Annotated in this window: 49 protein-coding genes (2 of these 49 cut by a window edge); 32 read left to right on the forward strand and 17 right to left on the reverse strand. The window is 32.8% G+C overall.

Annotation, left to right across the window (positions count from 1 at the left end):
- From ACHZDT_RS12220 to ACHZDT_RS12235, 4 genes are all read right to left on the reverse strand, one after another.
- A protein-coding gene (locus ACHZDT_RS12220) for a TraR/DksA family transcriptional regulator (RefSeq protein ID WP_394774906.1) crosses the window boundary here: on the reverse strand, positions 1-31 show its start. Its footprint begins 350 nt before the window's first position; only the first 31 of its 381 coding nucleotides appear in the window; the start codon lies at positions 29-31; its stop codon lies off the left edge, out of view.
- Positions 32-41: 10 nt separating this feature from the next.
- A complete protein-coding gene (gene ileS, locus ACHZDT_RS12225) occupies positions 42-3,497 on the reverse strand; it encodes an isoleucine--tRNA ligase (protein WP_394774907.1) in 3,456 nt (1,151 codons plus the stop codon).
- Positions 3,498-3,699: 202 nt separating this feature from the next.
- Positions 3,700-5,619 (reverse strand): hypothetical protein, encoded by a 1,920-nt coding sequence (locus tag ACHZDT_RS12230; RefSeq protein WP_394774908.1) that lies wholly within the window; start codon positions 5,617-5,619, stop codon positions 3,700-3,702.
- Positions 5,620-5,672: 53 nt separating this feature from the next.
- A complete protein-coding gene (locus ACHZDT_RS12235) occupies positions 5,673-7,565 on the reverse strand; it encodes a PQQ-binding-like beta-propeller repeat protein (RefSeq protein WP_394774909.1) in 1,893 nt (630 codons plus the stop codon).
- Positions 7,566-8,016: 451 nt separating this feature from the next.
- Between ACHZDT_RS12235 and ACHZDT_RS12240 the strand changes: the two genes are divergently transcribed.
- Entirely contained in the window at positions 8,017-8,814 is a 798-nt protein-coding gene (locus ACHZDT_RS12240; protein ID WP_394774910.1) for a T9SS type A sorting domain-containing protein, read from the forward strand.
- An 80-nt stretch (positions 8,815-8,894) separates the two neighbouring features.
- On the opposite strand, the gene recO is transcribed toward ACHZDT_RS12240, so the two are convergent.
- From recO to gdhA, 3 genes are all read right to left on the reverse strand, one after another.
- Positions 8,895-9,608: a DNA repair protein RecO gene (gene recO / locus ACHZDT_RS12245; protein ID WP_394774911.1), complete on the reverse strand. Its 714-nt coding sequence runs from the start codon at positions 9,606-9,608 to the stop codon at positions 8,895-8,897.
- Positions 9,609-9,705: 97 nt separating this feature from the next.
- Positions 9,706-11,988 carry a T9SS type A sorting domain-containing protein gene (locus ACHZDT_RS12250; RefSeq protein WP_394774912.1) on the reverse strand — a complete coding sequence of 761 codons (2,283 nt, stop codon included), beginning with the start codon at positions 11,986-11,988 and terminating at the stop codon, positions 9,706-9,708.
- Positions 11,989-12,119: 131 nt separating this feature from the next.
- The gene (gdhA, locus tag ACHZDT_RS12255) at positions 12,120-13,463 is read right to left on the reverse strand and encodes an NADP-specific glutamate dehydrogenase (RefSeq protein ID WP_394774913.1); all 1,344 of its coding nucleotides are present in this window, start codon (positions 13,461-13,463) and stop codon (positions 12,120-12,122) included.
- Positions 13,464-13,787: 324 nt separating this feature from the next.
- Here gdhA and ACHZDT_RS12260 point away from each other — a divergent pair, with 324 nt between their 5' ends.
- Complete coding sequence (locus ACHZDT_RS12260) at positions 13,788-14,582, forward strand: glutamate dehydrogenase (protein WP_394774914.1); 795 nt, start codon at positions 13,788-13,790, stop codon at positions 14,580-14,582.
- An 82-nt stretch (positions 14,583-14,664) separates the two neighbouring features.
- On the opposite strand, the gene ACHZDT_RS12265 is transcribed toward ACHZDT_RS12260, so the two are convergent.
- A complete protein-coding gene (locus ACHZDT_RS12265; protein WP_394774915.1) occupies positions 14,665-15,807 on the reverse strand; it encodes a cystathionine gamma-synthase in 1,143 nt (380 codons plus the stop codon).
- 105 nt (positions 15,808-15,912) lie between these two features.
- On the opposite strand from ACHZDT_RS12265, the gene ACHZDT_RS12270 reads away from it, so the two are divergent.
- From ACHZDT_RS12270 to ACHZDT_RS12280, 3 genes are all read left to right on the forward strand, one after another.
- Positions 15,913-16,656: a PdaC/SigV domain-containing protein gene (locus ACHZDT_RS12270; RefSeq protein WP_394774916.1), complete on the forward strand. Its 744-nt coding sequence runs from the start codon at positions 15,913-15,915 to the stop codon at positions 16,654-16,656.
- Between the two features lie 79 nt (positions 16,657-16,735).
- Positions 16,736-17,212: a DUF6932 family protein gene (locus tag ACHZDT_RS12275; protein ID WP_394774917.1), complete on the forward strand. Its 477-nt coding sequence runs from the start codon at positions 16,736-16,738 to the stop codon at positions 17,210-17,212.
- Positions 17,213-17,222: 10 nt separating this feature from the next.
- Positions 17,223-17,531, forward strand: coding sequence for a hypothetical protein (locus tag ACHZDT_RS12280; RefSeq protein WP_394774918.1), 309 nt, complete (start codon positions 17,223-17,225; stop codon positions 17,529-17,531).
- Between the two features lie 103 nt (positions 17,532-17,634).
- On the opposite strand, the gene ACHZDT_RS12285 is transcribed toward ACHZDT_RS12280, so the two are convergent.
- The 3 genes from ACHZDT_RS12285 to ACHZDT_RS12295 form a co-directional block, all read right to left on the reverse strand.
- Positions 17,635-18,774, reverse strand: coding sequence for an ATP-binding protein (locus tag ACHZDT_RS12285; RefSeq protein ID WP_394774919.1), 1,140 nt, complete (start codon positions 18,772-18,774; stop codon positions 17,635-17,637).
- 252 nt (positions 18,775-19,026) lie between these two features.
- A complete protein-coding gene (locus ACHZDT_RS12290) occupies positions 19,027-19,779 on the reverse strand; it encodes an SDR family NAD(P)-dependent oxidoreductase (protein WP_394774920.1) in 753 nt (250 codons plus the stop codon).
- Between the two features lie 211 nt (positions 19,780-19,990).
- Complete coding sequence (locus tag ACHZDT_RS12295) at positions 19,991-20,863, reverse strand: aldo/keto reductase family oxidoreductase (RefSeq protein WP_394774921.1); 873 nt, start codon at positions 20,861-20,863, stop codon at positions 19,991-19,993.
- A gap of 223 nt (positions 20,864-21,086) precedes the next feature.
- Between ACHZDT_RS12295 and ACHZDT_RS12300 the strand changes: the two genes are divergently transcribed.
- The 8 genes from ACHZDT_RS12300 (at position 21,087) to ACHZDT_RS12335 (ending at position 30,604) form a co-directional block, all read left to right on the forward strand.
- Positions 21,087-22,091, forward strand: coding sequence for an AAA family ATPase (locus ACHZDT_RS12300; RefSeq protein WP_394774922.1), 1,005 nt, complete (start codon positions 21,087-21,089; stop codon positions 22,089-22,091).
- A 79-nt stretch (positions 22,092-22,170) separates the two neighbouring features.
- Complete coding sequence (locus ACHZDT_RS12305; protein WP_394774923.1) at positions 22,171-23,034, forward strand: DUF58 domain-containing protein; 864 nt, start codon at positions 22,171-22,173, stop codon at positions 23,032-23,034.
- A gap of 152 nt (positions 23,035-23,186) precedes the next feature.
- Positions 23,187-24,818 carry a hypothetical protein gene (locus tag ACHZDT_RS12310; protein ID WP_394774924.1) on the forward strand — a complete coding sequence of 544 codons (1,632 nt, stop codon included), beginning with the start codon at positions 23,187-23,189 and terminating at the stop codon, positions 24,816-24,818.
- A complete protein-coding gene (locus ACHZDT_RS12315; RefSeq protein WP_394774925.1) occupies positions 24,818-25,819 on the forward strand; it encodes a VWA domain-containing protein in 1,002 nt (333 codons plus the stop codon). The genes ACHZDT_RS12310 and ACHZDT_RS12315 overlap by 1 nt, the downstream gene beginning before the upstream one ends.
- Positions 25,820-25,977: 158 nt before the next feature.
- Entirely contained in the window at positions 25,978-27,012 is a 1,035-nt protein-coding gene (locus ACHZDT_RS12320; protein WP_394774926.1) for a VWA domain-containing protein, read from the forward strand.
- Between the two features lie 43 nt (positions 27,013-27,055).
- Positions 27,056-27,826 (forward strand): tetratricopeptide repeat protein, encoded by a 771-nt coding sequence (locus ACHZDT_RS12325; protein WP_394774927.1) that lies wholly within the window; start codon positions 27,056-27,058, stop codon positions 27,824-27,826.
- Positions 27,827-27,958: 132 nt separating this feature from the next.
- Positions 27,959-29,719, forward strand: a complete 1,761-nt coding sequence (locus tag ACHZDT_RS12330; protein ID WP_394774928.1) for a BatD family protein — start codon at positions 27,959-27,961, stop codon at positions 29,717-29,719.
- 138 nt (positions 29,720-29,857) lie between these two features.
- On the forward strand, positions 29,858-30,604 hold the full coding sequence (locus tag ACHZDT_RS12335) for a tetratricopeptide repeat protein (protein WP_394774929.1): 747 nt from the start codon (positions 29,858-29,860) through the stop codon (positions 30,602-30,604).
- A 375-nt stretch (positions 30,605-30,979) separates the two neighbouring features.
- Here the strand turns inward: ACHZDT_RS12335 and ACHZDT_RS12340 are convergent, their stop codons facing one another.
- Entirely contained in the window at positions 30,980-31,549 is a 570-nt protein-coding gene (locus ACHZDT_RS12340) for a 5-formyltetrahydrofolate cyclo-ligase (protein WP_394774930.1), read from the reverse strand.
- Positions 31,536-32,516, reverse strand: coding sequence for a succinylglutamate desuccinylase/aspartoacylase family protein (locus ACHZDT_RS12345; RefSeq protein WP_394774931.1), 981 nt, complete (start codon positions 32,514-32,516; stop codon positions 31,536-31,538). Before ACHZDT_RS12345 ends, ACHZDT_RS12340 begins: the two co-directional genes overlap by 14 nt.
- A 136-nt stretch (positions 32,517-32,652) precedes the next feature.
- On the opposite strand from ACHZDT_RS12345, the gene uvrC reads away from it, so the two are divergent.
- The 8 genes from uvrC to ACHZDT_RS12385 all read left to right on the forward strand — a co-directional run bounded on the left by uvrC (position 32,653) and on the right by ACHZDT_RS12385 (position 43,615).
- Positions 32,653-34,446 carry an excinuclease ABC subunit UvrC gene (uvrC, locus tag ACHZDT_RS12350; protein ID WP_394774932.1) on the forward strand — a complete coding sequence of 598 codons (1,794 nt, stop codon included), beginning with the start codon at positions 32,653-32,655 and terminating at the stop codon, positions 34,444-34,446.
- A gap of 9 nt (positions 34,447-34,455) precedes the next feature.
- Positions 34,456-36,837, forward strand: a complete 2,382-nt coding sequence (locus ACHZDT_RS12355) for a patatin-like phospholipase family protein (protein ID WP_394774933.1) — start codon at positions 34,456-34,458, stop codon at positions 36,835-36,837.
- A gap of 312 nt (positions 36,838-37,149) precedes the next feature.
- The gene (locus tag ACHZDT_RS12360) at positions 37,150-38,307 is read left to right on the forward strand and encodes a homogentisate 1,2-dioxygenase (protein WP_394774934.1); all 1,158 of its coding nucleotides are present in this window, start codon (positions 37,150-37,152) and stop codon (positions 38,305-38,307) included.
- Positions 38,308-38,535: 228 nt separating this feature from the next.
- Positions 38,536-39,696 (forward strand): 4-hydroxyphenylpyruvate dioxygenase, encoded by a 1,161-nt coding sequence (gene hppD, locus ACHZDT_RS12365; RefSeq protein ID WP_394774935.1) that lies wholly within the window; start codon positions 38,536-38,538, stop codon positions 39,694-39,696.
- A 299-nt stretch (positions 39,697-39,995) separates the two neighbouring features.
- Complete coding sequence (locus tag ACHZDT_RS12370; protein ID WP_394774936.1) at positions 39,996-40,766, forward strand: DUF3108 domain-containing protein; 771 nt, start codon at positions 39,996-39,998, stop codon at positions 40,764-40,766.
- Positions 40,766-41,707: a tryptophan 2,3-dioxygenase family protein gene (locus ACHZDT_RS12375; protein ID WP_394774937.1), complete on the forward strand. Its 942-nt coding sequence runs from the start codon at positions 40,766-40,768 to the stop codon at positions 41,705-41,707. The genes ACHZDT_RS12370 and ACHZDT_RS12375 overlap by 1 nt, the downstream gene beginning before the upstream one ends.
- Before the next feature lie 22 nt (positions 41,708-41,729).
- Positions 41,730-42,950, forward strand: coding sequence for a peptidoglycan DD-metalloendopeptidase family protein (locus tag ACHZDT_RS12380; protein ID WP_394774938.1), 1,221 nt, complete (start codon positions 41,730-41,732; stop codon positions 42,948-42,950).
- 44 nt (positions 42,951-42,994) lie between these two features.
- Positions 42,995-43,615, forward strand: a complete 621-nt coding sequence (locus ACHZDT_RS12385) for a hypothetical protein (RefSeq protein WP_394774939.1) — start codon at positions 42,995-42,997, stop codon at positions 43,613-43,615.
- 2 nt (positions 43,616-43,617) lie between these two features.
- On the opposite strand, the gene ACHZDT_RS12390 is transcribed toward ACHZDT_RS12385, so the two are convergent.
- Complete coding sequence (locus ACHZDT_RS12390) at positions 43,618-44,463, reverse strand: AraC family transcriptional regulator (RefSeq protein ID WP_394774940.1); 846 nt, start codon at positions 44,461-44,463, stop codon at positions 43,618-43,620.
- A 95-nt stretch (positions 44,464-44,558) separates the two neighbouring features.
- On the opposite strand from ACHZDT_RS12390, the gene ACHZDT_RS12395 reads away from it, so the two are divergent.
- From ACHZDT_RS12395 to ACHZDT_RS12420, 6 genes are all read left to right on the forward strand, one after another.
- Positions 44,559-45,119: a short chain dehydrogenase gene (locus tag ACHZDT_RS12395; protein WP_394774941.1), complete on the forward strand. Its 561-nt coding sequence runs from the start codon at positions 44,559-44,561 to the stop codon at positions 45,117-45,119.
- A gap of 9 nt (positions 45,120-45,128) precedes the next feature.
- Positions 45,129-45,632, forward strand: coding sequence for a lipocalin-like domain-containing protein (locus ACHZDT_RS12400; protein WP_394774942.1), 504 nt, complete (start codon positions 45,129-45,131; stop codon positions 45,630-45,632).
- A 118-nt stretch (positions 45,633-45,750) separates the two neighbouring features.
- Entirely contained in the window at positions 45,751-47,394 is a 1,644-nt protein-coding gene (gene pgi / locus ACHZDT_RS12405) for a glucose-6-phosphate isomerase (RefSeq protein WP_394774943.1), read from the forward strand.
- A gap of 322 nt (positions 47,395-47,716) precedes the next feature.
- On the forward strand, positions 47,717-50,545 hold the full coding sequence (locus tag ACHZDT_RS12410) for a TonB-dependent receptor (protein WP_394774944.1): 2,829 nt from the start codon (positions 47,717-47,719) through the stop codon (positions 50,543-50,545).
- Positions 50,546-50,649: 104 nt separating this feature from the next.
- On the forward strand, positions 50,650-51,072 hold the full coding sequence (locus ACHZDT_RS12415; protein ID WP_394774945.1) for a hypothetical protein: 423 nt from the start codon (positions 50,650-50,652) through the stop codon (positions 51,070-51,072).
- 86 nt (positions 51,073-51,158) lie between these two features.
- Entirely contained in the window at positions 51,159-51,650 is a 492-nt protein-coding gene (locus ACHZDT_RS12420; protein WP_394774946.1) for a septal ring lytic transglycosylase RlpA family protein, read from the forward strand.
- An 80-nt stretch (positions 51,651-51,730) separates the two neighbouring features.
- On the opposite strand, the gene ACHZDT_RS12425 is transcribed toward ACHZDT_RS12420, so the two are convergent.
- The gene (locus tag ACHZDT_RS12425; RefSeq protein WP_394774947.1) at positions 51,731-52,186 is read right to left on the reverse strand and encodes a DinB family protein; all 456 of its coding nucleotides are present in this window, start codon (positions 52,184-52,186) and stop codon (positions 51,731-51,733) included.
- A gap of 75 nt (positions 52,187-52,261) precedes the next feature.
- Between ACHZDT_RS12425 and ACHZDT_RS12430 the strand changes: the two genes are divergently transcribed.
- The 5 genes from ACHZDT_RS12430 to nadD all read left to right on the forward strand — a co-directional run bounded on the left by ACHZDT_RS12430 (position 52,262) and on the right by nadD (position 55,558).
- Entirely contained in the window at positions 52,262-52,615 is a 354-nt protein-coding gene (locus ACHZDT_RS12430; protein ID WP_394774948.1) for an arsenate reductase family protein, read from the forward strand.
- A gap of 375 nt (positions 52,616-52,990) precedes the next feature.
- The gene (locus ACHZDT_RS12435; RefSeq protein ID WP_394774949.1) at positions 52,991-53,851 is read left to right on the forward strand and encodes a YicC/YloC family endoribonuclease; all 861 of its coding nucleotides are present in this window, start codon (positions 52,991-52,993) and stop codon (positions 53,849-53,851) included.
- A 94-nt stretch (positions 53,852-53,945) separates the two neighbouring features.
- Positions 53,946-54,518, forward strand: coding sequence for a guanylate kinase (gmk, locus tag ACHZDT_RS12440; RefSeq protein ID WP_394774950.1), 573 nt, complete (start codon positions 53,946-53,948; stop codon positions 54,516-54,518).
- A gap of 59 nt (positions 54,519-54,577) precedes the next feature.
- Positions 54,578-54,943: a four helix bundle protein gene (locus ACHZDT_RS12445; protein ID WP_394774951.1), complete on the forward strand. Its 366-nt coding sequence runs from the start codon at positions 54,578-54,580 to the stop codon at positions 54,941-54,943.
- A 33-nt stretch (positions 54,944-54,976) separates the two neighbouring features.
- Positions 54,977-55,558, forward strand: coding sequence for a nicotinate (nicotinamide) nucleotide adenylyltransferase (nadD, locus tag ACHZDT_RS12450; RefSeq protein WP_394774952.1), 582 nt, complete (start codon positions 54,977-54,979; stop codon positions 55,556-55,558).
- A gap of 339 nt (positions 55,559-55,897) precedes the next feature.
- Here nadD and ACHZDT_RS12455 read toward each other — a convergent pair whose 3' ends face one another.
- Entirely contained in the window at positions 55,898-57,367 is a 1,470-nt protein-coding gene (locus ACHZDT_RS12455; protein WP_394774953.1) for a nicotinate phosphoribosyltransferase, read from the reverse strand.
- 6 nt (positions 57,368-57,373) lie between these two features.
- A protein-coding gene (locus ACHZDT_RS12460; protein WP_394774954.1) for a nucleoside 2-deoxyribosyltransferase domain-containing protein crosses the window boundary here: on the reverse strand, positions 57,374-57,671 show its 3' portion. The gene runs 155 nt beyond the window's last position; only the last 298 of its 453 coding nucleotides appear in the window; the start codon falls outside the window, past its right edge; it ends in the stop codon at positions 57,374-57,376.

Raw genomic sequence — 57,671 nt, forward strand, 5'->3', positions numbered from 1 at the left:
CGTCAGAGTATCTTGTAATTTCATCTATCATTTTTATACTTTTATTTTGAAATTAATATCATTGTTTTAATATCATCAAATTCAATTTCTGTGCCGTTTTCTAAAGCATCCACAAAAACCAAATCTTCTGTTAGTGTCTCAGACTTAATATAGTCTACATTTTTCAGAATTGCTTCTTCTAAGATTCCGCTTCTTTTTATTTGAACTTTAATTTTATCAGTAACTTCAAATCCAGAATCTTTACGGATATTTTGAATTCTGTTAACCAACTCTCTTGCGATACCTTCGTTTTTCAATTCGTCAGAGATTGTAATATCAAGCGCAACTGTGATTCCGTTTGAATTTGCAACCAGCCAACCTTCAATATCCTGAGATGTTATTTCGACATCTTCTAATGATAAAGTTACGTTATTTCCAGCAATAACAATACCTAACGTGCCTTGCTTGTCTAATTGATTGATCTGATCTGCTGATAAATTTTGTATCTCCTTAGAAATCAATCCCATATCTTTTCCAAAACGTGGTCCTAACGCTTTAAAATTAGGCTTTATCTGTTTTACCAAAATACCTGAATCATCATCTAAAAGCATGATTTCTTTCACGTTTACCTCTGCTTTTATAAGCTCAGAAATAGCCTGAATTTCGGTTCTTTCTTTTTCGTCAAGTACTGGAATCATTACCTTTTGCAACGGTTGACGCACTTTAATTTTTTCTTTGGCGCGAAGCGATAAAACCAGCGATGAGATGGTCTGTGCTTTCTGCATTTTGCTTTCTAACGTTTTATTAACAAAGTTTTCGACAAATTTAGGGAACTCAGCCAAGTGAATACTGGCATATTGCTCAGATTTTGTAGAATTCGTTAAATCACGATACAATTTATCCATGAAAAAAGGAGCGATTGGAGCGCTTAATTTACTGATCGTTAACAAGCAAGTATAAAGCGTTTGATAAGCTGCAATTTTATCATGGGCATATTCTCCTTTCCAGAAACGACGACGGCATAAACGAACGTACCAGTTGCTTAAGTTTTCCTGAACAAAGTCAGAAATTGCTCTTGCAGCTTTTGTAGGCTCATAATCCTCATAACATTCATCAACAAATTTTATTAATGTGTGTAATTCAGATATAATCCATTGATCGATTTCCGGTCTTTCGTTTAACGGAATTTCCGCTTCAGCGTATTTAAAACCATCAATATTGGCGTATAACGAGAAGAACGAATAAGTGTTGTATAATGTTCCGAAGAATTTACGGCGAACCTCAGCAATTCCTTCAAGGTCAAATTTTAAATTGTCCCAAGGGTTTGCATTCATGATCATGTACCAGCGTGTGGCATCAGGACCGTATTCTGCAATGGTTTTAAAAGGATCGATAGTGTTCCCTTTACTCTTAGACATTTTTATTCCTTCTTTATCTAAAACTAAACCATTCGAAACTACATTTTTATACGCTACTTTATCAAAAACTAATGTTCCAATTGCGTGTAATGTATAAAACCATCCACGAGTCTGATCGACACCTTCTGCGATGAAATTCGCAGGAAAATCTTTATTCTCGTCAATTTTATCCTTATTCTCAAAAGGATAATGCCATTGTGCGTACGGCATTGCTCCTGAATCAAACCAAACATCAATTAAATCGCTTTCACGTTTCATTGGTTGGCCTGAAGCCGAAACTAAAGTAATCTGATCGACTACATTTTTATGTAAATCGATTAAATCATAATTAGATTCAGACATGTTTCCGATTTCAAAACCTTTAAACGGATTTTCTTTTTGAAAACCTGCTTCGATAGATTTTTCGATCGCATTGTACAATTCTTCAACAGAACCAATAAGAATTTCTTCTTTTTTGTCTTCAGTTCTCCAAATTGGCAACGGAATACCCCAATATCTAGAACGAGATAAATTCCAGTCGTTGGCATTTTTCAGCCAGTTCCCAAAACGTCCTTCACCAGTAGACTTAGGCTTCCAATTGATAGTTTCGTTCAGGTCGAACATTCTATCTTTTACATCGGTTACTTTAATGAACCAAGAATCTAGTGGATAATATAATAACGGTTCATCAGTTCTCCAACTGTGTGGATAACTATGTACGTATTTTTCAACCTTAAAGGCTTTATTTTCTTCTTTTAATCGAATAGCGATTTCAACATCTACTGAACGTTCCGGAGCTTGTCCTTCATCGTAATATTCGTTTTTCACATATTTACCGGCAAGATCTCCTAAATGCGAAGTGAATTTTCCTTGCAAATCGACTAATGGAACCGGTGTTCCGCTTTCGTCTAAAACTAACATTGGCGGAATTTCCGGCTTTGCTTCTTTTGCAACCTTGGCATCATCAGCACCAAAAGTTGGAGCAGTATGTACAATTCCGGTTCCGTCTTCGGTAGTAACAAAATCTCCTGCAATTACTCTAAATGCGTCTTGTGCATTTTGATATGGCAATACATATTGCAATAATTGTTCGTAACGAATTTCTACTAAATCAGCTCCTTTTGCTTCGGCTAAAATTTTGTACGGAAGCTTTTTATCTCCTTCTTTTACATTATCAAAATCCGCATCGTCTTCGCTTGCAAAAAATCCTTTTCCGAATTGTTTTCCAACTAAATTTTTAGCCAAAACAACATTTACAGGTTCAAATGTATATTGATTAAAAGTTTTTACTAAAACGTAGTCGATTCTTGGACCAACTGTTAAAGCAGTATTTGATGGTAATGTCCAGGGAGTTGTAGTCCATGCTAAAATGTGATAATCCTCCCCCGACCCCTCCGAAGGAGAGGAGACAAGACGAAATGCTTTTTCTATAGAGTTTTCAACTCCCTTTCCTTTGGAAAGGGCTGGGGATAGGACTTTAAACTGAGCTACAATTGTAGTATCTGTAACATCACGATAAGCTCCGGGCTGATTTACTTCATGCGAAGAAAGTCCTGTTCCTGCTTTAGGCGAATATGGCTGAATTGTGTATCCTTTGTACAACAAGCCTTTATCATAGATTTGCTTCAAAAGCCACCAAACAGATTCCATATATTTTGGTTTATAAGTCACATATGGATCTTCCATATCTACCCAATATCCCATTTTTTCGGTCAAATCATTCCATACGTCAGTATAACGCATTACGGTTTTTTTACACGCTTCGTTATATTCTTCGATAGAAATTGTTTTACCAATATCTTCTTTTGTAATTCCAAGTTCTTTTTCGGTACCTAATTCTACTGGTAATCCGTGCGTATCCCAACCGGCTTTTCTTTTTACCTGAAAACCTTTTTGAGTTTTATAACGACAAAAAATATCTTTAATCGCACGTGCCATCACGTGGTGAATTCCCGGTAATCCATTTGCTGAAGGCGGACCTTCAAAAAACACGAAAGGCTCTGCACCTTCGCGAGTTGTTACACTCTTTTCAAATATATTTTCTTCCTTCCAAAAATCAAGTACTTCTGACGCTATTGCTGGCAAGTCAAGTCCTTTGTATTCAGTAAATTTTGTGCTCATTTTATCCTTTTCTTAATCGAGGTGCGAAAGTAAGGAATTTTGAATTATTGACCGCCACTTTATTAAAATTTCACAAACTTTTGTTGGGATAATTGGTACAAAAACAAAAGAATTGATTAGTTTCTGTTACTAATCTCAAATAATTGAGTCAATAAACCAGAAACCAATCAATTCTACTTCTTCTTTTTTTAAAGATAAAAGACTATTTAAATCCTCCGAAATAAACTTCTTTCATAAAAATTCTATTCCCAAAAAGAGGATTAATTTCTACTTTTTCACGGATTTCCTGATATTGGGTTTCTCCGTTAAAATCTTCGATTTCATAATTTATCTTATGCGGAATTTTACCTGAATTTAATGCTGCAACCGGACGATAATCGCCAAAAAGCCTTTTCTCGAAAAAACTTTTATTACCATTATCAAATTCTGTTTTTTCGGTAGAAACTATATTAAAATTCTCTTTGTCGATAAAAACATGATAATCAGTTTTAGGAATTGTTCTGTTACCTGAACTCAACGTTTTTTCAAAATAATTTAAATGGTAACACAATCTTCCTTCGTACATTTCATCTTCTAAAACTTCAAAATTATTCCATAAGTCAAGCCTTAGATCCGTTAGAAAGTTTACCAAATCGACATTCTTAGACAAATTTGTATAATCGTAAGTTGATGATTTAGCCCATTTAGCATTTAGACCACTTTCGCGATCATCATGAGTCCAGGATTCTGCGCCGTTTACAATTTCATAATAGCTTTCGGGCATTTTTTTCCTAAGAAGATAATTCGTGTTTGTTGCCCATTTTTCTTCTGTTTGAGGCACTTTATTTCCCTCTATAGAAAGTTTAGAAATTAAATGTGCTTTTTCGACTTTTTTTAAGGTCTGGCTTCCGCCTAAATTATCCACTACTTTAGCCAGCAAATTTGCGTTAAGCTGATATGGTATAGAATCAAGCATATTATATCTTTGTAATTTTGCTTTTTCTAATTTTACTTCACGGTTCGATTTCTCAATTTCCCATTCTGCATCCTGCTGTTCTATTTTCTCAAAAAAAGCTAATCTCAATTCTTCTTTTTCTTCGGCAATTTTAACTCCTAATTTTTTAAGATCAGCAAAGCGGGAAGTATGACTTCTTATTTTTTTATCTGCAAAATAGCCATTATTCACTCTTTTGACAATCGAAGATCCTCTGGAATCCTGCTTATCATTTTCAACAAGCAAATTGGCATACATTAATGCTTTTTCTTTGTTTTCGAGCATGAAATAGGTTTCTGCCAAATTGTTTGTTACGATAAACCGAATATTTTCGTTTGCGGGCGAAAGTGGATATTTAACCAGTAAGCTTTCAAGATATTGCAAATGTGGCGTTAACAGCTTTTCATCCAGACCTTTTTCCAGCGTTACTTTATCCATCTGAGCTGTAATTTCGTTCTCAAATGCTAACATCTGATTGTATTCAGAATGTCCTTTTGAGGTTACGAACTCAAATCTTTCTTTAGATTCATCAATAGTATAACCCAATTTATAATTTAGATAATTCTGAATTCTATTAACCGAACTATAAATTACATGATCTATACCTAATTCTTCGGCAGAATAATCATTGTTTTTTTCGGCTTGTGCACTTCTTTTATTACTTAATTCTACAGCAACTTTCACATTGCCTTTCTCGTAGGAACCTCCAACTATACTTGATTCAATACTATTAAAATCCTGGGTAAATAAAACTTTCTCACCACACTTAGCATCAACTTTTATTCTTACGTCATAATTAGAATAAACCTGAAATTGCCAGCTATTTCTTTTTTTATCAAAGGTACTATCTACTTTTGTTGCATTAAATTTAGGCAATGCAATAGTTAAGTAAATTTTTAATTTTCCGTTTGCAGGATCTTTTATAAAACCATCTATATTAAAATAATTTTTCTTTAAAATAATTTCCTCTTGTATCAGCTCTTTATCCATTTGATAAAAAGTAGTTTGCGTTAAAACATTATCAAGAACCGGAAACTCAGAATATTTAATTGTTGGGATGTAAAATTTCTTCTTTTTTGAGCTTATTTTTTCTTGTGCCTGAATTGAGGTAATTGCAAGCAAAACAATAAAGAGTAAAGTTTTTTTCATAGGCAAAAAAAAAGCCATCAGAAAAAATCCTGATGGCCTTTATGTGTTTATTATTATTTTTTATTGAAAATTTGAATAGATTTATCAGACACATAAAAAATATTTTGTGTTGCAGGATCTATTTCGTAAACCGGTTTATTGTTATTGAAAATAATTTTATCAACTTCAACTCCGTCAACTTTATTCACTTTTACAAGAACTTTTTCTCCCGTGTCAGCTTTTGCAAAGATATAAGAGTAATCTCTATTTTGTTTCATTGCATTAAAACGAGAATTAAATTTAGCCGCTACCATTCCTAATGCTGCTGAAGCTCCTGCCATATTTTTAGCCTGATTCATTTTTGATTTATCTTCTTCTTTAATAACAGTAGATCTCATGTTTCCGCTAGAATCACGGTATGTCATTGTTAATTCAGAAGCGTTTACCGCAGTTACTGCAGAACCAACACTTAAACCAATACTTCCTGCAATTGCAGCACTTTTAATTAAGCGTCTTGTTCCTTCACCTGGTTGTGTGTATACGTGGTGGTATTTTATAGTTCCATCTAAATTAACTCCCATAACCTCAACTGGTCCTGAAAGCACAACTCCCCAAGGAAACAATTCGATGCTGTTTAATTCTTTTTCTTTTTTGATGTTTACTTTAGCAAAAGGTTCTGGTTTGTCGCTGATGCTTGGATCAAATTTGTATAATTTCTCATCATTATAAACTAAATAAGAGTTTGTAGCTTCATCATAAGTTGGTAAAACCGGACGATCTTTATCAAACTGAATGTTACGTTTCCAAAGTTTTACTCCTGTTTTATAATCTACCATGTTTCCGTAAGTTCCTGTTAAGTACATTACTTTTTCACCTACTTTTCCTAAGTAGTAAATAGGATCTTCTTTATCATCAGAAATTTCAATGAATTTTTTCCAAAGTTTTTCTCCGTCTTTATTGATTAGCATCATTTCGTTTTCAGCAACGTATAAAAAATCCTGATCAATTGGGATTACTCTTTTCAAACCATCTCCACGAGCATCTTTTTTCCAGATTTTTTCTCCTGTTTTTAAGTCAAAAAAGTTAAAGCCGCTATAATGAGCTACTAATATTTTTGTTCCCCAATCTTCAAGATAAACAACTCTTTTTGTTTTGATAGATTCTTTCCAGATACTTTTTCCTGTTTCTGTATTCAAAACATTCAAATATTGTTTATTTGAAAAAGTTCCAGTGTTATTCACTACAACAATATTTTTATCGTTTTGAGTTAAAAAGAATTTTGAATAATCTTCTTCTCCTTTCCAGTTTAACTTTCCTGTCGCTCTGTCAAAAGAATATAATTTTCCATACAGTAAATAGTAAATTACTGATCCGTGTACTGTAGCAACATTTGTATTTACAGATTCTTTGAAAGAAAAACTAAATAATGATTTTGCTTTGTCTACAGTAGTATTCCATTTTAATTCTCCCGTTTTCATATCTAATAAAGCGATTGCCATATCTCCGTCTTGTTTCAAAGTAAGCAAATACTCATTTGTCTCCGGAATAAAATCTGATTGTGTTACCCAAAAAGATTCTTTTGATGAATTGTAAACCACTTTACCAGTATCAGTATTAATGATAATGTACTTGCTATTGATGTAAGCTTCAACATAAGGACTTCCGGCAACGCTTGTTAAACTACTTTTATCTGCAAAAAGTTTTGTAAGATCGGTGTCGCCTATGATATCCACTGCTGATTTACCTCCAAAATCATCTTTGGTCAATGTCCAGACAATTTTTTTAGTTTCAGGATCCAAACCTTTTACAGTTCCCCCTTCCTTAAAAACAACAATTCCTGTAATTTCGTTTTGTACTAAATCCTGTACGGCATTCTCTGTGTTAACTATCTCGTCATATTTCCTTTGGGAAATAGCCGAAACGCTAACTAATAAAAGTAAAATAATAGAAAATGTAATTTTCTTCATAGTCGTTTTCTTTAAAAAAATTAATAATTAAGCTGGGGATTTTTGTATTGAGTTAACTTATTAAAATAATAATTATGAAAATTTTAATAAAAATTCACTGCGCAAATATATAAAAATAGCATTCAGTTTATAAAAATATTTCTTACTGAAATATGCGTCATATAACTTTGTTAAATACCTCTAAATGAAAACCATAACAATAAACAAAAACATAAAAAAAATCTGACTTTTATTGATTTTGAAAACTTGGTATAAAATTTTAAATTAAGTCAATTAGTGCGCCATCTTTCATTAGAACATTTAAAAAATCATAAAAACTTACCCCTTTTTATTAAAAACCCAATCAAACCCCACATACCAACAATCTTACTAAAAATTAACATTCAAGCTACTTTTCTTGTTAATTATAAAAATTATTATTGTAGTTTTAGCCCAACTTTTAAAACAAATTATGAAAACAAAATTACTTTTTTTAGCCTTATTTAGTATAGGCTTAGCTCAAAGTCAAAACCTTCTTCAAAACGGTAGTTTTGAGCAATTTACGGCTGGCGTTCCCACTTCATGGACTATTACAGCAGGAACAACATTACAAGAAACCACTACATTTAACCACGGTTCTTCCAGTTTAAATGCTACACCTGTAAGTGCTCTTCCGTCACTTCCTACCATTTTGATTTCGCAAGATTTCACCCTGAACGACACAGACACTTACACTTTAAAATTTGATTACTTTATTCCGGGAAATAGTTTAACTAATTACATTAGCGGTATTACATACGAATTGATTTTAAACAATTCAGCTGAAGCTTTTTTCTTTCCTCCTAATTTCACTCCCGCCACAATTACTTATGGCACATGGAAAACTGTAACCTTTGATTTTAAACTACTATTACTAAGAGCACCGGCAACTTCAGCAAGTCTTAAACTTAATCTTAGAGCGGGTCTTGACATAGATTTTCCGGATCATCACGTATATTTCGACAATGTTGTTATAGCTAGAAAAAGTTCATTATCAAATGTTGATTTTACAAAAAAAAGCACACCAATTGTATCTGTATCTAAAGATGAAATAGTATTAAACAACGATTATAAAAATTCGTCGTATGTAATTTATTCTACGGATGGAAAAGCAGTAAAAAGAGTTAATAAAAATTCTTCTGAAAGTATTGAAATTTCAGGATTAGCTACAGGAGTTTACTTTTTAAAATTAGAAAATGTAAGCACATCTGTAAAATTTGTAAAACAATAATCTACAATTTTACTTTAATAAGATAAAGCGTGGCAGAATTTAGATTCAGCCACGCTTTTATTATTTAAGAAATATAATCCCTAAGAAAATATTTCTTTCAGCACATCTAAAGATTTTGGTCCCTTAAATCCATCTAAATGAAAGCTATAATAATCAATCAGGATCTTCAATAGAATCTGTCTTTCGGTCACATTAAAAACTTTTTGAGCATTGTCAAACCTCAAATCAATTAGTTTTTTAAAGAGGTTTGTTTCATGTTCTGTAAGAGCGCTTAAGCCATGAAAAAGCGTAAAAACTCCATCGTTCATCTCAAAATAAGGCAAATCAACATCTGAAACATCAGGATAAAAACCCAGGTACTTTGTAATCTCTAAAAGTAATATCAAATGAAAATTAGAAATTTCATCATGATGATCGAGCCACGTTAAAGCGGTTTCTAAAAAAACGAAAAGAGATTCGTTCTTTTCTTCTTCCTGAATTGAATAATGAAGCATTTCAGATAAAAACATTACCATTGTGCTTTTTATAATATCAGTATGAATGCTTTGAAATGGAATTGCAATTTTTATTTCCTTGAAATTCTCTAAAGTGCCTTTGTTTTTATGAACAGCTTCGATTTCAAGAATTGATAAAGGCTGAAAATAAGCAATTTTCTGACTGGCTTTTCTGCTCGAAAAAGCATCGCGCACAAAATAAGATTTCAAACCGTTTGAAAGTGTAAAACATTTTACAATCAAACTCTTTTCCTGAAATTTTAATGATGAGATTACTATTGCTTTGGTTTTGACTAACAAAATTAGATTTTAAATTTTAGATTTTTTTTGAAAACTAAAAACTGATTGCTATATGCTTAGTTTAAAAGTACCGAAAACCGCGACTGAGACTAAAACTCTAACGAATAATCATCACTTTTTTTACTTTAGTTTCACTTCCGTCCTGAGCCGAAATAAAAACCATATATACGCCTGATGCGACTTTGTATCGTCCAAAAGCGGTTGTATCCCATTCTATAGTTCCGCCTTCTGAAGTTGTTTCATATACAAGATTTCCTTCTATATCAGTAATTTTAATATTCGCTTTATCAATTAATCCGGCAACTTTTACAGTTCCTGAGTAATTTGGTCGCACAGGATTTGGATAAATATAGGCGTTATTTAAATTTTCATTCGCATCTGTTGCAATTCCGTTAAACGAAACCATTCCTTTATTTGTTGCAATAAAAACCTGCCCAGTTGCGCTATTGATTTTGATATCGTTGACAACATTACTTGGCAAAGGCGAATTATTGATCGTAAAATGATATTTAGTTTCCTGACCATTAGGTGACACCATAAAAACTCCTGCATCAACAGTACCAATCCATTTATTATTAGCTCCGTCTACAACAATTGAAGTTATAAATTGCTCGTATAACAATTCCTGAGCTAAATTATCCTCGATTATAATAATTGGATTTGCTTTTAACTGGGTTTCGGTTTGAAAATTTCCAACATTCGACAAAACTCTTAATCCTTTAGTTGTCCCAATCCATAATTGATTTTTGTTATCAACAGCAACAGATCTCACATTGACAATTGGCAAATTCCCTGTGTCAACACCAAAAGTCATTTTTTTAAATGTGTTGGTACTTTCATTAAAACCAATTACTCCGTTTCTATCCGTCGCCATCCATTTTGTGTTATTTTTATCAATCGCAATATCAGTATAATTAACAGCTTCGGCATCATCAAGAATTGTTGTCATAGAATAGCTTTGCCATTGTCCGTTTGTTTTCAAAACTTTCAAACCCTTTTTTATCCTGCTGTTTGTTACCCATAGATTTCCTGATTTATCAAACGCAGTTCCGTTAATACGAACGTCAATATAATCCGGACCTAAAAAAGATATCGATTCTAAACCGCTATTTTTTTCATTATACAAAATCGTTGGCACATCTTGTTCCAACTTTAATAAGCCTGAAAAAAAAGAACTTGCATACACTTGCTTTTCATTATTAGGGTTCACAATAATTTTAGTAATTGATTTTGCCCCAAAAACATTTTCATACGGAATATTCAACCAGCCTGAAGTGCTGTATTTACTGATTCCGAAACTATCCAACGGATATGGATTATAAAAAATATCATAATCTCCATAAACTGCCCAAAGGGAATTGGGAGTAACATCGATAGAAAAAATATTATTGCCTATTGGTCCAGCTGGCGTATTATTTTCAAAACTTGACGAATTTGACAACGTTGACGAAAACAATCCTTTATCTTTTGTACCTATATATAATAAATCACCAATGGCAGTTGCACAGGTAAAAGTTAACGTATTATTTAAAACCTGTGTATTTGCAATCTGACGGTTTAAAACCATTTGATTATTATAAACAAAAACGGTGGTTGGCGTTGTTATAAACAATTTACTATTTACAACGCGCATATCTATAGATGCTTGCGGAAGTTGTAAAAAACCAACAAATGTATTTGAATTATAACGATGAATATATCCTCCGGTATTTATTGCGATAAGTTCTGTATCTAAAGTTTCTATACTTGACCAATTTCCGGGATTTACTAAAAGCCATTGGTTAAAATCAATCAGATTTGCATTTGTGCTGTTTGCTTTTCTGATTCCGTTTGAAGTGGCTGCGAAAATAAATCCATTAAAATATGCGGTTTGTTTTACGCTAATTTCTGATCCGTTATCTCCAATAAAATAAGTATCTCCAAATTGAGACGTCGCTAAATTGAATTGTACAATTCCAAAATCACAGGAAACATAAACCAAACCGTTATGTTCCATAAAATGATTAATTCTTTTAAGATTCGTAGGCAATTGTTTATTGATAATATCTACAACTTTCAAAATACTGCCGTCCGTTTCATTGACCACGGTCATCAATCCGTTTTCGTAACCAATTATAGTTTTCTTAAATCCTTCGCTATGATATACAGCCGAAATAGTCTGTCCGGAAAGTCCATCAATAGTAGTTGTGGTTTTGATAACATTTGTGGCTGCATTTTTAGAGAACAAAGCATTCTCTGAAGCTGCAAAAACTGTTGTCGAAGATTGTGAAATATCTTTTATTTCGTTAAACGAAAAATAACCTTGCCAGGACAATTTATTCTGAGCGAAACTAAATTGAACCACCATTAAAAATAAAATATACAGAAAACTTCTCTTCATTATTTGATATATTCGGATAGACAAATATACTACAAACGTGGTTATTTGAATTTTGTTCTTTAGAAATAAAAAAATGCCTTCAATTATCTTTAAAAAGACAAATGAAGGCATCTTAAAATTGCAATTAAAATTTATACTACACCCTGAGCAAGCATAGCATCAGCAACTTTAACGAATCCTGCAATGTTAGCTCCTTTTACGTAGTTTACATAACCATCTTCTCCAGCACCGTATTTTTTACATTGGTTGTGAATTCCAACCATAATATCTTTTAATCTTAAATCAACTTCTTCGCTTGTCCAGTTTAAACGAATTGAGTTTTGTGTCATTTCTAAACCAGATGCAGCAACTCCTCCGGCATTTGCAGCTTTTCCCGGAGCAAAAAGTACTTTATGATCTAAAAACAATTTGATAGCATCAAGAGTCGAAGGCATATTTGCAGCTTCAGTAACACATAAAACGCCATTATCAATTAGTTTTTGAGCATCTTCTCCAGTCAATTCATTTTGAGTCGCACATGGAATAGCAATATCAACTTTTACTTCCCAAGGGCTTTTTCCTTTATGAAAAACAGCATTTGGATATTTCTTAGTATAAAGCTCAGCTCTATTATCTCCGGTTGCTCTCATTTCAACCATATGCTCAATTTTTTCACCAGAAATACCTTCTTCATCATAAATATAACCATCAGGACCAGAAATAGTAACTAATTTTCCGCCTAATTCATTTATTTTTAAAGCTACTCCCCAGGCTACATTTCCAAATCCTGAAATTGCAACTCTTTTACCTTTTATCTCATGTCCGATTGTACGAAGCATTTGATCTGTAAAATAAACAACACCATATCCTGTAGCTTCCGGTCTGATTAATGAACCTCCATAAGCAAGACCTTTTCCGGTCAATACTCCTGTAAATTCATTTCTAATTCTTTTATACTGACCAAATAAATAACCAATCTCTCTTGCTCCAACACCAATATCTCCAGCAGGAACATCAAGGTCCGGACCAATATGACGGCATAATTCAGTCATAAAAGATTGACAGAAACGCATGATTTCTCCATCAGATTTACCTTCAGGATCAAAATCAGAACCTCCTTTTCCACCACCCATTGGTAATGTTGTTAAACTATTTTTGAAAACCTGTTCGAAAGCCAGGAATTTTAGAACAGATAAATTTACAGTATGATGAAATCTGATTCCACCTTTGTATGGTCCAATCGCTGAATTCATCTGAATTCTGAAACCTCTGTTCACAATTATTTCTCCTGCATCATTAACCCATGGAACTCTAAAAATTATAGATCTTTCAGGTTCTGCTATTCTCAGAAGTAGATTTTTTCCATCGTACTTTTTTCTTTCGGCGATAAATGGAATTACCGTTTCTGCAAATTCTCTAACGGCTTGAAGAAATTCCGGCTCGTTTGGATTTTTTGACTCCACAAGAGCCATAAATTCATTTATTTTTTGTTCCATTTTTAAATAAATTATTCAATAAATAGGTTATAAAATTTTAATCATTTAAACAAGAAAATACGTTTTAAGAAAACGTTTTCGTAATGACACGCAAAGGTAAAACAAAACTATCATGGTTTGTGATTTTTTTTCGTTTTTGAAACAAAATTGTGTAATTTTCAAACAATCTTAAAAATACAATTTAACACTTCTTCTTTTGTATCAAAGACCTTACTTAAAGTTAAGAAATTAAGTGTTTTGTTACTAATTTTTTAATACATGAATTTAATATTTTGATTAAACCATGTTTTTTATATATTTGCGTAGATTTGTAAGCCCAAAAACATGTTTAAACCTATAATACTCACGATAGTTGCCTTTTTCGGCATCTCTAATATTGCTGTAGCTCAAAGTGACTTAGCACAAGAAGTAGGAATAATATTCGGTCCCACAACTTTTCAATCTGATTATGGTGAAAGAAATAACTTTGACACTAATGTTGGAAATAATGGATTTGGTATCGGAATTGTTCACTTTATAAACTTTTCTGCTAATAATAACCGAGAAAGTTTTTTTACAGAACATTTTAAAGTTAGATCTGAACTATCTTTTAATCATACCAAATTAGAACATTTTGGCGAATGGGTTGAAAATGAGAAAAGAAAAAATCTCGTACAACACCTTAGAGCAATGCATGCTACTTCTACTTTAGTAAATCTTGGAGCTCAATTAGAATTTTCTCCTTTTATGAAGATTCATGATTTCGAAAATACAGTAGGAAGTTTTAGCCCTTATGTAAGTTTAGGTTTTCAGGTAAGTTATTACTCTACTAAAGTGAGTTCAAGATTAGGTCAATTAGGATTGCCTTTAACGACTTATCCAAAATACCTAACTCCTTCTGACGGTCGTCAATTTGGTTTCTCAAGTGAAAACGGAGTAGTTTTATCAGCAACGGTAGGCGTAGGAGTACATTACAAATTAACAACAATGAGCGATTTAATGTTTGAAGTACGTTACCAGGGATATAATTCTGACTGGGTTGACGGTTTAAATCCAAACAAAGATCTTTATAAAGAAAATAAATCAAACGATTCACAAGTTTGGTTCAACGCAGGATATATTTATTATTTAGAATTTTAAAGAATCCCAAAATATAAAAAATCCCAAATTCCACAATAATTAAAATTGGAATTTGGGATTTTTTATTTTAGAATTTAATCTTCTATTCTAATGCTTGCTCAATATCTGCGATTAAATCTTCAGCATCTTCGATACCGACGCTTAATCGAACTAAGTCATCTGTAATACCAACTTCTGCTCTTTTATCTGCCGGAATAGAAGCGTGTGTCATCAAAGCCGGATGATTTGCTAATGATTCAACTCCACCTAAAGATTCTGCCAAAGTAAAAACTTTTAGTTTCTCTAAGAACGCAATAGAATCTTCTTTTTTACCAGATTTAAAAGTAAAAGAAACCATTCCGCCAAAAGCTTTCATTTGCTTTTTAGCAATTTCATGAAACGGATGGCTTTTTAAACCTGGATAATAAACTGTATTTATTTTTGGATGGTTGCTTAAATATTCTACCACTTTTTCGCCGTTTTCACAATGTCTCTGAACTCTTAATGAAAGTGTTTTGATTCCTCTTAAAACCAGGAAGCTATCCATTGGTCCAAGTGTCGCTCCGGTTGCAAATTGTTGAAAATGCAATTGCTCGCCCAAAGCTTCATCTTTTACAATCAAAGCTCCGGCAATAACATCAGAATGTCCGCCTAAATATTTTGTAGCAGAATGCATAACAATATCAGCGCCTAAATCAAGAGGTTTTTGTAAATATGGTGTTGCAAAAGTATTATCAACAGCAAATAGAATTTTATGATCTTTTGTGATTTTTGCAATTTCCTGAATATCTGCCAATTTCATTAACGGATTTGTTGGAGTTTCAACCCAAATCAGTTTTGTATTTTCGTTGATTAATGATTTCAATTTCTCAATATCCGTCATATCTACAAAATGAAATTTAATTCCGGAATCTTTATAAATTCTGGAAAACATTCTGTAAGTTCCACCGTATAAATCATCCATTGCAATGATTTCATCTCCCGCTTTAAACGATCTCAAAACACAATCTGTCGCTGCTAAACCAGATGAAAAAGCTAATCCGCGAGTTCCATTTTCAATACTTGCCAAAGCATTTTCTAAAGCAGTACGAGTTGGGTTCGACGCTCTGCTATACTCATAATCCGCCAAAGGTTTTCCCGGACTTGTTTGTATAAAAGTTGAAGTTTGATATACCGGAGGCATAACAGCTCCTGTACTTGGATCATGATGCTGACCTCCATGTATTACTTTAGTATTGAATTTCATATAATTACAAATTTTAAATGCTTAAATGTGCTACAAATTTACCGTTTAATTTATTTTAATCCCGAAACAACTTCTTACCTTTATAATAAATTAACACTTTTTGACATGAAACATTCTATTTTTTTAGCCTTTTTGGTTCTAACTTTTGTAAGTTGCAACAAAGAGCTTTCATTTGACAATGAGACATTTGAAAAAGAATCAACCATTCCCTGCGAAAAAGATTGCCCTAAAATTACTATCGATATTCCTATTGCAAAAAATATTGCTATCGTAAAAGACAGCATCAACAAAAAAGTATTTTCGGTTATAAAAGAGATTGTTTATTTTGAAGAAGATCCATCAAAAGCAAAAGATTACAAAACATTAGCTGAATCCTTTATTGCATCTTATGAAGAAATGCACAAAAAATTTCCCACCGGAACTTTTGGCTGGGAAGCTAAAGTAAAAGGAAACGTCGAATTTGAATCTCATCAGATAATCAATATAAAAATTGATCATTATACTTTTACCGGTGGCGCTCACGGATATCAGGGCTTTCGTTCCTTATTGTTTCATCCTAAAACCGGAAAAACAATTTTTACAGATGAAGTCTTCAAAAACAAAAAAAAGTTTATGGCTTTCGCCGAAAAAGAATTCAGAAAGAAATACAAAATCCCTGAAAAATCAAATATCAACGCAACAGGTTTAATGTTTGAAAACGACAAATTTCAATTGCCTCAGAATATTTTTTATACTACAGAAGGTTTGCTTCTCTATTACAACTCATACGAAGCAGCTTCGTATGCTGATGGTTCAAAAGAAATCTTGTTTCCGTATTCTAAAATCGGGAAGTATTTAAAATATCAATAGTTAACAAGTAACACAAGTTTCACAAGACATAAATAGAAGGATTTTTCGTACATTTGAAATTTAATACTAATCTTTAATTATGTTAACCTTTAATCATTCTGGATTACTAGTACCAGACAATAAAATTAATTCAACAATTCAAGAGCTGGAAAATGAATTTGTATTAAAAATTCCTTCAATTAAAAGAAAAGAAATTTTTGAAGCTTATGTTAAATATAATGATGATTTCAAAAAAGTCTGTAAATTAGAGCAATTGCACCAATGGATTAATGGTTCATATGTTACTAAGAAGAAGAATCCGGGTGATATTGATTTGGTTACATTTCTAGATCATAATTTAGTTCATGAATTAGGTTCAAAATTAGATAATTTTAAATATCCAAACTCAGAAATTATTTATGGCGTTGATGCATATATTATTCAAGTGTATCCTGAGAATCATATAAATAATTTTAGATATGTAAGTGATAAAGCATATTGGTTGGATCGATTTACAAAAACAAGACGAATTCGAGGAAATAGGTTATCAAAAGGCTTTTTGGAAATAAAAATTTAATTTACAACAAATGAAAGATAACAAATTATATCATATTTTAGATTTAATAGAGGAAATAGATAAAGTTGACAAAATGCTTGTCCTTCATAAAGACTCGGATTCTGATTTAATGTCAAGCCAATATAAAAATCAAAAATTAAAACTAAGTAATTATTTAGTTAAAGAACTTTTGACTAATAGCGACAACAGAACGGAAGTTATGTACATCATTAAACTTTTTATAGAGAAATTCTACAATAACGAAATGAGCCATTTGCAATTTGAGGAAAATGATAACTTAAAAAAGATCGAAGACGTATTTATTGAAAATTACGCCTAGTAAATCTCCATCTAGAGCTTTTATAATTCAAGAAAACCTAAAAAACTTTGTGTTAGACACACTGCTGTGCGCCTCTACGATTAACGTTTATGAAAAACCTTTTTCAAACAACATCATACTTCATCTTTCTTAAAATCCTCAACGATTCTTTAAACGACAAATAGATATTCGTAAAAGGTTTTAAAAGCAATTTAGCGTCAATTAATTTTTGTTTGGCATCGTCAAAACCATTCAAATAACAAATCATAAAAGTAGAAGGAAGATTTTCGAGGTCTTTTAATTCCCGTTCAGACAAAGTAATCCCTTTATGCAGTTTTTGAAGCAGTGCCGTATTCGCATTATAAATATGATATAACATTTTCCGATTAAATTCAGGAGGCTGAAAAAGCATTTGCCGTTCAATTTTGTAATATCCGTTATCAAAAAAATGAAGCGTTTGTTGTTCTAAAGGATAATAACTTGTTTTGTCATTTAATCCCAGCGAAACATATTCGGTTATTGTAAAACTATCGTCGTCAAAAACTATGGTAACAACATCCTGAGCCGAATAAAAAAGTTTAATATGTTCGTTTATCAATTCAATATCAACACGGGATAAAAATGTTTTATCACGGGATTTATGAGGAACTCCCGCCCAGCAAATCACAAATAATTCTTTAAAAACATGATATTTAGGCGCCATATCTTTGTGCCTGAAATTCATAAAATCAATTACGCCATCAAGAGTATATTGAATACTGTTTCGGGAACTATTTTCAATCCCGATTACGGTTTCTGTATTCTGGAAGTTTTTTTCGATTTCGCCTTCAACAGGAACCGAGTTACTGCCACGACGAATAAAAACACTATTAGCAGGAGTTGTGTGGATTCCTTTTTTGAAATACGATATTTTGCTTTTGGGCTTAATAGTAACCAATCCTACAACTTTATCTTTTGGAAGATTCGGAAACGGTACATTTTCATATTGAATCTTAGGCGGATTTTCTAAAAAAGCATTTACCAGATTTTGGATTCGGCTATCGTCAAAGAAGTCATCACCAACAATTTCGTTATCCTGATCTTCGACTCCAACCACGATATAAGAATTATTGGTTGGGTTTGAATTTGATAACGCACAAATGTGTTTTAAAAACTTTCCTTTACCTTCACGTGAATGCAGGTTCAACTGCCTTTTTTTATCATAAAAACTGCTCTCATCATTATGAGCGAGTAAATTTTTTATTAAAAGGCGCTTGTTGATCATTGTTTAATTTTTTTCTGCCACGAATTGCACTAATTCTCACTAATTTTATTTCTCAAATACTTAAAATAAAGCCGGCGGAGCATAATATTTATAGTAATTCATACATCAACGAAGCAAAGCTCCAGCGGAGCGATATCTCAATATTGATTATAAAACATTTCACCCCGATGGATTTGATGCTTAATAAATTAAAAATCACTATAAACATATCGTCCCGATGAGACTTTATAAGATAATCCTAAAAATAATATTTTAATCTCTCTTAACAATCGTCGATGAAGCTTGCGCCGTACTCATAACCATTAAATCGGCAATGTTTACATGATATGGTCTTGAAACTACAAAATGGATAATATCTGCAATATCTTCTGCTTGCAACGGATCAAATCCTTTGTAAACATTTGAAGCTCTGTCAGTATCACCTTTAAAACGGACTTCGCTAAATTCTGTAGCAACCATTCCGGGATGAATTGCTCCAACTCTGATTCCAAATGGATTCAGGTCAATTCGCATTCCTGCTGTAATAGCATCAACTGCATGTTTTGTTCCGCAATACACATTCCCGTTAGGATACACTTCTTTGGCAGCTGTTGAACCAATATTGATAATATGTCCCGATTTTCTTTCGGTCATTTTCGGAATTATCGCTTTCGAAACATACAAAAGTCCTTTAACATTAATATCAATCATCGCATCCCAATCGTCTAAATCTCCCGTTTGAATTGGATCTAAGCCATGTGCATTTCCTGCATTATTGATTAAAATATCAATTGTAGAAAATTCGGCAGGAAGAGAATCAATATTTTCCAGAACATCCTTTTTATCACGAACATCAAAAGACAAAGAATAAACTTCGGTAAAAGCCGAAAGCTCTTTTTCAAGTTCTTCTAAACGGTCTTTTCGTCTTCCGCAAAGGATAACTTTATAGTTATTTTTGGCCATTAACTGCGCAGTTGCTTTTCCAATTCCGCTTGTAGCACCAGTAATTAAAACTGTTTTTTTCATTCTTGTTTTCTTTATTTTTTACCACAGATTAAAAGGATAATGATTTTTTATCTCCATAATCTGCTAAATCTGCGAGAGGAGTTTTTTCACGCAGATTTAGCAGATCCGGCAGATTTTAATCAGTGAAAGCCCTTTAATCTTAGGCAAATATTTTTAATTTTTAAGATCCTGTTTAACTGAATACATTAAATTGAACACTGACTACTATTTTTTAAGCCACATCATCGCCCATACTTTCTGTCCAGATTGCGAACCAATCTTCTTTATCCATTTCCAGTTCAACAGCTTTCATAAGTGATTGAATTCTGGCAACGTTTACTGTTCCTGCAATTGGAATTATTCCAGACGGATGTTTCAAAATCCAGGCAAGCAAGATTGTATCTGACCCGAAACCATATTTTTTAACTAATTCTGAAAGCAGTTTTTTCAAACGGCGTGTTTGTTTCGTATCTTCTCTAAAAACAGTTCCAAGCGGATTCCATGACAACGGGCAAATGCCATGTGTTTGCATATAATCAAAACTTCCGTCAACCATTGGTTCAAAATTTGTTGCCGAAAATTGTACCTGATTATAACTTACTTCTGTTTTCTGACGAATTAATTCGGTTTGAGAACTCGTGAAATTTGAAAGTCCGAAATCAATAATTTTTCCTTCTGCTTTTAATTTCTCAACCGCTTCTGCAATTTCATCGGCTTGCATTAAAGGACTTGGCCTGTGCAATAAAAAAACATCAACATAATCTGTTTTCAGTTTTTTTAATGATTCTTCAACAGACCAAATTATATAATCTTTAGAATAATCGTAATGTTTAATTGTGTTGTTACGGCCTTCAGCAATTAATTGAATTCCGCATTTTGTGATTAATTGTAATTTTTCGCGTGAAATTTTGCTGGCATGAAATGCTTTTCCAAAATCAGCTTCTGTGGTATAAGATCCGTAAATGTCTGCGTGATCAAAAGTTGTAATTTTGTTTTCGATACAAATTTGTATCATGTTTTCCATTTCTTTTGGCGTAAGGTTTTTATCCCAGACACCCCAATTCATAGTACCCGAAATTATGGGCGATAATGTTGTTTTACTCATGGTTGTATTGCGTTATTTTTGGTAATAAATATGCTTTTCTGAAGCATAATCACCAAAGTTCTTAAAAATATAAAAATAGATTCACAATTAGTCCTTAAAATTAGGTCGTTGGTCGAAGTTTTAACCATTCTTTAACATCTTACTTCTCAAAAAATATTCAATTTGCACTCTCAAAAGTAAGGCATAAAAATCAACGTTTTAAAAAGGTTTTAAAAATATTTATATGGAAGAAAATACAACGACTTTAGACATTAGAGCGATAAATGAAAAAATTGAAAGAGAAAGTGCTTTTATAGACCTTCTTACAATGGAAATGAACAAAGTTATTGTGGGCCAGAAACATATGGTCGAGCGTTTGTTAATTGGACTTTTGGGACAAGGGCATATTTTGCTTGAAGGTGTTCCGGGATTAGCCAAAACTTTAGCGATAAATACGTTGTCGCAAGCGGTTCAGGGTTCGTTCAGCCGTATCCAGTTTACTCCCGACTTATTACCTGCCGATGTTGTTGGAACGATGATTTATAATATCAAGGCAAACGAATTTTCGATAAAAAAAGGCCCAATCTTCGCTAATTTCGTCCTTGCGGATGAGATTAACCGTGCTCCGGCAAAAGTACAATCGGCACTTTTAGAGGCGATGCAGGAAAAACAAGTAACAATTGGCGACACCACTTTTAAACTTGATCGTCCGTTTTTAGTATTGGCAACTCAAAATCCTGTTGAGCAGGAAGGAACATACCAACTTCCGGAAGCGCAAGTCGATCGTTTTATGCTAAAAACTGTAATTGATTATCCAAAAATGGACGAAGAACGCTTAGTAATTCGTCAAAACTTAAAAGGATCTTACGAAAAAGTAAACGCTGTAGTTTCTGTAGAGCAAATTTTACGTGCTCAGGAAGCTGTTCGTGAAGTTTACATGGATGAAAAAATCGAAAAATATATTTTAGATATCATATTTGCTACTCGTTACCCGGAGAAATACAAACTTGCGGAGTTAAAACCTCTTATTAGTTTTGGAGCGTCACCACGTGGAAGCATCAATTTAGCCGTTGCGGCAAAATGTTATGCCTTTATCAAACGTCGTGGATATGTAATACCCGAAGACGTTCGTGCAGTTGTACATGATGTTCTACGTCACAGAGTTGGGATAACATATGAGGCTGAAGCCGAAAATATTACTTCTGTAGACATAATCAACAAAATCGTAAACGAGATTGAAGTACCTTAAAAATTTGTTTAATGTTTCAAGTTTCAGGTTGTCGTAAAGCAACCTGAAACTTGAAACTTTTAAACTTTAAACAAATAAAATGGATACAAAAGAGCTTTTAAAAAAAGTACGGAAAATAGAAATCAAAACCAAAAGATTGAGCAATCATATCTTTTCGGGTGAATACCACTCTTCATTTAAAGGGCGCGGGATGACTTTTAGTGAAGTACGTCAATACCAATATGGCGATGACATTCGTAACATCGATTGGAATGTAACTGCACGCTACAATGAAGCCCACGTAAAAGTTTTTGAAGAAGAACGCGAATTAACCATGATGTTAATGGTCGATATTTCGGGTTCAGAAGGTTTTGGTTCAAAAAGTCAATTCAAGAAAGACATCGTCACCGAAATTGCGGCAACGATGGCTTTTTCGGCTACACAAAATAATGATAAAATTGGTTTAATATTATTCTCTGACAATGTAGAGTTGTATATTCCACCAAAAAAAGGGCGTTCACACGTTTTGAGAATTATTCGTGAATTAATCGAATTCGAACCAAAAAGTCAAAAAACAGATGTTGGAGCAGCTTTAAAATTTTTATCAGGAACTCAGAAAAAGAAAGCAATCGTTTTTGTAATTTCCGATTTCATGTCTGAAAATTATGAGCAAACATTAAAAATTGCTTCTAAAAAACACGATATTACCGGAGTTCGAGTATATGACATTCGCGAAGAAAAAATCCCAAATTTAGGAATGGTTACAATGCTTGATGCTGAAACTGGAAAAATTCAATTAGTTGATACAGGATCAAAAACAGTGCGAATGAATTACGAAAAACATTATCATGAAAGGGTAAATTATTTCAAGGAAATTTTTAGTAAATCCGGAGCCGGTGTTGTAAGCACAAGAGTTGACGAAAATTATGTGACTAAATTGCTTGGATATTTCAAATCAAGATAATGATTTAAGAATTTAGATTTCTTAGATCTTTAAAGTATTAGATTTTAAAAAACATCGATATCCAAAAAAATAAAATCCGCTTAAATCCGCGTCATCCGCGTGCCATATTTAAGCATTCATTTTAGAATAAAATCTGAAATTAAAAAAATCAAATGAAATTAAAGTTTTACATCTTTTTATTTTTACTTTCCTCGGCTGTTTTTGCACAACAAAAACAGATTGAGACGAGCATTGATACTACAAAAAATAAAATTGGAGCCGAATTTAAGTTAACGCTTAAAACGGTTGTCAGCTCAAAATCTAAAGTTGTTTTTCCTAAACAAAAAAGCTTTGGTGCACTTGAAGTAATTCAGTCATATCCAATCGATACTGTTAAAAAAAATGACACTTACGAATTAATCAAAAAATATGGCTTAACGCAATTTGATTCCGGAAAATATGTAATTCCAAGTGTTACGATTTTGATTGATAAAAAACCGTATTTCTCAGATTCTATCCGTGTAGAAGTTGCCAGCGTAAAAGTAGATACTTTACAACAAAAAATGTACGACATTAAAGATATTACCGCAGATGACAATGGCATTGGAGATTGGTGGAAATACATTTTGGCTTTAGTAATTATTCTTGGAATTGGCGCTTTTGTATATTGGTTCATTAAAAAACGTCAGCAGAAAAAAATTGAAGAAGAAGTTTATAAAACTCCTATCGAAAAAGCGACAAGTTTATTAAATAATCTGGAGCAAAAAGAACTTTGGCAAAAAGGTGAAATCAAAGAATACTATAGTGAACTGACCGATATCGCCCGTAATTATATTGAAGAAGCCATTCATATTCCAGCAATGGAAAGCACAACATCTGAATTGATTCTGGCGATTAGAAATGCTTCGACTAAGAAAAAAATGGCATTAACTCCTGAAACGGTTGAAAATTTAGAACGCGTTTTACGTCAGGCGGATTTAGTGAAATTTGCAAAATCTAAACCTTTAGAATTTGAAATTACCGAAGATCGAAATAAAATTCAAAAAGTAATTTTAACATTAGATAACGCAATTCCAACTGAAGTTCCGGATGAAGAAGATCAGTTATTGAATGAAGCGCAAAAACAGAAACAGATAAAATTACAATTATTAAAAAAACGTAATAAACGTATTGCAATAGCAGTTGGAACAGTTTTGTTTTTAATAATTGCAACAACCGGATTCTTTATCGCTACAAAAGGTTTCAAATATGTTAAGGATAATGTATTAGGAAATGCTTCGAAAGAATTATTAGAAGGCGAATGGGTAAAAAGTGAATACGGAAATCCTGGCGTTGTAATTGAAACTCCACAGGTTCTAAAACGAATGGATACTCAAAAAGTACTTCCAAAAGAAACGATGGCTTTAATCAAAGAAATGCAACTTTTTACTTACGGAAGTATGGTTGACAATTTCTTTGTAACCGTGTCGACAAGTAAGTTTAAAAACCCTACTGATATTGATTTAGCAAAAGCTTTAGAAGGTTCTCTAAAAGTTATTGAATCTCAGGGCGGACAAAATATCATTGTAAAACAAGAAGATTTTCAAACGAGTCAAGGTATTCAGGGAGTAAAAGGATATGGGACAATGACAATTTTAAACCCAATTGATAAAACAAGTACAAAGGCTTATTATGAACTTTTATTGTTCAAACAAGATCAGGGATTACAGCAAATATTGATTGTACACGAAGAAGGCGACACATACGCCAATGATATTACGACAAGAATTTTAAATTCTGTTGAACTTAGAAAAGCGAGCAACTAATGAATAAGATAACTTTTTTAAATCCAGAATTTTTTTGGTTGTTTCTATTAATTCCAATTGCCATTGCATGGTTTTTTTGGAAACGCAATCAACAATCGGCTACTTTAAAGATGAGCTCAACTCAGGGTTTCAAAAACAGCGAATCGTTGTTGACCAGATTAAAACCTTGCTTGTATGTTTTTAGAGTTATTGGTTTAAGTTCTTTAATCGTTGCATTAGCAAGACCAAGAACCGTTGATATTAGCAGTCAGACTAAAACCACGAAAGGAATTGACATTGTTTTGGCAATTGACGTTTCAGGAAGTATGCTTGCAAAAGATTTAAAGCCAAACCGTATGGAAGCTTTAAAAAGAGTTGCAGCAGATTTTGTTGGAGAAAGACCGAATGACAGAGTGGGACTGGTTTTATACGCTTCTGAAGCTTATACAAAAACACCGGTTACAAGTGATAAAGCCATTATTCTTGAAGCCATAAAAGGAATTAAATACGATACGGCTTTACAAGACGGAACCGGAATTGGGATGGGACTTGCAACCGCCGTAAACCGTTTAAAAAATAGTAAAGCTAAAAGCAGGGTTATTATTTTAATGACCGATGGTGTTAATAATGCCGGTTTTATTGAACCGGAGACAGCATCAGACATTGCAAAACAATACGGAATAAAAGTATATACAATTGGTATTGGAACAAACGGAATGGCAGCATCGCCATACGCATACGCACCAAATGGAGGGTTTTTATTCAAAATGCAAAAAGTTGAAATCGACGAACGATTAATGAAAAGTATCGCCCGTAAAACCGATGGAACTTATTTTAGAGCAACAAGTAATGATAAATTAGCCGAAATATACAATTCGATTAATAAATTAGAAACTACTGAAATCCAGGAATTAAAATTCTATGATTATGACGAAAAATACAGAAGTTTTGTTTTACTCGCAGCCTTTTTATTATTGTTAGAAGTTGGTTTAAGAAATACAGTTTACAGAAGCTTTATTTGATTTTTCAAATCAAAAAATTTCAAATTTTTAAATTCCAAATTCCAAAATGGAATATTAAAGTTTAAAAAAAATAAATTGGAATTAGAAATTTAAATTAGCTTTTAGACAAACAACAAAATTGGAATTTGGAATTTCTTTATTGGAATTTAAAAAATTATATGGAATTAGACGAAAAAAAATATTTATACCTTTTATTATTACTCCCAATTGTGGTGTGTATTTTCCTTTTCAATATGTATTGGAAAAGAAAAAAACAACACGAATTTGGTGACTTGGAAATGGTAAAAAGACTGAGCCCGGAAAGATCTGTTTTTAAACCGGTATTAAAATTAAGCGTAATACTTTTGGCGCTTGCCTGTTTGATTATCGGATTAGTGAATCCGAAGATTGGGACAAAAATGGAAACGGTAAAACGTGAAGGAATTGACATTGTTTTTGCTGTTGACGTTTCTAAAAGTATGCTTGCCGAAGATGTTGCGCCAAGTCGTTTAGAGAAAAGTAAACAATTGGTTTCGCAAATCATCAACAATTTAGGAAGTGACAGAATAGGGATTGTAGCATACGCCGGAAGTGCTTTCCCGGTTTTACCAATTACATCTGATTATAGTGTTGCAAAAATGTTTCTGCAAAGTATGACGCCGGATATGGTTTCATCACAAGGAACATCTCTTGACGAAGCAATTAAATTATCATCGACTTATTTCGATGAAAAGAGTAAAACCAGCAAGTTATTGATTTTAATTTCTGATGGAGAAGATCATTCTGAAGGAGCTTCGGCAGCAGCGGAAGAAGCCAACAAAATGGGAATGAAAATCATTACGATTGGTGTCGGAACAGAAAAAGGAGGAACAATTCCGTTAAAAGAAAATGGCGTAGTTAAAAGCTATCAAAAAGACCAAAACGGAGAAACTGTTATTACAAAACTAAATCAGGAAGGTTTAAAAACCATTGCAAAAGCAACGAAAGGCGGTTATGTATATGGCGGAAGTACGAAGGAAGTTTTAGAATATGTAAAAAATGCTTTAAACAACATTCAGAAAACAGAATTTGAAGCAACTCAAATGGCTGATTTTCAATCGCAATATCAATGGTTCATTGGCTTTGCCTTTTTATTATTGTTTGTTGACATTTTCCTTTTAGAAAGAAAAACAAATTGGATTAAAGAGTTGAATTTATTTAACGAAAAAAAATAATTGTTCTGAATCAAATTCGGAACAAAAAAATAAAAAAATTAGAATGAAAAATTTACTTCTTTATATTTTACTAACATTTTCCTTAGCAGTTTCAGCTCAGGAGAAAGACAAGACATTGCCTGATGCCAATGAGGAATATAAGCAGAATAAATTTGTTGATGCTGAAGCTAATTACAGAATTTCAGAATCAAAATTTTCAAAACGCGCAACGGCTCCATATAATTTAGGAAATACTATTTACAGACAAAATCAGGTTTCTGAAGCTAAATTCGCCTACGCGAAAGCTATAAAAAATGCTAAAACCCGACCTGAAAAACATAAAGCTTTTCACAATTTAGGAAATGTTTTAATGAAAGAGAAAGATTATACGCAAGCTGTTGAAGCATATAAAGAAGCATTACGTAACGACCCAACCGATGATGAAACGCGTTATAATTATGCTTACGCAAAACAAAAGCTAAAAGAAAATCCTCCTAAAAACGACAAAAACAAAGACAAGAATAAGGATAAGGACAAAGACAAGGATAAAAACAAAGATAAAGATAAGGACAAAGATAAAAATAAAGATAAGGACAAAGACAAGAAAGACGACAAAGGCGATAAAGATAAAGACAAAAAAGATGGTAAAGATGATCCTAAAAAAGACGACAAGTCTGACAATAAAGGAGAACCAAAACCACAGCCGGGCGGAATTTCTAAAGACCGAGTTCAGAATTTATTAGATGCCGTGAACAACGAGGAAAAGAAAGTTCAGGATAAAGTGAACGCTCAAAAAGTAAAAGGCACTCCTAGAAAAACAGAAAAAGACTGGTAGATTTTTGGGTTAATCGCTTATTTGTTTGACTGTTAATTTGAAAACAAAGAAATAAATAAGCAATAAAACTGAAAAAAAACCGATTAAACAAGTTAACAATTCAACAGTTAAACAAAAACTGATAATAATTTAATGAAAAGATATTTAATTCTATTACTATTCACTTTTCAAGGGCTTATGGCTCAAGTTCAATTTGAAGCCAGAGTAAGCAAAAATACGCTTGGACTGAACGAAAGATTTCGTATTGACTTCATTATGAATGTTGATGGAGACAATTTTGACCAACCTTCATTTGAAGGATTTAGAGTTGTAGGCGGACCAAGTCAGCAAGTAAGCCAATCCTGGGTAAACGGTAGAAGTTCTTTTCAAAAAATATATTCGTATATTTTACAACCCAACCAAAAAGGAACTGCTTACATCAAACAAGCTGCTATAGAATACAATGGTCAAATCTACAAAACACAGCCTATAAAAATTATAGTTACAAATGCTGTTGCTCAGGAAAGAGATCCTAATGGACAACAAGGTCAGGGTCAACAAGGCGGTGGAAATGAAACATTGCATCTTATTGCTGAAATTTCCAAAACAAATCCGTATTTAAATGAACCAATTACTGTGGTTTATAAATTGTATTTCAACAATATAAATGTTACCGGTTTTAAGGAATTGGCTAAACCAAAATACAATGATTTCTGGAATCAGAATATTGATATCAAACAATTATCAATTGAAGAAGGAACTTTTCAAGGACAAAGGTGTTATTTTGTTGTCCTGAAAAAAACCATACTATATCCTCAAAAATCTGGAAGACTTACTATTGAACCTCTTTCATTAGATATTGGTGTTCAATTGCCTTCAAATCGTCGTGATATGTACGGTCAGATGATTTTAACGGATGATAACAGAGTTGTTTCGGCTGGAGCCAAAACTATTAACGTACGTGCACTTCCGGAAGCAAGCAAACCAGAAGGTTTTGGCGGAGCTGTAGGTAAATTTAATTTTACTGTTACACCATCAAAAACGACATTGAAAAGCGGTGAAAGTCTTGACTTAATTGTAAGTGCTTCAGGAAATGGAAACATGAAATTGTTTACTTTACCAAAACCTGTTGTTCCTAATGCGTTAGAAATGTACGATCCGGTTCATGACGAGCAAGTAACAACTTCACTTTCCGGAATGTCTGGAAAAATTACTGATAAGTATTCTATTGTTCCCCAATACAAAGGAAAGTATGCCATAAAAGCAATGCAGTTTTCTTATTTTGATTTGAATTCAGGTTCTTACAAAACGATTACTTCGCCGGAAATTATGGTCGATGTTTTAGATGGTCCGGTTCAGGCTGAAGCCAATACAGCAGCAAATGCTTCTAAAAATGTAATTGCAAAAACAGAACAATTCAAATATATTAAATCGAAAACAACTTTAGTTTCAACAGCAAAAGATGATTTTTACGGTTCGGATTTGTATTATATTTTATTATTTGCGCCTTTCATAATTTTACCAATTATTGTTTTGGCTAAGAAAAGAAAAGAAGCAATTGACGGTGATGTTAAAGGAAACCGAATTAAAATGAACAATAAATTAGCTAAGAAATATTTATCTGAAGCTAAAAAACAATTGAATAATAAAGAAGCTTTTTATATTGCACTGGAAAAAGCGATGCACAATTTTCTTAAAGCAAAATTGCATATTGAAACCTCAGAAATGAGCAAAGACAATATTCGTGAATTGCTGTTGTCAAGAAATGCAAATCCGGAATCAGTTCAGAATTTTATAAACCTGACAGAAAACTGTGAGTTTGCACGATATGCTCCGGCATCAAGTGCTTCGATTCAGCAGGATTTTGATAAAGCTGTTTTGATTATTTCGGAACTTGAAAAGCAAATTGTTTAACTGAATTTATTTTATCGCAAAGGGCTAAGAAATATAGATTTAGATTGCGATGATTTTAAGGTCGAAAAGTTGAATTACTAAATTTAAAAAATCAAACCCGACAGGTTTTTAAAACCTGTCGGGTTTAACAAAAATAAAATGAAAAATATAGTATATCTTTTTTTATTAATCACACAGGTTTTCTTTGCTCAAAGCAGCTTTGAAAAAGGAAATGCATTGTACCAAAAAGGACAATATCAACAAGCTGTTGATGTTTATGAGAGTATAATCAAAGAAGACAAACAACAATCAGCAGAGTTGTATTTTAACTTAGGAAATTCGTATTATAAATTAAATAAAGTAGCGCCTTCGATTTATAATTATGAGAAAGCTTTGGTTTTAAAACCGCACGATCCTGAGACTTTAAACAATTTAAAATTTGCAAAAAAACTAACTATTGACGAGATCAAGGAGATTCCGAAAGTAGGTTTTGCAAAACTAATTCAAACTTTTACAGGAATATTTGATTACAATACCTGGGCAAAAATTTCTATTGCAATTGCATTTGTCTTTTTATTGAGTTTTATTGGCTATTATTTCTCACAGCTTACACTTTCAAAAAGATTGTATTTTATAGGAATGTTTGTTCTTTTAGTTGCTTTATTATTGAGTGTTTCTGCCGGAATAGCAGAGAAAAACCATTTTGATAATGATCGTCCGGCAATTGTTTTTGCTGAATTAAGCGAAGTTCGCAGCGAACCGCAAAAAGCTGGCACAGCTATTTTTCTATTGCATGAAGGTGCAAAAGTTTACGTTACTGAAACTATAGGTCAATGGAAAAAAGTTGAATTAACTGATGGAACTGAAGGTTGGATTGATGCTTCGACTATTAAGGAAGTTAAGTAGTTTTTTTAACCATATAAGTGATATAAGTTCATTTAAATACTAACGCTTACTTTGTGGTTAAAACTATTGAAGTAAATAATGTTGTCACCATATAAGTGATATAAGTTTATTAAATGCTAACGCTTACTTTGTGGTTAAAACTATAAATAAGCGATATAAGTTTTAATTGCTATAAAAACTTTGCGGACTCAGAATCAACGCAATCTAAATCAATATTCCTTAGCGAACTTTGCGATAAAAATTAAATGTTGCTATAAAACTTTGCGAACTTAAAATAAGCACAATCTAAATCAATATTCCTTAGCGAACTTTGCGATAAAAAAACACCCCGTTTTATATTTTCTTATATCACTTATATGGTGAAAAGAAAAAAAATTAAAACTCATAAACCTTCTCAGGAGTTACACAATAATCCAGTTTCACATCAGATTCAAAGACATCATCGATTTGATTTACGGATTCAAAAAAAGAAAGTCCAATTTTGATCGTTTCCGGTTTGCATTCTGAAAGGAATTTATCATAAAACCCTTTTCCGTAACCTACTCGATTTCCAACATTATCAAAAGCCAAAAGCGGGACAAAAACTACCTCAATAGTTTCTGATGGAACCGGCAAACCATTTACAGGTTCAGGAATATTATATTCGTTTTTTTTGATTTTAGTATTATCCGTCAATAAAAAATGTGACATTCCGCGAGTTTCAAAATCACTTTTAGAAATTACGATTTCCTTGTCTCTTCCGGAAAGTAAATGCAAAACATACTCAGTATTTACCTCTTTTTGTTCTTCGATAGGAAGAAAAATATGATAATAAGTTTTATCCCAAATTGGTAATTGAATTAGATTATTGGCTACAGCCAAACTCTTTTCTTCAACATTATCAAAAGAAAGCTCTTTGCGCAGATTTTTATAATGTGATCGTAATTCTTTTTTATTCGTCGGCATCTTCTGGGTTATTTTTAGACATATGATAAATCGCATCGCCTTCATAAACAATTGGCGAATGATTCGCGTTGATGACAAATCCGTCGTGTGGCGCTTTTACTTTCTGTTCAAATTTACCAAACGGATCTGTAATGATTGCTAAAATAGAACCTTTAGTTACATATTTACCAACTAAATTATAATCATGCAATAAACCGGAACATTTAGCACGCAGCCAAACCGAATATTTAATATAAATGGACGGATCATGCGCTTTTTCAACCACTTGTTTCGGATCAAGCATATCAAGATAATGCAGCAAACGCTTTACTCCCATTACACCTTCATTTGCAATTACATTATTGATGTCTAATGATTTTCCGCCTTCAAACAGCAACATTTTTATATTTGCTTTTTCGCAGGTATTCCTGAAAGAGCCGCTGATATTTTTAGAATATAAAGTAAACGGGGCATTAAAAACATCCGCCAGCATTTTCAGTTCGGGATTATTTTCGGTAATTCTGATTTGCGGAGCGTTAAATCGGCTTGCACCACCGGCATGAAAATCAACCGCATAATCTATAATTGGTAAAACTTCGGCAACAATATGATAGGCAAAACGACTTGCCAAAGAACCTTTTTTACTTCCCGGAAAAACACGATTTAAATCTCTTCCGTCAGGAAACTCACGTGATTTATTGACAAAACCGTACATATTGATAATCGGAATACAAATAATAGTTCCTTTTAACGGACGATTAATTTTCTTGCTAATTAACTGACGTACTATTTCAACGCCGTTAATTTCATCACCATGAATTCCGGCTGAGAATAAAACTACCGGACCTTCAAGTTTTGACCGCCGCACAATAACTGGAATATTAAGCTTTGTAGTCGTGTGTAACCTCGCAATTTCAACGTTTATTGTTTTGTTTTCTCCCGGCAAAATCGATTCGCCAAAAATAACTAAGGGTTTACTATTTTTCATGTAGAATTATAAAATCTAAATATAGAAATTATTCTTTTGATTTCGTAAATTTGGAACTAAATCCATGTTAAGGTTTTTTTGAGAATCCGAATGATTTTTTGAAAATGCTTTTCAGATACTTCACAAACAAAACAGAATGCAAAAATCGTCTTTAGATCTTCAAATCCTCAGCTTACCGGACAATCCGGGTGTGTATCAATATTATGATAAAGATGGAAAGATCTTATACGTAGGAAAAGCCAAAAATTTAAAAAAAAGGGTTTCTTCTTATTTCAATAAAGTTCATGATACACGGAAAACGAATGTATTGGTTCGGAAAATTGTAACTATAAAACACATTGTCGTTCCTACTGAAACCGATGCGCTTTTATTAGAAAACAATTTAATTAAAACCTTACAGCCGCGTTATAATGTATTGCTTCGCGATGACAAAAGTTATCCGTGGCTTTGTATAAAAAAAGAACCATTTTCGAGAATATTTACTACCCGAAGAATGGTTAAAGACGGCTCAGAATATTTTGGACCATATACAAGTTTCAAAACCGTGCATACAATTTTAGAATTAATCAAAGAATTGTATCCGCTACGAACGTGTAATTATGATTTAAGTAAATCAAATATCGATTCAGGCAAATTCAAAGTTTGTCTTGAATATCATATTGGCAATTGCAAAGGTCCTTGCGAAGGCATTGTTCCACTGGAAGAATACCAACGACAAGTTGATGCGATTCGCGAAATCCTGAAAGGAAATTTTAAGGAAAGTATGAAAGATTTCAAGCGATTAATGAACCAATATGCACAGGATTTACGTTTTGAAGAAGCCCAAAAAATCAAGGAAAAAATTGAAGTTCTGGAAAATTATCAATCAAGATCAACAATTGTAAATCCTAAAATTACCAATATTGATGTTTTTTCGATTGTCTCTGATGAAAGTGCGGCGTATGTCAACTTTCTTCAAATTTCACACGGATCGATCATTCGTTCGCATACTATGGAAATCAAGAAAAAACTGGACGAAAGTGATGAAGAACTTTTAGAATTGGCTATTATAGAACTTCGCGAACGTTTTAATTTATTATCAAAAGAAATAATTGTTCCTTTTGAAATTGATTTGGGCGAACACATAAAAACAACCGTTCCGCAGCTTGGAGATAAAAAACAGATTTTAGATCTATCAATTCGAAATGCTAAATTTTATAGAATCGAACAACTTAAACAATTGCAAATTGTAGATCCTGACCGACACACAAATCGTATCATGGCGCAAATGCAAAAGGATTTACGTTTGCCATCTGAACCCCGTCATATTGAATGTTTTGATAACTCGAATATTCAGGGAACAAATCCCGTTGCGGCTTGTGTGGTTTTTAAAGACGGAAAAGCGAGCAAAAAAGATTACCGTCATTTTAATGTAAAAACCGTTGAAGGTCCTGACGATTTTGCGTCGATGACCGAAATTGTATATCGACGTTACAAAAGATTATTAGATGAAAATCAGCCTTTGCCACAACTAATTATTATTGATGGTGGAAAAGGACAATTATCTGCCGCATTAAAAAGTATAGACGCACTGGAATTACGCGGAAAAATTGCCATTATAGGAATCGCAAAACGTCTTGAAGAATTATTTTATCCCGGAGATTCAATTCCATTATATTTAGATAAAAAATCTGAAACCTTAAAAGTAATTCAGCAATTACGAAATGAAGCGCACAGATTCGGGATTACTTTTCATCGTGATAAACGAAGCAAAGCTGCGCTAAATTCCTCTGTAGAAAGTATTCCCGGCATTGGCGAAAAAACCATGCTAACATTAATACAACATTTTAAAAGTGTTAAAAGATTGAAACTGGCAACCGAAAAAGAAATATCTGATGTCATTGGCGTATCAAAAGCCAAAAAAATTGTCGACTTTTACAAAACCAACTAGCAATTTTTTATGCGCCAAATCCAGCTGTCCATTTCAAATACTCGGTCAAAACGATTTTTTTCTACTATAAAAAAAGGAGCTTATAAAGTCGCTCTTTTTTTACAGGAAAAAATATCGCTTTTTCTCTCGCAGTTTTCCATTCCGATAGCTATCGGAACCAAGGCCTTACAGTTGGTTATTTTCACGCTTTTATTTTTCAGTTCACAAAATTCATTTTCACAGGAAACCACCGAAAAAGAAAAACAAGCCGAAGTGCGAAGACCCAAAATAGGTTTGGTATTATCTGGCGGCGGAGCAAAAGGATTTGCACATATTGGCGTTTTAAAAGTTCTTGAAGAAGCCGGAATCAAAATCGATTATATTGGCGGAACCAGTATGGGATCAATCATTGGCGGACTTTACGCTTCTGGTTACAACGCATCTCAAATTGACTCGATTTTTAAAAGAACCAATTTTGACGAACTTATTAATGATTACATTCCTCGTTCATCAAAAAACTTTTACGGTAAAAAAAATGATGAATTATATGCGATCGTTTTACCATTTAGCAATTTCAAAGTCGGCATTCCTGAGGCACTTTCAAAAGGAATGTACAATTATAATTTATTAAGCGGTCTTACCAGAAATGTGCGTCATGTACGTGACTTTAATAAACTTCCAACTCCGTTTTTATGTATTGGAACAAATATTGAAACCGGCGAAGAAGTATTATTAAACAAAGGCAATTTAGTTCAGGCAATGATGGCAAGTGCTGCATTTCCATCGTTATTTACTCCCGTTGAAATTGACGGCAATTTATTGGTCGATGGTGGCGTTGTCAACAATTATCCTATAAAAGAAGTTCGTAATCTTGGCGCTGATATCATTATTGGCGTTGATGTTCAGGATGATTTAATGAAGCGTAAAAACCTGAAAAACGCGACCAGAATATTGGTTCAAATTACCAATTTGCAGTCAATTGATAAAATGAAAGACAAAATAAAAGATACAGATGTTTACATTAAACCGGACATTCGTGATTATGGCGTGATTTCATTTGACAAAGGCGAACAAATTATTAGAAAAGGGGAAGAAGCCGCTTTTGCCGTTTACGAAAAAATCAAAACATTAGTCAATGAAGACACTTTTTATAAAAAACCAAAATTAAAAGTTGTAACAGATACCATTGAAATAAACAAAATTAATAGTGAAAAACTAGACAATTTCACAAGAGAATATATTCGCGGAAAACTCCGTTTTAAACCCGGAAGCACCATTACTTATGATGATTTAAAAACAGGAATCAATAACCTGAATGCGACTCAAAACTTTAGTACTATTTCATATTGTTTACAACCAGACGGCGAAAAAGATGATCTTGATTTAGTATTAAGAGAAAATCCAACACAAACATATTTAAAACTTGGTCTACATTATGACGGACTTTATAAAAGCGGAATCTTATTAAATCTAACCCATAAAAAAACATTCCTTAAAAATGATATTACGTCACTAGATATTATTTTAGGCGATAATTTTCGATATGATTTTAATTATTATGTTGAAAATGGATTTAATATCAGCTTTGGATTTCGTTCAAGACTAAATCAATTTAATCGTAATGTTACAACCAGCATTAGCAATTTAACAATTGAAAATCCAAATGTAAATTTGATCAATGTCGACTTTTTAGACCTTACAAATCAAGCCTATTTTCAAACCATTTTTGTCCAAAAGTTTTTAATGGGAGGTGGTTTTGAATATAAATACCTGAAAATAAATTCACCAACGCTTTCTAACAATGAAAACATTATTGAAAAAAGTAATTATTTCAGTCTTTTTGGCTACTTAAAATATGATTCGTTTGACAATAAAAGCTTCCCTCATTCAGGATTGTATTTTTCCGGAGATCTTCAAACGTATTTAGCATCATCTGATTATACCCAACAATTCAAGCCTTTTTCAATTGCAAAAGCTGAGATCGCCTTTGCGAGAACTTTATTTAGAAAAGCTACTATTAAAATTGGGGCAGATGCAGGATTTAATATTGGCAGCGATAGTGTTCCGTTTTTTGATTTTATACTGGGAGGTTTTGGCTATAGCCGAATAAACAATTTTAATTATTTTTATGGATATGATTTTCTAAGTATTGCCGGAAATAGTTTTATAAAGTCAACCATTACGTTAGATTATGAACTTTTCAAAAAGAACCACGTCAACTTTACAGCAAATTTTGCCAATTTAGGAGATGATATTTTCACAACAGTTGACTGGATTTCAATGCCTAAATATTCCGGATATGCCGTTGGATATGGTTTAGAAACTATTATTGGCCCAATCGAAGTCAAACAATCATGGTCACCGGAAACTTCAAAAAGTTATACATGGTTTAGTATTGGATTTCAATTCTAATACAAATTTGTTAAAACCTTGTATTGATAATAAAGTTCTCAGTAATTTTATACTAAAAAAATATTTCATGATTTTTTAACGTTAATAATTGATATAATATATAATTTAAATCAATAATAATTACGACATTTGTTATAATGAAAACAAAATGGACAGGTTTATTAGAGCATCTTCAATTCCTTATCAAGAGAAATCCTGAATAAAACTACCGAATTGAGATAATTAGTCAATACAATATTGATCCGATTGTCTGTTCCCACAATTCAAATTTTTTCGAATTATCTAATTTACAAATTATCTAATTGAAAAGCCATGCCATTATATCACAAACTTGGAGATTTTCCTCAAAAAAGACATACCCAATTCGTAAAACCTAACGGAGGTTTCTATTACGAACAACTATTTGGTACCGAGGGTTTTCACGGACATTCGTCACTCTCCTACCATGTTCACAGACCAACGCAGGTTAAGGAAATTTTAAATTCCTATTCGGTTGAACCGAAAATTGCAATTGGAAAAAACATAAAATCATTACTATTTAAAGGTTTCGAATTAAAACCTGAAAATGATTTCCTTGACAGTCGCAAAGCAATGTTGGTCAACAAAGATTGCATTATTGGTTTAGCAGCTCCAAAAGAATCTCTGACAAAATATTTTTATAAAAATGCCGATGCCGATGAAATGCTTTTCATCCATAAAGGCAAAGGAAAATTAAGAACCATGTTAGGAAATATTCCTTTTGAATATGGCGATTACTTAATTATTCCAAGAGGTATTATTTATCAAATAGAATTTGAAACCGAAGAAAACCGACTTTTTTATGTTGAATCACATTCTCCTTTTTACACTCCAAAACGTTATAAAAACCAATCAGGTCAACATTTAGAGCATTCGCCATTTTGCGAACGCGATTTTATTTTGCCAAACGAATTGGAAACGCACGATGAAAAAGGTGATTTTTTAATTAAAATCAAAAAGGAAGGAATGATTCACGAAGTAGTTTACGCCACACATCCTTTTGACGTTGTGGGTTGGGATGGTTACAATTTCCCATACGGATTTTCGATTCATAATTTCGAACCTATAACCGGGCGCGTTCACCAACCGCCACCAGTCCACCAAACTTTTGAAACGGCAACTTTTGTCGTTTGTTCATTCTGCCCAAGACTTTACGATTATCATCCAAAAGCAGTTCCGGCGCCATACAATCACAGCAATATAGATTCTGACGAAGTACTTTATTATGTTGATGGCGATTTCATGAGCCGTAATAATATAGAGCAAGGTCATATTACTTTACATCCAAAAGGAATTCCGCATGGTCCCGCGCCTGGCGCAATGGAACGCAGTATTGGTCATAAAGAAACCGGTGAATTAGCCGTAATGGTTGATACATTTCGACCACTTATGGTTACTGAAGAAGCGATGGGACTTGATGATGGAAAGTACTACAAGTCCTGGACTGAATAATCAGAATCGATTTAACCGCAAAGTCCGCAAAGGATCTTACGCAAAGTTCACAAAGATTTTCTGGTGAAGTTTTTATCAAAACAAGTTCGCAAAGCTTTGTGATCTTTGTGTTTTTTTACAAACTCTTATTGATAAAAAAAACTTTGTGCTCTCTGCGGTAAAAACAATTTTAAAATCAACACTTCGGTTTTTCAAATTAACGAATAGCCGATTAAACAAATAAACATCATGTCAAAAGAAGTAAAATCAGTAGAATACGGATTAGAAAAAATCTTTGAAGGAGCACAAGATTTCCTTCCATTATTAGGAACAGATTATGTAGAATTCTACGTAGGAAATGCCAAACAATCGGCACATTATTACAAAACAGCTTTTGGATATCAATCATTGGCGTATGCTGGATTAGAAACCGGAGTTAAGGACAAAGCATCTTATGTTTTGAAACAAGACAAAATCAGAATTGTTTTGACAACGCCATTAACACAAGATTCGCCAATTCATGCACATCTTCAAAAACATGGCGATGGCGTAAAAGTTGCCGCTCTTTGGGTTGAAGATGCCAGAAGCGCTTATGAAGAAACTATGAAACGAGGTGCGCGTTCGTTTATGGAACCAACTGTTGAATCAGATGAATTTGGAGAAGTAGTTCGTTCCGGAATTTATACTTACGGAGAAACTGTCCATGTTTTTGTGGAAAGAAAAAAATATAACGGTGTTTTTCTGCCTGGTTACAAAGAATGGAAATCAGATTATAAACCAGAACCAACCGGATTAAAATATATTGATCACATGGTTGGAAATGTGGGTTGGAATGAAATGAATACCTGGGTAAAATTTTATGAAGATGTTATGGGATTTGTGAATTTCCTATCTTTTGACGACAAACAAATCAATACTGAATATTCGGCTTTGATGAGTAAAGTAATGTCAAATGGAAATGGAAGAATTAAATTTCCAATCAATGAACCTGCCGAAGGAAAGAAAAAATCACAAATCGAAGAATATTTAGATTTCTACGGCGGACCCGGAATTCAACATATTGCGATTGCAACAGATGATATTATCAAAACTGTTTCTGATTTAAAATCAAGAGGAGTTGAGTTTTTATCTGCTCCACCCCACACCTATTATCAGGCAATTCCTGAAAGATTAGGCGTTCATATGGATATGATGAAAGAAGATTTAAATGAAATTGAAAAATTAGCAATCATGGTCGATGCCGATGAAGATGGTTATTTATTACAAATATTCACGAAGCCAGTTCAGGACAGACCTACTTTATTTTTTGAAATTATTCAAAGAATGGGAGCAAAAGGATTTGGTGCAGGGAACTTCAAAGCTCTTTTTGAGTCAATTGAACGTGAACAAGAATTGAGAGGTACATTATAAAACCGGATTATTTTTGCATTATATTAACATATTCTCGATAAAACCATGCTTTTAATGCAAATGATATGTTAAACTTACTTTTTACTATTTGTTTTTTGAACTTTCTATCTATCTTTGCACTCGCAAATCAAGAAGGGGTGGTTTCCTTCTGAATTGATATAAATTTCATAATTTATAGTTTTTTGGTTAGTTAATAGCATAAAAACTCAGTCATTCCTTGACTGAGTTTTTTTGTTTTCGTACATTTGGAATAGAATTTGCATTTCTTTATCTTTATAATGAAATGTAAAAATTGTACTATGAAAAAGTTAATCCTCATCATATTAATTCTCACGACGCTTAGTTTCGATACTTTTAAAGAAGACTCTTTCGATATTGGAGAATACTTCAAATTCCGAATTCATTACGGAATTGTAAATGCAGGTTACGCAACGCTTGAAATAAAAGACGCCACTATAAACAACAAAAAAGTGTTTCATGCTGTGGGTAAAGGTTACACAACCGGAATGTCAAAATTTTTCTTTAAAGTCGAAGATTTATACGAAAGTTACTTTGACAAACAAACCGGAGAACCTTATCGTTATGTCCGAAAAATTGACGAAGGCGGTTATACAAAAAATCAGGAAGGTTTTTTTAATCAAGGCGAAAACAGGGTTTTAGTAAAAGATTACAAACGTAAAACCGAAAAAACAATTGTTTTAACCGATAATGTGCAGGATATTATTTCTTCTTTTTACTATTTAAGGAATCATCCAAATATCGACAAACTTAAATCTGGCGACGCCATTACTATTGACATGTTTTTTGATGAAGAAATCACAAAATTTAAGTTAAAATATGTAGGTCGTCAGGATATTACAACTAAATTTGGAACCGTTTCTACAATGGTTTTTAAACCATTGGTACAAACCGGTCGTGTTTTTAAAGAAAAAGAAAGTGTAACGCTTTGGATCACAGATGACGACAACAAATTACCGGTTAGAATAAAAGCAGATCTTGCCGTAGGATCACTCAAAGCAGATCTTGACGAATATAAAGGATTAAAAAATCCATTTAAAGTAAAAAAATAATGAACCTTACTGATCATTCAGAATCAATTTTAAAAGAAATTGACCTTAAATTCCAAGCTATAAATCAAAAAACTGAGGTTCAATTAGAAGGATTACTTTGGTCAAAACCAATTACTTACTGGGATTATATTCAAACCGACGCTCTTTTAAGCTTACAAACGCAGCGAACTACACTTCCTGACGAAATGGTGTTTATTATGTATCATCAGGTAAATGAATTGATTTTTAAAATGATTTTGTGGGAAATAGATCAAATTGCCAACACGCAGAATATTCAGGTTGATTTTTTTAGTGAAAGATTATCCAGAATCACCCGTTACTTTGATATGCTGACAAATTCGTTCAGTATTATGGAAAACGGAATGGAGATTGATCAGTATATGAAATTCAGAAATACCTTAACTCCTGCAAGTGGATTTCAAAGTGCACAATATAGATTGATAGAATTTGCTTCGACAGATGTAATCAATTTAACGGATCGCAGATATAGAGAAAACTTCGATGAAAATACTGACGTAGCAACCAGCTTTGAACATTTATACTGGCAAGCTGCCGGAAAAGATTATCATACAGGAGAGAAATCATATTTACTTCAGGAATTTGAAAACAAGTATAAAGATCAGTTTTTAAGACAAATTACTACGTTTAAAAATAAAAATATCTGGCAAAAATTCACACAATTACCTGTGGAAGATCAGCAAAATCAAGACTTAATTCAGGCAATGCGTCACTATGATAAAACGGTGAATATCACTTGGGTTATGCAACATTTAAATACCGCAAGAAAGTATATTTTAGAAAGCGGAAAAGGCAATGGAGAAGCTACAGGCGGAAGTGACTGGCAAAAATATATGCATCCAAAATACCAAAGACGCATCTTTTTTCCTAAATTGTGGACCGAAGAAGAATTGTCTAATTGGGGAAATGAAGCTGCCGTTTAATTTCCAAAAAAAATAAATAAGTTTGAAAAAAGTATTCGTAATTATAATCCTATTATTTTCAACAATTTCATGTAATAAAACCGCTGAAAAAGTTGAAATTAAAATTACAAAACCAAAAACTAAAAAAGTAGAATTTGGTTTTAATTACGCCGATTTTAATGTTCTTCAGGACACCATAAAAAAAGGAGATTCTTTTGGGTCAATTATTCAAAGTCAAAATATTGGGGATAAAAAAGTGTATGACATCGTTGAACAAATAAAAGATTCTTTTAATGTAAGAACGATTCGATACAACAAACCCTACACAATTCTTCGATCAAAAAATAAAACAAATAAATTACAGCTTTTTATTTATCAGCCGGATGCGCTGACTTATTATGTTATCGATTTTCGCGACAGCATCTCTAAAGCTTATAAAAAAATAAAACCTGTTACGCTTAAACGTAAAATTATTGGCGGCGTTTTAAAAAGTTCTTTATCTGAAACTCTAGGAAACGAAAGTGTAGAAGCGGCGCTTGCCAGCAGAATTACCAAAGTATTTTCATGGTCGATCGATTTCTTCAAACTTAAAAAAGGAGATCGCTACGGATTAATTTTTACGGAACGTTTCATTAACGGAAAAACGTATGATGGCGTTGAAGATCTTGAAGCTGCATTTTTTGAATACAAAGGGAAAATCGTTTATGCATTTCCGTTTGAAAAAGATACCATGTCAGGGAAAATAGAATATTATGATGACGAAGGAAAAACGTTGAAAAACTTTTTCTTAAAAACGCCAATCAAATTCAGCCGAATCACTTCACGATTTACAATGAATAGATTTCACCCTGTTCAACATACCTGGAAAGCGCACAAAGGAACAGATTATGCTGCTCCAACCGGAACGCCAATTTCAACAACAGCATCCGGAATTGTTGAAGCAACAGGATATACGGCAGGAAACGGAAATTTTGTAAAAGTAAAACACAACGGAACCTACTCTACTCAATATTTACACATGTCGAGAATTTTAGTTCGCCGCGGTCAACGTGTTACGCAAGGACAAACTATTGGATTAGTAGGAAGTACAGGACTTGCAACCGGACCTCACGTTTGCTACCGTTTCTGGAAAAACGGAGTTCAGGTTGATGCGCTTCGACTTAATTTACCTACTGGAGAATCCTTGACAGGAAATGACAAAACTCGTTTCATGCAACAAATGGAGCCTCTAAAAAGAGAATTGGATAGTATTGGGAATTTGTAAACAATATTTTCATCAGAAATAAATTCAATTAAGAGAAACAGACCATGAAAAATGCCAGAATCAAAGCGATTTACAATGAAACATTTTCAGGTTTAAAATTATTTTACAGAGATACTGATCTTTCTGATGGATTAATTGCCAATTATAAAATTGGACAAATAATTCAGGAAAGAGGTTTTACTGATATGAGTTCAATTGGCGGCGGACTTTCAGGCAATTTCAGGTATTTAATTGCGAGTGCTCATGCAAAAGATATATCAAAATTCAATCCTGATTCGGTAAAAAACGGTCACTATCTTTTAGATTCTATTGCTTATTTTAAGGTTTTGGATATTCAGAAAATTGATAACAAAACACAAGTATTTCTTTTGAATATTCCGGACAATTCAATTTCACTTCTTAAAAATTCTACTTCAAACCTTGAGGAAGAAATTATAGAAAAAGCTCGGAAAAAATTCACCGATAAAATAAATTTACCTTTAGTTCCGGAATTACAAACAGAAAACTGGAAAGAAAGAACGAAATCTGCTCTTGGAATGAATGAAAATGGAGAAATGTTTTTTGATGATTCGAAAATTAAAATCGAAAAACTAAAAGAAATAGAAATTGATATTGTCAACAAAACAATTAAGGTTGACAAAAAACCGTGGTGGAAGATTTGGTAAAATTATTGACAAAACTTTTTTCTAAACTCAGAAGGATTCATTCCCGTATGTTTTCTAAAAACTTTGTTCAAATGACTTTCGTCTGAAAAATTAAGTTCATCTGCAATTTCATTAATACGCATATCACTATTTAAAAGTTTTGCCTCGATCAATCTTAATTTATAATTTGAGATGTATTCCTGCAATGTTTCTCCAGTTTGTTTCTTAAAATATTTACCGAGATAATTCAGCGAAATATTAAAGTGCTCGCTTATTCTATCTGATTTCAATTCCTTTGGATTAAAAATATTTTCCTGAATATAATGCAATATTTCCAACACTATTTCACCAGTTGTTTCCTTTATATTCTTTGGCAATTTTAAGGCGATATTCCTTGCTACAACCGTAATTATCGTATTCACAATTTGCTCTGTTATCTTTTGATGATAAATTTGCTTATTCGCCTGCTCATTTATAATAGTATCAATCAGCGATGCAATTAAGGGTTTGTCAATTTTATTTTTCAATATACATCCGGGACGATGGCTTGCATTTTGCAAAATATACTCCATACGCAAAACCGTTTCCATTTGTTTATTTTTAGCATTTTCCTTAATATAATATTCACTAAATCGAAGAAAAAAGAATTTCGTAGGAGTTAAAATCTCAAACGAATGGACATCTTGCGGCGTAACAAGAAACAGATTTCCCTTTTTATATTGAAATTTATTATTGTTAATGTCCTGAATTCCTGTTCCGTTTACAACATATATCAATTCAAAGAAATTATTCTTTCGTGTTGTTTTAGGAAACTCTTTTAATTCCTGAACATCAACTTCAAAAGGAAGATATAGGTTTTTATCTGTCATAATGCTAAAATACAATTTTAGTACTAATAAGTACAATTTTACAGAATGACTAACCTTCTAATTTTGTATCAAATAACAAATTAAAAACTATAAAAATGAAAATCCTTTTAATTGGTGCAAATGGCGAAATTGGAAAAATACTACATCCTGAATTGGCTAAAAATCACGAAATCATTTCTGCCGGAAGAAATAGCAGCGATTTCCAAATAGATTTATCGGATTCAAATTCGATCGAAAAATTATTCAAAGAAGTTAAAAATATCGATGCTTGTATATGTGTTGCGGGAGATTGTTATACTGGAGATTTACTTTCGCTTGACGAAGAAAAATTAAATATTGGTATTAAAAACAAATTACTTGGACAAGTTAATCTGGTTTTAATTGGACAAAAATATTTAAACGATAACGGATCATTCACGCTGACATCTGGAAAAATGGCTGATAAACCGGTAAAAAACAATATTGGAAAAGCAATTGTAAACGGCGGAATCCACAGTTTTGTTCTTGCAGCTTCGCTGGAATTGCAAAGAGGAATGAGGATAAATGTAGTAAGCCCGGGAAAAGTTTCAGATATTCCGATTCATGATTTAATAAACGCTTACACAAAAAGTTTACAAGAATTGATTAATGGAGAAATTATCAAAGTAAATTACTAAACTATAAAGATGAAAAAACTAAAAACGTTCCTGATTTTATTACTGATTACAAATTTTGGCTTTGCTCAAAAGTCAGATAACAAAATACGCTCTGAAATAGCCGGAACATGGACTTTGATTTCTGTTGAAAATAATAATTCTGACGGAACAAAAACTTTACCGTACGGATCAAATCCAAAAGGCATATTATTTTTTGATGCAAAAGGAAATTATTCGATTCAGATTTACAAGAATGAAAGACAAAAAATAGCTTCGGGAGACAAAAACAAATGCTCTGCCGAAGAAAATGTTTCGATTGTTCAAGGAAGTAATTCGCATTTTGGCACTTATGAAATTGACGAAATAAATAAAATACTTACTTTTAATATACAAACAGCTTCATTTCCTAACTGGGAAAACACAGGACAAAAAAGATCCTATATCCTGAATAACAATCAAATAAAATACGTTGTAACGAATACAACACAAGGCGGAAATAAAGTAACGGCAGAAGTTGTCTGGGAAAAATTATAATAAGAGAGCAAAAAATCGTTTTCGTAACTATTTGTTATATAATTGTGAACCGATAAACTATTAAAAGTAATTTCAGTATTTTTGTTTTTTATAACCACTTTCTCAAATTAATCAAAAAATGGCTTTAAACACAACAAACCCAACCGGGACTGAAGCGTGGAAAAATCTGCAAAACCACTATAACGCAATTCACGAAACTACGATACAAGAATTATTTCAACAAGATAATGTCCGAGTTGAAAAATTTAATTTACAATGGAATGACTTTTTAGTTGATTATTCTAAGAATAATATCACTCCGGAAACTGTTTCTCTTTTACTGGAATTAGCAAATTCAATTGGATTAAAAGATGCTATTTCTCAATATTTTGGCGGAGAAATAATTAACCAGACAGAAAACAGAGCGGTTTTACATACTGCATTACGCGCTCCTGAATCTGCTGTTATAAATGTTGACGGAGAAAATGTGATTCCGGAAGTTTATGAAGTAAAAAACAAAATCAAGAAATTTAGTCACGAAGTAATTTCGGGAGAACGAAAAGGTTTTACAGGAAAAGCTTTTACTGATATTGTAAATATTGGTATTGGAGGTTCTGACCTTGGTCCTGTAATGGCGGTTGAAGCTTTACAATTTTACAAAAATCATCTAAATGTTCATTTTGTATCAAATGTTGATGGCGATCACGTAAACGAAGTCATCAAAAAACTAAATCCTGAAACGACACTTTTTTTAATTGTTTCTAAAACTTTTACAACTCAGGAAACTTTATCAAATTCTGAAACTATTAAAGAATGGTTTTTGAAATCGGCTTCACAGGAAGATATTGCAAAACATTTCGTTGCCGTTTCTACTAATATTCAAAAAGTAACAGAATTTGGAATTAATCCAGACAACGTTTTCCCAATGTGGGATTGGGTTGGAGGAAGATTCTCTTTATGGAGTGCTGTTGGATTAAGTATTAGTTTAGCAATTGGTTTTGATAATTACAATGACTTATTAAAAGGCGCGAATGAAATGGACGAACATTTCAAATCAGCTGAATTTGACGAAAACATTCCGGTAATTTTAGCTTTATTAAGCGTTTGGTACAATAATTTCTTTGGCGCCGAAAGTGAAGCTTTGATTCCGTACACACAATATTTACAAAAACTTGCGCCTTACTTGCAACAGGCAACTATGGAAAGTAACGGAAAAAGTGTTGGTCGTGATGGAAAACCTGTGAATTACCAAACAGGAACTATTATTTGGGGAGAGCCGGGAACAAATTCTCAACATGCTTTTTTTCAATTGATTCACCAGGGAACTAAACTAATTCCGACTGATTTTATTGGATTTGTGAAACCATTATACGGTAACGAAGATCATCATGATAAATTGATGTCTAACTTTTTTGCCCAAACAGAAGCATTATTAAACGGAAAAACAAGTGAACAGGTTCAGGCTGAATTTGACAAACAAGGACTTCCGGCAGATAAAGCTTCTTACTTATTGCCATTTAAAGTATTTACCGGAAACAAACCAACTAATACAATTTTAATTCAAAAACTGACTCCAAAAAGCTTAGGTTCTTTGATCGCCTTATATGAGCACAAGATTTTTGTTCAGGGTGTGATCTGGAACATTTTTAGTTTTGATCAATGGGGAGTAGAATTAGGGAAACAATTGGCAAATTCTATTTTAGATGAAATTAACACTAAGACGGTTAATGATCATGATAGTTCGACAACATTTTTATTAAATCATTTCTTAAAGAACAAATAGAAAGCTTTAAAAAAAAATTACAATAAAAATATAACGCCTTAATTTGATATAAATTAAGGCGTTTTTTTACGTATAAATACTACAACAAATTAGGATAAAATTAGCAATAATGCAGGTTTAAAGCTACAATATAAAGCAAATTAATACGGTTTTAACAAAATAGAAGGGTGAAAACTCATTAAAACACTGATTAACCTAATAAAAATATCAAAAATCTCTTTAATTCGCAATGAAATAAACAAAAGTTAACGTTCTTAACATTTTGATAACACTATCTGATTTAAATGTTATAATTTTGCCAAAAACAATAAACTAATAACAAATGAAGACAATGAAAAATTGGTTGCTTACCGGACTTTTGTTCATGATAGTTTCAACCGCATTTTCTCAAGGAAAAATTACAGGTATGATTACCGACGGTACGGGTTCTTTACCAGGAGCAAACGTAGTGATCAAAGGATCTGCAACTGCTACTTCTACAGATTTTGATGGTAAATTTACTATCAACACAACAACAAGTACAGGAGAAATCGTTATTTCTTTTTTAGGTTACGATAATTTAACTTTAAAATTTTCAGTTACAAATGGCGGAACAACTAACTTAGGAACAATCGTTTTAGCTTCTAATTCTAATGAATTGAGCGAGATAGTTGTAAAAAGTAGTATTGTTGATGTTGCTAAGGACAGAAAAACTCCTGTAGCAGTTTCTACAATTAAAGCTGCTGAAATTCAGGAAAAATTAGGAACTCAGGAATTTCCGGAGATTTTAAGAAACACTCCTTCAGTATATGCTACTAAATCAGGTGGTGGTTTTGGAGATTCAAGAATCAACATTCGTGGTTTTGACCAAAAAAACATTGCTGTTATGGTTAACGGTATGCCAATCAATGATATGGAAGGTGGAACTGTTTACTGGAGTAACTGGGCTGGATTATCAGATGTTACTACTGCAATGCAGGTTCAAAGAGGTTTAGGTTCATCAAAACTTGCTGTAGCATCAGTTGGTGGAACAATAAACATTATCACTAAATCTTCAGACAAAAAAGAAGGTGGATCTTTCTCTTCTGGTTTTGGAAATGGAAGAAATTTCAAAATCCAGGGTTCATACAATACTGGAAAATTAGAAAACGGTCTTTCTGCATCTATCTTGTTATCTCAAACAATGGGAGATGGATATATCAACGGAACTCAATTTGAAGGTTCTAACTACTACGTAGCTTTAGGATATTCTACAAAAAATAACAAACATGACTTCCAGTTTACAGTAACAGGTGCTCCACAATGGCACAACCAAAGATCTACTGTTTCTACAATTGCTACTTACCAACAATATGGTTCACTTAGTGATCCAAATACAAGATACAATCCAGATGCTGGATATTTAAATGGTGAAGCATATAACATCAGAAAAAACTATTACCATAAACCTATTGCTTCTATCAACTGGGATTATAAAATCAATGAAACTACAAAACTTTCGTCTGTATTTTATGCTTCTATGGGTCGTGGTGCAGGTGCTAGCGCAACTGGTGGTATTAGAGGAAAAAGTTATAGTGATGTATTAGCTTTTAGAACTGCTGACGGATTAGTAGATTACGATAAAATCGTAGCTTACAACTCAGGTACTCCAGTTTTAATTAATGGTTTTACAGGTTTACAAACAAGAGCTCAAGTTGGAGGTGTTTACCAAAATACTTCTGCTACAGGTTCTAACGCAGCAACTGGAGCAACTACAGGAACTTCTGGTATCTCTCAAACTTCATCAATCAACTCACATGACTGGTACGGAGCTGTAATTAATTTGAATAAAAAATTAACTAACACTTTGACTTTAGATTTTGGTGTTGATGCAAGAACTTATACAGGTTACCACTATACAGTTGTAAATGATTTATTAGGTGGTGGTGAATATTTTGACGCTACGATGAAAAGTGATCCGGCAAGACACATTACAGCTACTTACCCAACTGATGTTCAATGGAACGTTTTTCAGAAAAAAGATTACGAAAAAATATCTTTTAACAGTACTGGAAAAGTACAATGGCTTGGTGCATTTACTCAATTAGAGTACTCTAAAGATAACCTAACTGCATTTGTACAAGGATCTATATCTCAACAAGGATACAAAAGAGAAGACAATTTTGTTTACGTACCAACTGATCCTTTAGCTTCTACAGATTACGAAAAAATCTTAGGTGGTAACGTAAAAGGTGGTGCAAACTACAACATTAGCGAAAAAAGCAATGTATATGTAAATGCAGGATACTACTCTAAACAACCTTTCTTTAACTCAGTTTATCCTAACAACAGATCTACAGTAAACCCTAATCTTACTAATGAAAAAATCATTGGTTTTGAAGCTGGTTACGGATTCCGTTCTAAATATTTTAACGGTACTGTGAATGTTTACAACACAAACTGGAATGACAGATACCTAAAAGGTAACCCACTTCCGGCTAGTGGAACAATCGCAGCAAATACAACTTACACAGAATACTTAGGTCTTAATGAAGTTCACTCTGGAATTGAATTTGAAGGAAGCTCAAATATCACTGAAAAATTAAAAGTTACCGGTATGTTCTCATACGGAATTTGGGAATACAAAGGAAATGCGACTGTTAATGCTTATTACCAGGCAGACAACACACCAGTTGATGGATTCACAGGAATTCCAGTATATATGGATAAAGTAAAAGTAGGTGATGCTGCTCAAATGACTGCATCTGTAGGAGCTTCTTATGAAGTTGTTACAAGAGTAACGGTTGACGCTAATTACAACTATAACGATAAATTATACGCTGGACTTACGCCTGTTAACTTTACTTCTGCAGACAATAAAGGAGCGTTAGAATTACCTTCTTACGGATTAATGGATGCTGGTTTTTCATACAAAATGTTAACTGGTAAAAACAAAGACAAATCTGTAAACTTCAGACTTAACGTAAACAATGTTTTTGATAAAGTTTACATTGCTGAGTCAAGAACTAATATTTTTGCAGATGATAACCTTCCTGTTTCAGGAACACAATTGCCTGGTGCAAACGGAACTTACGCTTCTAAAGGATTACTGTACAATGGTGTTGCTACAAGCAATCAGGTATTCTTCGGTTTTGGAAGAACTTGGAACTTTACACTACGTTATGATTTCTAATATTTAGAATCTAAATAAATACCAAAAACGGCATTGACTTTTAGTCTAATGCCGTTTTTTTTATGCCTTTTTTGCTATATTTGTTTTAACAAAAAATCTAATTTATGTACTATTATTTACAAAAATTCCATTCTGGCTGGGCTTATTTAGCACTTTTGCTTTTATTAATTGCAGTTGTAAATGCAATAATCGGCTTAACATCAAAAAAAGAATTTACTGCTAAAGATCGCAAAATTGCCCTTTTTGCCTTAATTGGAACTCATACTCAATTATTGATTGGAATAATCCTTTACTTTGTTTCTCCTCTTGGAAAAGCAGCATTTGGACAAATGTCTAATGCAGAACTTAGACTAACTTCACTAGAACATCCATTAATCAATCTTATAGCTATTGCATTAATTACTATTGGATGGTCAAAACATAAAAAACTAATTAATAGCGAGGCTAAATTTAAAACTTTTGCTATTTATTACGGATTAGGATTATTGCTTATTTTGAGTAGAATCCCATGGAACCTATGGTTCTAAAAACCAATTAAAGCCCTAAAAATAGGGCTTTTTTTATCTCGGCATATTATTTGTACAAACTCCCCAAGTCTGAAAAAAAATAACCCATGAGAAGTAAAAAAAATATTATACTTACAACACTTTCATTAACTTTTTTAAGCTGTTTTACTTACGTTATAAGTCAAACAAAACCAGGAACAGAAACCAAAATAATTCAGGATACAGTAAAAACGGCAAGACCAGATATACTTGCAATTCCATCTGATTCAGTTTTTACTGACAAAGGCCTAAAATTAAAAGCTTATAAAAAAAACGCTCACGCCTCGTATTACGCTGACCGATTTAACGGAAAAAAAACCGCAAGCGGAGCCAGATTCAACAATAATAAATATACGGCAGCGCACAAAAAGCTCCCATTTGGAACTAGAATAAAAGTTACAAATGAAGCTAACGGAAAATTTGTAATAGTGAAAGTCACAGATCGTGGTCCGTTTGTAAAAACAAGAGAACTCGATTTATCTAAAAGAGCTTTCATGGAAATCACCAAAAATAAAGGTGCAGGCGCTATGAAAGTAACAATTGAAACGATAATAGAATAATCAAATTATGATATTCAAACCCGACAGTTTTAAAAACCTGTCGGGTTTATTGCTTTAAAAAATCCGCAATCATCAAAAGTCTAAATAAACTTTTTGATATTCATGATTATTCCTGTGTGAATACCTTCATGGTAATTAACGAAGGATAATGCGTCATTTACGTTTTTAAGAGTAAAGCCTAAGCTTGTAGTATATTCGTTATAATTTACGAATTTATTGTCTTCAAAATCTTTTTCTGTCTGGGACAAAGTTGTAGAAAGTAACGTTCTTATTTCGTCTAATTCGGCTTGGGAAATATCACTTTCGGGTTTGGTTCCTTTTTTATATTTATCAATAAATTCATCTGAAACCATAGTAGGCAAACCTGATAATTTATAAACTAAAACTTGTTGCGACGCTACGCAATGTGCAATATTCCAAATCAAATTATTACTAAATCCTTGCGGAATTTTATTCAATTGTTCTAATGAATGATTGTCTATAAATTTTAAAAGAATTTCCCTACTGGTTTTCTGTACTTGTAAAACTGAATTCATAATTTTTTTTTTCTAAAATTAGGCATTTTTCAGTTTTAAATGAATTTTCTTTGCAGTCTCTTAAATTAAAAAATCATGAACAAAATATACTATTTAGCTACTTGCGATACTTGTAGAAAAATTATTAAAAGTTTACCCAAGGATAATGATTTGGTTTTTCACGACATCAAACAAAATCCTATTACGGAAGCGGAACTTGAAGAAATGTATGAGCTTGCGGGAAGTTATGAAGTATTGTTTAGTAAAAAAGCGCAATTGTATAAGTCTATGGATTTAAAAAACCAATCTTTAACTGAAGCTGATTACAAAAAATATATTTTAGAACATTATACTTTTTTAAGCCGTCCGGTTTTTATTATTAATGATAAAATTTATATTGGAAATAGTCAGCCTGTTACATTACAGGTTTCTAAAGCTTTGGCGAAATAATATAAAGTTCTAATAAACCAGGATTTGCGTTAGGGATAGAAGCGGAAATCCTTTTTTTGAGCTTTTTCTGCTCAAAAAAAGATTGGAGTGAATAGCCCGACCGAAGGGAACGCCCAAATTAAAATTTTGATTCAAAAAAGTTAACCACAAATTGCACAAATTATTTGTGAGCTTAAAAATAAAGCCACTGATTAAAAAGATTCTCACAGATTGGCAAAATCTATAAAATCATTTTAATCTGTGGCAAATAGAATCGAGGAATTTCCATTAATTAAATTTGCGCTAATTTGTGTAATTTGTGGTGAAAACAGATTAGCGATTAAAAACTCAAGACTGCAAAGTTTTATTTATCTTTGCGCCTTTATACTCAATTATATGATACAATCGATGACAGGGTTTGGCAAAGCTTCTTTGCAATTGCCAACAAAAAAAATTACTGTTGAAGTAAAATCCTTAAATAGTAAAGGTTTAGATTTAAACGTAAGAATGCCGTCGCTTTATCGCGAAATGGAGTTAGGTTTAAGAACTCAGATCTCTACGAAACTGGAAAGAGGAAAAATTGATTTCGGGATTTACATTGAAAGTACTTCTGAACAAACTTCGACGAAAGTAAATGTTCCTGTTGTAAAAAACTACATTGCTCAATTAAGGGAAGTATATCCTGCTGCTGATGAAACTGAATTGATGAAAATGGCGGTTCGTATGCCTGATACATTAAAAACGGAGCGTGAGGAAATCGATGAAAATGATTGGGACCAAATCAAAGTTATCATTGATGAGGCTTTACAAAATATCCTGACTTTTAGAAAAGACGAAGGTGAATCTCTTGAAAAAGAATTCAACTTAAGAATTGGAAATATCCGTCAGTACATGAATGATGCTTTGGCTCTTGATCCGGAACGTGTTCAGGCGATTAAGGATCGTTTGCAAACTGCAATAGCTGAATTGAAGGTGAATGTTGATGAAAATCGTTTCGAACAGGAATTGATTTATTATTTAGAGAAACTGGATATTACTGAAGAAAAAGTTCGCTTGACAAATCATTTAGATTATTTCTTAGAAACTATAAAAGGTACAGAAGCTAATGGTCGCAAATTAGGTTTTATTACTCAGGAAATGGGTCGCGAGATCAATACAATGGGTTCAAAATCTAATCATGCTCAAATGCAGAAATTAGTGGTGATGATGAAGGATGAATTAGAGAAGATTAAGGAACAGGTTTTGAATGTGTTGTAAACACGCAATAAGCTTTAAGCTATAGGCTTTAGGCGAAAAAAACATAAAGTAAGAAAGCTTAAAGCATACTGCCTAAAGCCTAAAGCATAAATTAATGAACAAAGGAAAATTAATTGTTTTTTCGGCACCTTCAGGATCGGGAAAAACAACTATAGTAAGACATTTACTTGGGAAAGAGGATTTAAATTTAGAATTTTCAATCTCAGCGGCTTCTCGTGACCCACGCGGAGAAGAAGTTCACGGAACAGATTATTATTTTATCTCGTTACCGGAATTTAAAAAACACATTAAAGCCGAAAATTTCCTGGAATGGGAAGAAGTGTATCGCGATAATTTTTATGGTACTTTAAAATCTGAAATTGATCGTATTTGGGCTTTAGGAAAAAATGTCATCTTTGATATTGATGTTGCCGGCGGATTACGTATCAAACATAAATTTCCGGAACAAACTCTGGCTGTTTTTGTTAAACCTCCAAGCGTTGATGAATTGAAACGCAGACTTAAAGAGCGTTCTACTGAGACTGACGACAAAATCAATATGCGAATTGCAAAAGCATCTGTTGAATTAGCAACTGCTCCACAATTTGATACAATTATAAAAAATTACGATTTAGATACTGCTAAAGAAGAAGCATATCAATTGGTAAAAGATTTTGTTAATAAGTAAGTAATTAGTCTTTAGTGGTTAGTCCTTAGACTGAGGAGAAATTAAATTATAAGCTTGAAATGAGTGGTATTAAATCGTACAAAGAATTATTTATTTGGCAAAAAGGAATAAAAATAGTTGTTCTGGTTTATAAACTCACAAAGAGCTTTCCTAAAGAAGAAATATACGCCTTATCAAGTCAATTAAAAAGGGCAAGCGTATCCATTCCTTCAAATATTGCAGAAGGTTTTGGGCGCCAAACCGACAAATCATTTAATCATTTTTTGAATATTTCCAGAGGCTCTCTAAATGAGATCGAAACACAATTAATTATTGCAAAAGAATTAGAATTTATTTCTGACGATAATCTATTTAATGAGATTATGTTTTTGATTGAAGAAGAAAGCAAAATGATAAATGCTTTTTCTAAAAATCTTAAAGACTAAGAAACTAGGGACTAATAACTAATTACTTTAAAAATGAAAATAGGCCTTTATTTCGGAACGTATAATCCCATTCATGTTGGTCATTTGATTATTGCGAATCATATGGCTGAGTTTGCCGACTTAGATCAGATTTGGATGGTGGTTACGCCACATAATCCGTTAAAGAAAAAATCTACTTTGCTGGACGATCATCAACGTTTGCAAATGGTTTTTCTGGCCACAGAAGATTATCCTAAAATCAAACCTTCGGATATTGAGTTTAAATTACCTCAGCCTAATTATACCGTAAATACATTGGTTCATTTGCATGAAAAATATCCAACTCATGATTTTTCATTAATTATGGGAGAAGATAATTTGAAAACGCTTCATAAATGGAAAAACTACGAAGTGATTCTGGATCATTATGATATTTACGTTTATCCAAGAATTTCTGAAGATGAGGAAAACGTCGAATTAAAATCGCATCCAAAAGTGCATATGATTGATGCGCCAATTGTAGAGATTTCTTCTACTTTTATTAGAAATAGTATTAAAGAAGGAAAAAATATTCAGCCGTTATTGCCACCGAAAGTTTGGGAATATATTGATCACAATAATTTTTATAAGAAATAAAATGCAGTCTTTGTCATTTCTGACGAAGGAGAAACCACACACGTAATTCTCAAAGATTGATGATTTTGATTGCGGAGTTTCTAGTGTGATTTCTCCTTCGTCGAAATGACAAAAAACAACAAAAAAAGCCTGAATTTTTAATTCAGGCTTTCATTTTTTAAACATTAAATCGATTATTATAATCTAGCTCCATCGGAGCGTAATATTTATAGCAATTACAAACGATCTGATTTAAAGCTCCAGCGGAGCGATATCATCTGTGCAATTTAGAACAATCTTTAAAATGCTATAAATATATCATCCCTCTGGGATTTATTTTTAAATGATAATTTACGCTTATTATGCTTCAACATTAATGTCGCTTTTAACTCTCGCTCTGATATCCTTTAAAGATTGCTCGGCTAAAAGTTTTCCATCTCTGAAAACTTCTTTCAATTCGCCTTGTTTTTCTTCTTCCCACGAAACATTATCGCTTAGATGATATACACCATCAACTAAATCAATTTTCATTAATCCTTTAGCCGATTTTTTAGTTCCGTCGTCAGTAATAGGATCTTTAAAAATTGCTCTTCCTTCTCCGTCAACTTCTCCGTAAGTTGCTTTCATTGCAAAACCAAAAGTATCTCTTGTATTGTATTGATATGTAAATGACCCAATTCCTAGAACAACATTCGTTGAAGCAAATCCTTTTGCTTTTAATCTTTCGCAAATTTGAATAGATCTTGCAACGGTAATACTATCACCGTAAATAGCGCCAATTTGTGGTATAAGCTCTTTATATCCTTTTGCGTTAACTGTGCCTCCAAAAACATTCCAAAGCAGTTCAATTACACCTTTTTTCTCTTCTTCGGTTTTTCCTTCTGGATTTCCGCAGATAATATCAACCGGATCTCCACTATCAGGACGAATCACAACTTTACCCTCTCTGGCAATAATATCTTCTTTTAAACGTGGCAAATAATCGGTTAGCACTTTCCATAAATCCCAAGTATCAGAAACGATAGAAACAATTCCTTTTGGATAAACTTCGGTAACTAATCTTTTGAAAGTTTCACATTCTCCTTCGGTAGTTCCCATACACATTACAGAATGTTCTGTTGCTGCAACAGAACCTGCGATTAATTCCTGATCAGAATTAGCATTGTAATAATCTTCGAAAAAATCAATTACCGGAATGGTATCAGATCCTGTAAAGCTTAATAAATGTCCAGCTGCAGAAGTTATTGCAGCTTCAATACCGCCCATTCCTCTCATAGAGAAATCGTGCGCCTGCCAATCTACAAATTCTGGAACTGATGAAGTTTCATCAGCATATTTGTCTAATACTTTTCTATATTCTCTGGCAATTGTAGCAGAGTTACATGGCAGCCAAACTACTGCAGAAAGTAAAGTTTCGAAATAATTGGTCAACCAGAAAAATTCCGGAAGCGTATTATACATGGTAAACATTGGTACTCTTAACGGAACGCTCGCTCCTTCTGGCAACGCTTTAAAAACCATTGGAATATATCCTAAATCGTGTAAATCTTCGATATGTTTTGTTCCAACCTGGTTTTCGCCTAAATAATTATTGATTCTGCGTGCGTATTTTTTAATAACTTCTTCTTTTGGCTTTTTGAAGAAATCAGCATCAAAATCGTGAATGATATATTTTTTAATAAAATATTGCAATCCAAAAAACACAACCTCATCAATTCCATCAATTCTTGATTTTCTGGGTGTCCAGTTAGAATATACTAATGTGGTTTTGTCCGGATATTGTCTTCTGTGGTCAACTTTGTAACCGTCTGTTAATAATAGTGGGTTCATGTTTTGTTATTTTAGTAAATTTTGGATTAATTCTTCTAATGTTTTAAATTGTTCTACTGAATATCTGTTGCAAACAATATCAATATTGCCTTTGCGCCAAAAGTTTTCTTCAACGACTACTTTCATTTTATTTGATTGGGCATAAAGTCCAAATTCAAGCAAAGATATTGGTGACATCGTATCTTCTGCAAAATACATAATAATTATGTCTGCTTTTTCTAATGCGTTAAGTTCCCAATTGACCTGTTCCTTAAAGTTGTCGTTTTCTATTGTTTGTGACCAACTGCTATCCCACTCGCTTCTT

This window comes from Flavobacterium sp. (genome assembly GCF_043722275.1).
In the GTDB taxonomy this organism is placed as follows: domain Bacteria; phylum Bacteroidota; class Bacteroidia; order Flavobacteriales; family Flavobacteriaceae; genus Flavobacterium.

Bases quoted from the DNA above. Each gene is read 5' to 3' on its own strand.
- ileS (WP_394774907.1), bottom strand. From the start codon at position 3,497: ATGAGCACAAAATTTACTGAATACAAAGGACTTGACTTGCCAGCAATA.
- ACHZDT_RS12230 (WP_394774908.1), bottom strand. From the start codon at position 5,619: ATGAAAAAAACTTTACTCTTTATTGTTTTGCTTGCAATTACCTCAATT.
- ACHZDT_RS12235 (WP_394774909.1), bottom strand. From the start codon at position 7,565: ATGAAGAAAATTACATTTTCTATTATTTTACTTTTATTAGTTAGCGTT.
- ACHZDT_RS12240 (WP_394774910.1), top strand. From the start codon at position 8,017: ATGAAAACAAAATTACTTTTTTTAGCCTTATTTAGTATAGGCTTAGCT.
- ACHZDT_RS12250 (WP_394774912.1), bottom strand. From the start codon at position 11,988: ATGAAGAGAAGTTTTCTGTATATTTTATTTTTAATGGTGGTTCAATTT.
- gdhA (WP_394774913.1), bottom strand. From the start codon at position 13,463: ATGGAACAAAAAATAAATGAATTTATGGCTCTTGTGGAGTCAAAAAAT.
- ACHZDT_RS12260 (WP_394774914.1), top strand. From the start codon at position 13,788: ATGTTTAAACCTATAATACTCACGATAGTTGCCTTTTTCGGCATCTCT.
- ACHZDT_RS12265 (WP_394774915.1), bottom strand. From the start codon at position 15,807: ATGAAATTCAATACTAAAGTAATACATGGAGGTCAGCATCATGATCCA.
- ACHZDT_RS12270 (WP_394774916.1), top strand. From the start codon at position 15,913: ATGAAACATTCTATTTTTTTAGCCTTTTTGGTTCTAACTTTTGTAAGT.
- ACHZDT_RS12275 (WP_394774917.1), top strand. From the start codon at position 16,736: ATGTTAACCTTTAATCATTCTGGATTACTAGTACCAGACAATAAAATT.
- ACHZDT_RS12280 (WP_394774918.1), top strand. From the start codon at position 17,223: ATGAAAGATAACAAATTATATCATATTTTAGATTTAATAGAGGAAATA.
- ACHZDT_RS12285 (WP_394774919.1), bottom strand. From the start codon at position 18,774: ATGATCAACAAGCGCCTTTTAATAAAAAATTTACTCGCTCATAATGAT.
- ACHZDT_RS12290 (WP_394774920.1), bottom strand. From the start codon at position 19,779: ATGAAAAAAACAGTTTTAATTACTGGTGCTACAAGCGGAATTGGAAAA.
- ACHZDT_RS12295 (WP_394774921.1), bottom strand. From the start codon at position 20,863: ATGAGTAAAACAACATTATCGCCCATAATTTCGGGTACTATGAATTGG.
- ACHZDT_RS12300 (WP_394774922.1), top strand. From the start codon at position 21,087: ATGGAAGAAAATACAACGACTTTAGACATTAGAGCGATAAATGAAAAA.
- ACHZDT_RS12305 (WP_394774923.1), top strand. From the start codon at position 22,171: ATGGATACAAAAGAGCTTTTAAAAAAAGTACGGAAAATAGAAATCAAA.
- ACHZDT_RS12310 (WP_394774924.1), top strand. From the start codon at position 23,187: ATGAAATTAAAGTTTTACATCTTTTTATTTTTACTTTCCTCGGCTGTT.
- ACHZDT_RS12315 (WP_394774925.1), top strand. From the start codon at position 24,818: ATGAATAAGATAACTTTTTTAAATCCAGAATTTTTTTGGTTGTTTCTA.
- ACHZDT_RS12320 (WP_394774926.1), top strand. From the start codon at position 25,978: ATGGAATTAGACGAAAAAAAATATTTATACCTTTTATTATTACTCCCA.
- ACHZDT_RS12325 (WP_394774927.1), top strand. From the start codon at position 27,056: ATGAAAAATTTACTTCTTTATATTTTACTAACATTTTCCTTAGCAGTT.
- ACHZDT_RS12330 (WP_394774928.1), top strand. From the start codon at position 27,959: ATGAAAAGATATTTAATTCTATTACTATTCACTTTTCAAGGGCTTATG.
- ACHZDT_RS12335 (WP_394774929.1), top strand. From the start codon at position 29,858: ATGAAAAATATAGTATATCTTTTTTTATTAATCACACAGGTTTTCTTT.
- ACHZDT_RS12340 (WP_394774930.1), bottom strand. From the start codon at position 31,549: ATGCCGACGAATAAAAAAGAATTACGATCACATTATAAAAATCTGCGC.
- ACHZDT_RS12345 (WP_394774931.1), bottom strand. From the start codon at position 32,516: ATGAAAAATAGTAAACCCTTAGTTATTTTTGGCGAATCGATTTTGCCG.
- uvrC (WP_394774932.1), top strand. From the start codon at position 32,653: ATGCAAAAATCGTCTTTAGATCTTCAAATCCTCAGCTTACCGGACAAT.
- ACHZDT_RS12355 (WP_394774933.1), top strand. From the start codon at position 34,456: ATGCGCCAAATCCAGCTGTCCATTTCAAATACTCGGTCAAAACGATTT.
- ACHZDT_RS12360 (WP_394774934.1), top strand. From the start codon at position 37,150: ATGCCATTATATCACAAACTTGGAGATTTTCCTCAAAAAAGACATACC.
- hppD (WP_394774935.1), top strand. From the start codon at position 38,536: ATGTCAAAAGAAGTAAAATCAGTAGAATACGGATTAGAAAAAATCTTT.
- ACHZDT_RS12370 (WP_394774936.1), top strand. From the start codon at position 39,996: ATGAAAAAGTTAATCCTCATCATATTAATTCTCACGACGCTTAGTTTC.
- ACHZDT_RS12375 (WP_394774937.1), top strand. From the start codon at position 40,766: ATGAACCTTACTGATCATTCAGAATCAATTTTAAAAGAAATTGACCTT.
- ACHZDT_RS12385 (WP_394774939.1), top strand. From the start codon at position 42,995: ATGAAAAATGCCAGAATCAAAGCGATTTACAATGAAACATTTTCAGGT.
- ACHZDT_RS12390 (WP_394774940.1), bottom strand. From the start codon at position 44,463: ATGACAGATAAAAACCTATATCTTCCTTTTGAAGTTGATGTTCAGGAA.
- ACHZDT_RS12395 (WP_394774941.1), top strand. From the start codon at position 44,559: ATGAAAATCCTTTTAATTGGTGCAAATGGCGAAATTGGAAAAATACTA.
- ACHZDT_RS12400 (WP_394774942.1), top strand. From the start codon at position 45,129: ATGAAAAAACTAAAAACGTTCCTGATTTTATTACTGATTACAAATTTT.
- pgi (WP_394774943.1), top strand. From the start codon at position 45,751: ATGGCTTTAAACACAACAAACCCAACCGGGACTGAAGCGTGGAAAAAT.
- ACHZDT_RS12410 (WP_394774944.1), top strand. From the start codon at position 47,717: ATGAAGACAATGAAAAATTGGTTGCTTACCGGACTTTTGTTCATGATA.
- ACHZDT_RS12415 (WP_394774945.1), top strand. From the start codon at position 50,650: ATGTACTATTATTTACAAAAATTCCATTCTGGCTGGGCTTATTTAGCA.
- ACHZDT_RS12420 (WP_394774946.1), top strand. From the start codon at position 51,159: ATGAGAAGTAAAAAAAATATTATACTTACAACACTTTCATTAACTTTT.
- ACHZDT_RS12425 (WP_394774947.1), bottom strand. From the start codon at position 52,186: ATGAATTCAGTTTTACAAGTACAGAAAACCAGTAGGGAAATTCTTTTA.
- ACHZDT_RS12430 (WP_394774948.1), top strand. From the start codon at position 52,262: ATGAACAAAATATACTATTTAGCTACTTGCGATACTTGTAGAAAAATT.
- ACHZDT_RS12435 (WP_394774949.1), top strand. From the start codon at position 52,991: ATGATACAATCGATGACAGGGTTTGGCAAAGCTTCTTTGCAATTGCCA.
- gmk (WP_394774950.1), top strand. From the start codon at position 53,946: ATGAACAAAGGAAAATTAATTGTTTTTTCGGCACCTTCAGGATCGGGA.
- ACHZDT_RS12445 (WP_394774951.1), top strand. From the start codon at position 54,578: ATGAGTGGTATTAAATCGTACAAAGAATTATTTATTTGGCAAAAAGGA.
- nadD (WP_394774952.1), top strand. From the start codon at position 54,977: ATGAAAATAGGCCTTTATTTCGGAACGTATAATCCCATTCATGTTGGT.
- ACHZDT_RS12455 (WP_394774953.1), bottom strand. From the start codon at position 57,367: ATGAACCCACTATTATTAACAGACGGTTACAAAGTTGACCACAGAAGA.